This window comes from Ruegeria sp. AK4 (assembly GCF_056541025.1).
In genome coordinates this window covers 279264-325340 of record NZ_JBQFXS010000006.1, presented here as the reverse complement: position 1 = coordinate 325340, position 46077 = coordinate 279264, and the positions used below count along the sequence as shown (strand labels likewise).

Here is a 46077-nt window from a genome sequence, read left to right as displayed (position 1 = left end):
CGCAACCCGATATGACCGCTCCCCCAAAGTCTTCCTCTCAGCAATCGCCCTCGCCGCAACTGTCATCTATTGGTTATGAGTCCTGAGCCTAAAAAGGTTTGATTTGGTGACAGAAGGTTCTTTCAGCGGCTCAAAGTACTACGTGATCCGAACTTGGGGAGAGGAAATGGTGGTTCTGGAGAAGATTGCGGAACTACTCGGCGGTCACATAGTCGCTATTGGCTCCGAAGAAGAAAACCAGTTTGTCTATGACTTGACGATCAAGGAAGACGGTCACTGGATTGTATCAAATGGACAGTACGACGGACCAATGATAGGTCTGGTGCAAGAAGAAGGTGCAAGAGAGCCAGACGGCGGGTGGTACTGGCTCAATGGCGAACCATTGGTCTACACCAATTGGAGGCCAGGTGGGCCTGATAACCATAAAGGTGACCAGTCATTGGCGTATTTTAAAACAGACAGGGGGACAGCACCTTCTCCTCACTGGAACGACACGAAGTATGTTAGGCACGCGTTTGTAGTTGAAGTTCCTGAGGGTTGAACAAGCTCAATCAGTTACAACAGGACCACCGAAACCGTCTGGCTTGATGCTGCAATCTTTTCCAAATACCACTTCAGCGAAGCTGCACCGCGTGTCCAAATTTCGGCGTAAGTGCCATAAAGGAGCAAGCCGCCAATCTTTGCAAAGTCAGCTTCCTGCGCATAGCCGCCGTCGGTTGATCGCGCAGCATTGGTCACTATGGGCTCTCCGCCAGCGTTCTCTGCGTCGCGCACGTATGGCCGCTTGGAATTCTAAGTAGTCATCATCGATTGCATTCAACAATGCATGCACTCCCGCCCTTCAAGGCGGAAGAAACCAAATTAACTATACTGCAAGCTCCTTCCAAAGCGCCGTCGTTTCGATGACCTGTTTATGCGACTGAAATGCTTGCGTCGCATGACGACCTCATAACCCCGTGTGAAAAATCAATCCTGTCGCCATTTAGCATCGTCGAGTGCCAATCATCTTTTTGACTAGTTCCCTGACCCTAGATACTGGACATTCCAGAAGACATGGGGAATTAGAAAGTCATGTCTCACGGCACTCCAAGTTGCGTGCGGACGAATGGGTAAGGTTTGACTTTCACTGACCCATAACTTACACCTGCCCTTGCTGAGAGGGCCAAAGCACAAGGCCTATTGAGCGTTATGAACTACCACCCCAAATCGGATTTCATCGCCACGATGATCGAGCGCGGCTTTCTCGCCGACTGCACCGATTATCAGGGCCTTGACGACGCGCTGATCAGTGGGGTGCAAACAGCTTATATCGGCTATGACGCCACGGCTCAGTCGCTGCATGTGGGCCATCTGATGAACATCATGGTTTTGCGCTGGCTGCAAAAGACCGGCCACAAGCCGATCACCCTGATGGGCGGCGGGACGACCAAGGTGGGCGACCCCTCGTTCCGGTCGGACGAACGCCCCTTGCTGGGCCCCGAACAGATCGACGCGAATATTGCGGGCATGAAGCAGGTGTTCTCGAAATACCTGTCCTATGACGACAGCGAGACCGGCGCGCTGATGCTGAACAATGCCGAATGGCTGGACAGCCTGAACTACCTCGATTTCCTGCGCGATATCGGGCGGCATTTCTCGGTCAACCGGATGCTGTCGTTTGAATCGGTGAAATCGAGGCTGGACCGGGAACAATCGCTGAGCTTCCTCGAGTTCAACTACATGATCCTGCAGGCCTATGACTTCCTTGAACTGAACCGCCGCTATGGCTGCGTTCTGCAGATGGGCGGCTCGGACCAATGGGGCAACATCGTCAACGGCATCGACCTGACCCGCCGCGTGCTGGATCACGAGATCTATGGCCTGACCACGCCCCTGCTAACCACCAGCGATGGGCGCAAGATGGGCAAAAGCCAAGGCGGCGCGGTGTGGCTGAACGGCGATATGCTGTCGTCCTATGAGTTCTGGCAGTTCTGGCGCAACACCACCGACGCCGATGTGGGCCGGTTCCTGAAAATCTTCACCGAACTGCCCGTCGACGAATGCGACCGTCTGGCCGCGCTGCAGGGGTCCGATATCAACGAGGCCAAGATCCGCCTCGCCAACGAGGTCACCACCCTGCTGCACGGGGCCGAGGCCGCCGCAACCGCCGAGGCCACCGCCCGAGAGGTGTTCGAAAAAGGCGGCGTGGGCGGGGATCTTCCGACCCTGACGCTGACCGCCGATGACGTGCCCGTGTCGATCGTGCAACTGATCGTGAAATCAGGTCTGGCGAAGTCGGGCAAAGAGGCCAAACGCCTGATCGCCGAGAACGGTGCCAAACTGGACGATGCGCCGCTGACCGATGCGGGGCTGATGATTGACGCAGGCGCGCTGACTTCGCCCATCAAGCTGAGCGCGGGCAAAAAGCGTCACGCGCTGGTGCAGCTGGGCTAAGCAGTCCGAATATCGACACAGCAACGGCCACCCCTTGGGTGGTCGTTGTGGTTTCAGAAGGAAGCGGCTCAAACCGGCTTAAAGCTTGCCGCTACCCCTGCCGGGCTTGCCGCCGCCGCTTTCATCGTCATTGGCGTTGTTGCCGCGTCCGGGGCTGCTGCCTTCCGAGCCGTTTCCGTGGCCATTGTTGCCTTTACCGCCACCTTTACCTTTGCCGGGGCCATCACCGCCCTTGCCTTTACCGGGGCCGTCGCCGCCTTTACCGCCACCTTTGCCCTTGCCGGGTCCGTCGCCGCCCTTGCCGCCGCCTTTGCCGGGCTTGCCATCACCTGGCTTGCCACCGCCATCGCCCGGCTCGCCGCCGTCACCGGGGCCATCATTGCCGCCACCGTCGCCGGGGCCATCGTTACCACCACCGTCACCGGGGCCATCGTTGCCACCACCGTCACCGGGGCCATCGTTGCCGCCACCATCACCGGGGCCGTCATTGCCACCACCATCGCCGGGACCATCGTTACCGCTGCCGTCACCAGGACCCGCGTTACCACCGCCGCCGGGAGTGTCATTGCCGCCCCCGCCTGCGTCCGCAACCTGACCGGCCCCTGACGAGTTGCGATCAGAACTACGATCCTCTCCCAAAGTGCTGGCCGCGTTCGAAATGCTCGCCGTCGGCAGGTCCGTCAGCAACGCCGCCAGACCCGGGCATTGCGCTCCGGTCACAGTCAGGGTTGTTTCGAAATCGGACCGGCTCTGAAGCCGCTCCAGAAAGCTGGGCGTGACCTGCGCGCAATCGCACAAGGCGGCATAGTCACCCGCGTTTGCGTAATCCCGCGCGGTTTTCCAGTTGCAGGTTTCAGGTGCCGCAGCCGCACTGCCCACCATCAGAATTCCCATAAATGGCACAGCCGTAAGCGCGCCCAATTTCTGCTTTGTACTCTTCGACATATCAGCACCTCGTGACCAAAAAGACACCCGAAGTGACCGGGCAGTTCAGCACCGAGATGGCGATGTCGCGTGAAGCACCGCTAAAGGGTTTCTGAGGATATGTTTAGAATCCACCACCCCAATGGCTGACACCATCAAACATGTGGACACAGAGAGCTGAAATCAGTTATTGAACAATCGTTCATATACCTGCGAGGAGCCTGCCATGCACCTATCCGACACCGCTGCAATCATCACCGGAGGGGCGTCCGGTCTGGGCGAGGCCACGGCGCGCCACTTCGCGGCACAAGGCGCACAGGTCACGATCCTGGACCGGGAAGCGACCCGCGGAACGCAGGTCGCCGAGGAAATCAACGGGCATTTTGCCCAAACCGATGTCACGCATGAGCCGTCCGTTGCCGAGGCAATCGCCCACGCGATGGACAAAATGGGCAAGATCACCGCCGCCGTGAACTGCGCCGGTATTGCCGTTGGGGCAAAGACCGTGGGCAAGGACGGGCCGCACCCGCTGGACGCGTTCCAGCGCACCATCGATATCAATCTGGTTGGCAGCTTCAACGTCTCGCGTCTGGCAGCGGCTGAGATGGCGAAGAACGACCCCGAACCGGACGGCGCGCGTGGGGTGATCATCAACACCGCCTCGATCGCCGCCTTTGACGGGCAAAAGGGTCAGGCAGCTTATGCGGCGTCAAAAGGCGGCGTGGTGGGCATGACCCTGCCGATGGCCCGCGATTTGGCCGCGACCGGCATCCGGGTGATGGCCATTGCGCCGGGCATCTTCATGACGCCGATGCTGGCCGGTCTACCGGAAGAGATCCAGCAGCAACTCGCCGCCGATGTGCCCAATCCGCCGCGTCTGGGCGACCCGAACGAATACGGGCGGCTGGCGGGTTTTATCGTCGAGATGGGTTATCTGAACGGCGAGGTCATCCGCATCGACGGCGCGTTGCGGATGCGCTAGGCCTGCAGCATGACCGAGCGGGAAAAGATGGAAGCGGGCGCGTGGTATTGCTGCATTGACCCGGAACTTGAGGCGATGCGCGCCAAAGCGCGCCGCGCGGTGCATGCCCATAACACCTTCGATCCCGACGAACGGGGTGCGATGGCTCCCGCCCTGCGTTCAATATTCGCCCGCATCGGCACGGATTGCTTTCTCGAGGCCCCTTTTCACTGCGCCTACGGCGTGAACATCCATCTGGGCGACCGGGTCTATTTCAACGCCGGTTGCGTCATTCTGGATACGGCGCGGGTACTGATCGGGGATGGCACCATGTTTGGCCCCAACGCCCAAATCTATTGCGCACAGCACGCCAAAGACCCCGCCGAGCGCGCCCGTGGGCTGGAAATCGGCCTGCCGGTCAACATCGGTCGCAATGTCTGGATCGGCGGCAGCGCCATCCTGATGCCCGGCATCACAATCGGAGACAACGTCATCATCGGCGCGGGCAGCGTGGTGACACGGGATGTCAGCCCCGGCGCAACGGTCGTTGGCAATCCGGCCCGCCCCATTCGCTAGCGGCCCGCCGAGGCTTACCCGCCCTCGGCCTTTTCTTCCAGTATCAGCCATTCGTCTTCGGCCGCAGACAGCTTTGTCTGGCGCTCAACCAAGGCCTCGGTCGCTTTCTGGAACTTGACCGGCTCCCGCGTGAACAGCTCGGGGTCGGACATCAGTTCTTCCAGCTTGCCGATTTCGGCCTCAAGCCGTGCGATTTCAGCGGGCAGCTTCTCAAGCCGGTGCTTCTCCGAGAATGAAAGCCCCGCCTTCGGCTTCGCTTCCTGCATTACCTTCGGCTTGGAAGGCTTTGTTTTTTCTTCTTTCCTCTCAAAAACATCGCCGCGCTGCGCAATATAGTCGGTCCATCCCCCGGCATAGACCGTCGCCCGGCCATTGCCCTCCATCGCGATGGTCGTCGTCGCCACCCGATCCAGAAAATCCCGGTCGTGGCTGACCAACAGAACCGTGCCGTCATAATCGTCCAGCAATTCCTGCAACAGATCCAGCGTCTCGACATCCAGATCGTTGGTGGGTTCGTCCAACACCAGCAGATTCGATGGCTTGGCCATCAGCTTGGCCAGCAGCAACCGCGCTTTTTCCCCGCCTGACAGTGACTTAACCGCCGCTCTTGCCTGCCGCTCGTCAAACAGGAACTCCTTGAGGTAACCGACAACATGCTTCGGCTGCCCGCCCACCATGACCTGATCGGCCTTGCCTGAAACCCGCATCTCGGGGTCGCCGGTCAGGCTGTCCCACAGGGTCATCTCGGGGTCCAGCTGCGCGCGGGTCTGGTCGAAGACGGCAATCTCCAGATTTGTGCCCAGCGTCACCGTTCCTTCATCCGGGGCCTCCTGCCCCAGCAGCATCTTCAGCAGGGTGGTCTTACCCACGCCGTTCGGCCCGACAAAGGCCACCCGATCCCCGCGCTGCGCCAGAAGGTTGAAGTTGCGCACGATCTGCTGATCACCAAACGCTTTCGAGACACCCTTGGCTTCGATCACCTTGCGGCCCGACTTGGGGCCCGATTCCAGCGACATCGCCGCCGATCCCTGCCGTTTGATCTGCGCCGCCTTCTCGGCCCGCAAGGCCTGCAACGCGCGCACGCGGCCCTGATTGCGCTTGCGGCGGGCGCTGATGCCTTCGACGGCCCATTTGGCCTCGGACTTGATCAGCCGGTTCAGCTTGTGCCGCTGCTGGTCTTCTTCCTCCCAAACCTTGTCGCGCCAGGCCTCGAACGCCTCAAACCCCTGCTCCTGCCGCCGAACGACGCCCCGGTCGATCCACAAGGTCGCGCGGGTCAAGGCACGCAGAAATGCCCGGTCGTGCGAGATCAGAACAAACGCCGCCCGCGTCGCGCCCAGTTCCCGCTCGAGCCACGCGATGGCTTCGATATCCAGATGGTTGGTGGGCTCGTCCAGCAACATCAGATCGGGCGCCTCGGCCATCAGCTTGGCCAGCGCCGCGCGACGCCTCTCCCCGCCCGAGGCTGTTTCGACCATACGCGCCGGGTCGAATTTCAGGCCCTCTCCGGCCCGTTCGACCTTATACAACTCCCCCGGCTCCAGACCGCTGGAGGCATAGTCACCCAGCGTCGCAAACCCGTCCATTGTCGGGTCCTGCTCCATATATCCAACGGATTTCCCCGGCGGAATCACGATGTCGCCCCGATCCGCCTCGACCAGACCGGCCATCACCTTCATCAGGGTCGACTTGCCCGACCCGTTGCGCCCCACCAGCGCCACCCGATCACCGGGCTGCACCACCAGATCAAGGCCGGAAAACACCGGTTCACCCCCGAAGGTCAGGGAAATGCCGGACATCTGCAACAAAGGAATTCTCGCCATGTCCGCCAGCTAAACCGGCGGGAACAACGCGTCAACGCCCCGGCTTCATCTTTTCAAAAATACTCAAATCACCCCGGCCACTGCCCGCAGCAAACGTTTCCGCGCCGGGGGAATCGCCCCAATCTCGAGCCCAGTAAACACATGCAGCGTGTTCATATGCCGATCCACCACCGCATGATCGCTGACCCAGCCCCCCATCATCAGATAGGTGCGCAATAGCGGAGGCATCCTCAGCATCGCCTTTTTCGCATCCGGCCTGCGGCGCAGACGGGCCGCAAAGCGGAAGACATGCGGCGCCTTGACCTGCGGCAGCCAGCGCTTGGGCCCCAGATGCCGGTGCTTGAGCATGGCGAACGCGTCCAGATATTCGGCGGTTTCGGTCCCCGCGAACGAGGAACAGCCAAACAGCATTTCGACCCCGGTCTGATCGACATAGGCCGTCATCGCCCCCCACGCCACACGCAGAATGTCGGGGTCGGTCCAATCCGGGTGGATACAGAACCGTCCCATCTCGACCATACGCCCGCTGAAATCCTGCAGCGACGACAGATCGTAGAACTGCGCCGAATAGCTGCGCCCGATTTCGGCACCACGCTCCATCACCAGCATCCGAAAGCAGCAGACCAATTGCCCCGCAGACCGCATATCCTCGACCAGCACATGGGCGCATGCGGCGTCGAAATCGTCCCGATCGACCTGCCCGGTGCCAAAGGCCAGCGTTCGCAGCGCCTGAGCAGCCGACACATCCTTGGCCGTTTGCGCCAGACGGGCCTGATAGCGCCCCTTGCTCAACAAAACTGCCGTAGCCATGGTCGCATCCTCCCCGGCTGCTGACCCGTTATCTTCGCCACGTGCCTAACATAAAATTTGTGACCGTCCTGTGAAGCCACAAGAGGATGACCGAGTTTAGTTGCCGACGCCCGGGATATTGGCCGGGTTGAAGGTGCCGATATTGCCCAGCAGCTGCCGCAGGAAGCCTTTGTCCTGCACGCTGGAATCGGTCACGCGGCGTTCCAGCGGAATCACGATACCGTCCTCAAGGCCGAAGCGTTCGATGTTCCGTACCACGCCACGCTGATCGAAGCTGATCGCGACCAACTCGCGCGAGACGACCTGGGGCCGTTTCGGGCCATAGTGGCGGACCCGCGAGCGGACGTAGTAATAACCGGAATCCTTGACAACACCCGACGCGCCCGGTGCGCCGATCGCCTCGGCCACACTGTCGCGCGTGTCTTTGCCAACCTGAATTTCGGCCAGATCTTCTGCCGGCGGCACGTATCCGTGATTCTTGAAGACAGGCGAGCAGGCCCCGACGACGGCCAGAGCGGCAATGACGACAAGCGACTTCGCAGCCGGTTTGAACCTGTTTACAACCTTCAACATACGCACCCTCTTGCCTTGGCCTGTCACGGCTTCTATCCGATTACAGAAACCGCTGCCACGGTTCAACACAGGAAAGACTCTATGATGACTAACGTCACATCCCTTCGGGTGGCCGATCTGCCGCAAAACGCCCCCACGCCGTTTGACCTGCGCCCGGGGCCCGAGGCGCTGGAAGCGCTGAAAAACGATCTTCAGCTGCTGGGCCTGCGCAAACTCAGCTTTGTCGGCCAGGTGCGCGCGCAGGGCAAACACGACTGGGAGCTGACCGGCAAGCTGGGCGCGACCGTGATTCAACCCTGCGTCGTCACGCTTGAACCGGTCACGACCCGGATCGACATCCCGGTGTCCCGCCTGTTTCTGGCCGACTGGACCGACCCGGACGAAGCCGAGTTCGAAATCCCCGAAGGCGACGAGGCCGAGCCGCTGGGACCCGAGATTGACCCGGCGCAGGTGATGGCCGAGGCGCTATCCCTCGCCCTGCCTCAGTACCCGCGCAAGGACGGTGCGGAACTGGGTCAGGCCGACTATACCGAACCCGGCAAGCAGGCGATGACAGACGAAGATGCCAAGCCTTTTGCCGGATTGGCGGGATTGCGCGATACGCTGAAAAAAGACGAGTGACAGGGCGCGGATTTCCTGTCATAGCAGGCGGTCAGAAAAATCGCTTGAACATACCGAGAATCGCAGTATTTTCGCGCGCTCATCGGATTTTGGGTTGGACATTGCGGGGCTCGTCCCCTAAACGCGCGTCAAACCACGATAAAACGAACTACGAAACCCGGGTCGGCAGCGAATCTGCGGCCCCCAGTCAGACAAAGGTTGAGACCATGGCCGTCCAACAGAACAAAGTTTCCAAGTCGCGTCGCAACAACCGCCGCGCACACGACGCTCTGGTTGCTGCAAACCCGAACGAATGCCCGAACTGTGGCGAGCTGAAACGCCCGCACCACGTTTGCGCGTCCTGCGGCCACTATGATGATCGCGAAGTCGTCGCGCAGGCCGACGAAATCGATCTGGACGAAGACGCAGCCTAAGCCTGAACGAGCGCAGGCCAAGGCATGACTGAACAACCCACGCACGCCGGAAGGATCACCATCTCGGTAGACGCAATGGGTGGGGACGCAGGTCCCGCAGTCGTTGTTGCAGGCATTGCGAATTCGGCCAAAAAGAACCCCGAAATCGGGTTTCTGCTGCACGGTCCGGAACAGACGCTGCGCAAGCTTGTCGCCAAACGGCGTGTCCTTGATGGGCGCGTCGTTTTTCGTGATTGCCCCGACGTGGTCACGATGGAGGACAAGCCCAGCCAGGTTGTGCGCAACGGCAAGCAGACCTCGATGTGGTCCACGCTCGAGGCCGTGCGCCAGGGCGAGGCGCACGGGGCGGTGTCCTGCGGCAATACCGGCGCGCTGATGGCGCTGTCGATGATGCGCCTGCGCAAGCTGCCGGGCGTGAACCGTCCCGCCATCGCGATTCTGTGGCCATCTCGGAACCCGCAGGGGTTCAACGTGATGCTGGACGTGGGCGCGGATGTGCGCGCCGATGCCAAGGACCTGTTGCAATACGCGCTGATGGGGGCGTCCTACGCGCGCAACGGCATGGCGCTGACCCGTCCCCGGATCGGTCTGCTGAACGTGGGCACCGAAGAACACAAGGGCCGCGCCGAGCTGAAAGAAGCCCACGCCATGATCTCGGACTTCGCCGGCCCCGCGAATTTCGACTTTGTGGGCTTTGTCGAAGGCAGCGACATTCCCGGCGACAAGGCCGATGTCATCGTGACCGACGGCTTCACCGGCAATGTCGCGATCAAGACCGGCGAAGGCACCGCCAGCCTGATCGGCGACCTGCTGCGCCACGCGTTCAAGTATTCACCCCTGTCCCGTCTGGCCTCGGTACTGGCGATCACATCGCTGAACCGGTTGAAAAAACGCATCGATCCGCGCCGGGTAAATGGCGGCGTTTTCCTTGGCCTGAATGGTACTGTGGTCAAATCCCATGGCGGCGCAGACGCGACCGGCGTATCGGCGGCGGTCAAGCTTGCATTCACCCTGGCCCAGTCAGGATTTGCCGAAAAATTGGCGGCACGGGTTGCATCAACGGCCCAGCTTGCCCAAGATGCCGCGCAATCTGCGCCGCAGACGGAAAAATAACCAAAAAGGCAGTACCCCAACATGGCAGGCCGTTCAGTTGTTGTAGGTGTCGGGCATTATTTGCCTGAACGTGTTGTTCCGAATTCCGAGTTTGAAAAGACGCTGGACACCACCGATGAATGGATCCGGACCCGCTCGGGGATCGAACGCCGCCACTTTGCTGCGGATGGCGAGACCACGTCGGACCTTGCGACTCATGCCGCCGAGGCGGCGCTGACCGATGCGGGACTGACGGCGGATGATATCGACGCCATCGTTCTGGCAACCTCGACCGCCGATCTGACCTTTCCGTCGGCGGCGACGATGGTTCAGGCCCGGCTGGGCATGACCAAGGGCTTTGCCTTTGACGTTCAGGCCGTATGTGCCGGATTCGTCTTTGCGCTCAGCAACGCCAACGCGCTGATCCTGTCGGGTCAGGCCAAACGCGTTCTGGTGATCGGGGCCGAGACCTTTTCCCGAATCATGGACTGGAGCGACCGATCCACCTGTGTGCTGTTCGGCGATGGCGCGGGCGCGCTGGTGCTTGAGGCGCAAGAGGGCGAAGGCACCCCCGCCGACCGTGGCATTCTGGCGACCGATCTGAATTCGGACGGGCGCTACAAGGATCTGCTCTATGTCGATGGCGGCGTGTCGACCCATACGACCGGGCACCTGCGGATGCAGGGCAATCAGGTCTTCCGCCATGCTGTTGAAAAGCTTGCAAAAACGGCTGAAACCGCCTTGGACCGAGCGGGCCTCGGCAGTGCCAATGTCGACTGGGTCGTGCCGCATCAGGCCAATATCCGCATCATTCAGGGCACCGCCAAAAAGATGGGCCTGTCGATGGATAACGTGGTGGTTACGGTACAAGATCACGGCAATACATCCGCCGCCTCGATCCCGCTGGCCCTGTCTGTGGGCAAGGAACGGGGGCAGATCAAGAAGGGCGATCTGATCGTGACCGAGGCCATCGGCGGCGGTCTGGCCTGGGGCGCGGTGGCGCTGCGCTGGTAACAGGCGCAATCCGGCTTACACAGCCGCCTGCAATTCATTGATATTGACAGCGAATTTCCCCTGACCCTATTCTTTCCTATCAACAGGGGAATTGGCATGGGCGACAAAACACTGACCAGAATGGATCTGAGCGAGGCCGTCTTTCGTGAAGTTGGCCTTTCACGCAACGAAAGTGCGCAACTGGTCGAAAGCGTTCTGAACCATATGTCCGACGCACTTGTGCGCGGCGAGCAGGTCAAGATTTCATCCTTCGGCACCTTCAGCGTTCGCGACAAGACCGCCCGTATCGGCCGCAACCCCAAAACCGGCGAAGAGGTTCCGATTCAGCCCCGCCGCGTTCTGACCTTCCGCCCGTCGCACCTGATGAAGGATCGCGTCGCCGCCGGGAACCGCAAGTAAGTCAGAGGTCCCGCAGAGATGAGCAAGTCCCCCGACGCGTTTCGCACGATCAGTGAGGTTGCGGACTGGCTGGGAGTGCAAGCCCATGTGCTGCGGTTCTGGGAAAGCCGGTTCAGTCAGGTCAAACCCGTAAAGCGTGCAGGCGGTCGGCGGTATTACCGGCCCAACGACATGCGGCTGCTGGGCGGTATCAAGAAGCTGCTGCACGAGGATGGCATCACCATCAAGGGCGTGCAGAGCATCCTGCGCGAACAGGGCGTGGCCCATGTTGCCGCCCTGTCTCAGCCGCTGGACGAACCTGCCGAGGCTGATGCCACCGTGGTTCCTTTCACCGCGAAACAGCCCGCCTCAGCCGAACAAATACACATGGACTTGCGTGAGCCCAAGGTGCAGCAAGCCGTGCCGGAAAGCCCAAAACCCGCCGTTGCACCCGCGGACCCCGCACCGCGCGAGGTGGAACTGGACACGGCCCCGCTGCTGGGCGGTGTGGCGTCGCTGGCCTGGAACCGCGACGAATACGACGACGCGCTTCTGGCCCGAATCGCGCCGATTGCGCGGGACCTGCGCGTGTGGCTGGATCGGGTGGAAACCAAGGTGGCGGGATAGGAAAAAAGGCATTGTTTTCCTCTTGCCCCTGCCGGGAAAATCTTTATGAACAGCCCAACGTCGGGCTATGGCGCAGCCTGGTAGCGCGTCCGTCTGGGGGACGGAAGGTCGCAGGTTCGAGTCCTGCTAGCCCGACCAAATCACACCGACGTTTATGGCACACAGGCCAGATCCCGCTCTGGCATCAGGGGGGATCGGAATGACCGGCGTATGCCCAAACCAGCAGATCGAAGCGATGATCGCGCGGGGTGAAATCACCGCCAGCCCCGAGATCATTCCGGCTCAGGTTCAACCCGCCAGCCTTGATTTGCGTCTGGGGACAGTGGCTTACCGCGTCCGCGCCTCGTTTCTGGCCGGCGAATCCCGCTCGGTAGCCGACCGTCTGGCCGAGTTCGAGATGCACCGCATCGATATCACCGATGGCGCGGTTCTGGAAAAAGGCTGCGTCTATCTGGTACCGCTGATGGAATCGCTGGCTCTGCCCGATGATGTCAGCGCGGTGGCCAACGCCAAAAGCTCGACCGGGCGGCTAGACCTGCTGACCCGCACCATCACCGATGGCGGGGCCGAGTTCGACCGGGTGCCCGCAGGGTATACCGGGCCTTTGTTTGCCGAGATTTGCCCGCGTTCCTTCTCGGTCCTCGTCCGCCCCGGCATGCGCTTGAACCAGATCCGGTTCCGGCAGGGTCAGGCGGTTCTGACGGATGCCGAACTGGCCGCGCTGCACGCCGACTCACCGCTGGTGGATGGCCCTGCGGTGATTCAGGACGGGTTGGGCTTTTCGGTCGATCTGCAACTGCCCGACACCGATCTGGTGGGCTACCGCGCCAAGCCGCATACCGGCGTGATCGATCTGGACCGGATCGGAGGGTACGACCCGCAGGACTATTGGGAGGAAGTGCGCACCAAAGATGGCCGCATCATCCTCGACCCCGGCGCGTTCTACATCCTCGTCAGCCGCGAGGCGGTGCATATCCCGCCGATGTACGCCGCCGAGATGGCCCCCTATCTGGCAATGGTCGGTGAATTCCGGGTGCATTACGCGGGCTTCTTCGACCCCGGTTTCGGCCACGCCGCCGCCGGTGGCGCAGGCTCGCGCGGTGTGCTTGAGGTCCGCTGCCACGAAGCGCCATTTGTGCTGGAGCACGGTCAGGTTGTCGGTCGCCTGGTCTATGAGCGCATGGCCGAGATGCCCACGCAGCTATACGGCGCGGGTATTGCGTCGAATTATCAGGGGCAAGGCCTGAAACTGTCCAAGCATTTCAAAGCTGGTGGTTAAAACTTCATGAACCGGCGCATCTGGCGGGTCATCCGCTGTGCCTGTTTCATGTTCTGCTTTTGCCGCTTGGAGTTGTCCGCCATCTGGCGCCGGGCCTCTGGGTCACGCGGGGCTTGCCCCGGTTTGCCCGCCCGACTGGCCATGTCAAAGCCCTTGTCCACGCCGCGCATCACCAGCCGCCGTATGACCTGACGCACGATCATGTCGATGATCCGGTTCGCGTTCATTGCTCAACTCCGTTTGCTGGAACACAACTTAAGGGGTCTTTGCGGTCGAAAAAGGGCCGGTTGGTCACTCTTCCTCGAAAAGTTCCGTCTGATCCTCATCCGCTTCGTCTTCGCGGCCCTCGCCCAGCGGGATCGCCCCCGGCGGCGGGCGGTTTTCCAGCAGCCCTGCGGCGCGCAGTTCCTTGAGCCCCGGCAGGTCGCGGGCGTTTTCCAGACCGAAGTGATCCAGAAACTGCGGCGTCACCACAAACGTCACCGGGCGGCCCGGTGTCATGCGGCGGCGACCCAGCCTGATCCACTCCATCTCAAGCAACTGGTCGATGGTCCCGCGCGACACCGACACGCCCCTGATCTCTTCGATTTCCGCACGCGTGCAAGGTTGGTGATATGCAACGATAGCGAGTGTTTCGATGGCGGCGCGGCTCAGCTTGCGGGTTTCGACCGTTTCCTTCTGCATCAGAAAGCCCAGATCAGGCGCGGTGCGAATGGCCCATGCCTCACCCACGCGCACGACGCGGACGCCGCGCCCCTCGTAGCGTTTCTGAAGAAATTCAACCGCTTGCGCCGCGTCGCTGCCGTGGGGCATCCGGGCCTCAAGATCGGCTACGGTGACAGGTTCGGCACTGGCGAACAGAACCGCCTCGACCATCCGTTCCTGTTCCGCCAGCGGCGGGGCTTCGAACAGCATGCCGGTCTCTTCGGGGGCGTCAGTCACGTGTTTCGGTCCTTTTCCGCAGATGGATCGGAGCGAATGTCTCTCTCTGCTTGATCTCCATATGTCCTTCCTTCACCAGTTCCAGCGAGGCCGCAAAGGTCGCCGCCGTGGCCGAGCGTCTGCGCACCGGGTCGGCATCCCAGCCATCGGGCAGATAGGTCTCCATATCCGTCCAGGTCCCGGCAAACCCGATCAGCGGGCGCATCCGTTCCAGCGCCTGTTCCATCGTGAACACCGCGTCGCGATCCATGACAAAGGGGCGGAATTCGTCGCGGGTGCGGATGCGGGCATAGCCTTGCATCAGGTCCAGCAGCGTCGCGGAATAGGTCACGGTGCGGATACGGGTGACATCCTCACCCTGCCCGCGCTTGAAGAAATCGCGCCCCAACTGGTCGCGCGCCATCAGCCGTGCGGCAGCATCACGCATGGCCTGCAGACGTTCCAGCTGGAAGGCCAGATGGGCGGCCAGTTCCTCGCCCGAAGGCCCTTCGTCATCCGGGTCCGGCGGCAGCAGCAGGCGGGATTTCAGGAACGCCAGCCACGCCGCCATGACCAGATAATCGGCAGCCAGTTCGATCCGCAGCGCGCGGGCCTTTTCGACAAAGGCCAGATATTGCTGCGCCAGCGCCAGAACCGAGATTTTCCGCAGGTCGACCTTTTGCGTCCGCGACAGGGTCAGCAGCACGTCCAGCGGGCCTTCGAACCCGTCGACGTCAACGATCAGCGCTTCGGCTGCGAGACGATCCGCGACCGAGACCGGGTCTTCGCTGAAAAGGTTATCGTTCATATACCTGCCCGCCCATTAGGGCAGATAGTTCCGCCTCGGCGGCTTGGATGTCAAGTTCCTGCGGGGCTTTGCGCATGGCCAGCGCGCGTTCCGCGCGGGTTTGTGCCATGTCCGACATCTGACCTGCAGCTTCCAGCACTTCGGCACGTTCTGCAAAGCTTCCGTTGCAGTGCAGGACAACATCGCAACCGGCCTGCAATGCCTGCTGCGACAGGTCCGCGGCAGACCCGCTGAGCGCTTTCATTGAGATGTCGTCGGTCATGATCAGGCCATCAAAGCCGATCACCTCGCGGATCACGCGCATCATCGGTGCCGAAATCGTGGCCGGAGCGAGGTCAACCTGTTCGAAGACCAGATGCGCCGTCATCCCCATCGGCAGATCGTTCAGGGCGCGGAAGGGCGCGAAATCGCTTTCTTTCAGGTCCTCCAACGGCAGGTCAACGCGCGGCAGATCGTGGTGACTGTCCAGCGTCGCGCGACCGTGGCCGGGCATGTGTTTCACGACGGGCAGAACACCGCCATCCAGATGCGCCTGCGCCACGGCGCGTCCGATCTTGCCGATATGGTCCGCGTCACCGCCGTAGCACCGGTTGCGCAGAAAGGCATGAGTTTCGCTCCGCGCCACATCCACCATCGGGGCGCAATTGCTGTCGATGCCCAGTTCGAACAGCTCATGCGCAATCAGGCGATAGCGCAGGTACATGGCCCGTTCGGCCTGATCCCCGGCGCGGTCCGCGTGATCCAGCGGCGGCAGCCATTCGCGGGCCAGCGGGGCGCGCAGACGTTGCACGCGCCCGCCTTCCTGATCGATGGTGATGGGGCAATTGCGGCCAACCGCCTCGCGAAAGTCATCGCACAGGGCGCGGACCTGGTCGGCGGTGTCGATATTGCGGGCAAACAGAATGAACCCGAACGGGTTCATCTGGCGGAACAGCGCGCGTTCCTCATCACTCAGGCGCAGACCTTCGGCATCGGTGATCGTGGCACCGAAATTCACCGCACGGCCACCGGGATGCAATCAGCCCCCTGCGCCACCAGCGCGGCGCAGAACTGGCGCGAGTCGCTCAGATCATCGAAGCCCAGCACGCGCAGGCGGTAGAACGTGCGCCCACCGCTTGAGGTTTTCTGGATAACACGCTGTTTTCCGTCCATGTACTCGCCAAACCGCCCGTTCAGCCGCGCCCATTCGGACTTGGCAACACCCACGCTTTCATAGGCCCCCAACTGCGCCAGACGGGTCCCCTTGCTCAGCGTGTCGGGATCAACATCCAGACCCACAGCCGTTTTGACGGCGGCACTGATCGCGTCCTCGGCAGGTGCACTGCGCAGGCTACGGGCCGGGCGGGTATGGGGCCGCAGAGACCGACGCACACCGGGCAGCGCCGCCAGTTCCGGGTCCGGCAGCGATGCCGCCAGATCGGCAGGGTCAATGGCGGGCTCGTCGTCAGGGGTTGCCAACGCGGCGATTTCCACGCCTTCGTCCTGCGGCTGTTCCTGTCTCGCCGCCTCTCCGGCCAGTTCCGCGACCAGCGCGTCAACGGCGTTCTGCCGCAATTCAGCCGCTTCCCGGTTCGAGATCGGCTCTTCAATCACATGCACCGCTTGCGTCGGCTTCAGCTCACCGGCGGGCAGGTCCTCATCCGTCAGGGACACCGGGCGCGGGGCAAGGATCAGGCGATCTGCCGGGGCCGCAGCCGAACCTTCAGCGGCCACCGCATTTACAGCAAGGCCCTGATGATCCGCAGGCGTACCGCCCGGCTTTTCGGGCTGGATGCGCATCGGCCCCTCGGCCGCGCGCACAACCGGAACGCCGCTGACGTCCCGCATGACCAGCTTGTAACCCCAGACACCGACCCCAACGACCAACGCCACCGAGGCAACCGCACCCAGCACATTGACCGCGCGCCCCAGACCAAAAGACCGCGCAGGCGCGTCGTGGCCCTGCACGTCTTCGGGATACTCATACGCATCCTGCGCATGGGGTTGATTCGTGTAATGCGCGTGCTCGGGGCGCTGTTGCCCCGAGTAATCGTAACTCGTCATATCCGCCTCACCGCCCGTTTCGCGCCTGAAAACGGGCGCGCGGGTCATTTCTTGCCTACCTCGTACCGGCGGTTCGGGCGATATTTGTTACCGCATCTCCTGCGCCGGAGTGACGCCAAGAATACCCAAGCCCGCTGAAATCACAACAGAAACGGCCCGGGCCAATGCGATTTTTGACTGGCTTGTGGCAACATCGCCATCCTGGATGAATCGCAGCTGGGTTTCGTCATTGCCCTTGTTCCACAACGCGTGGAAGTCGCCCGCCAGTTCGTACAGGTAAAAGGCAACACGGTGCGGTTCGTTGGTGCGTGCCGCGATTTCTACCAGACGCGGCCATTCGGCCAGCTTCTTGGCGACGGTCAGTTCCGACGCATGGTCGATCTTGCCCAGATCAGCCCCTGAAAGGGTCGCGTCGTCAGCGGAGATCCCGGCCTCGGCGGCGCGGCGCAGCACGCTCATGACGCGGGCATGGGCGTATTGCACGTAGAACACCGGGTTCTCGCGGCTCTGCTCCAGCACCTTGTCGAAATCGAAATCCAGCGGCGCGTCGTTCTTGCGCGTCAGCATCACGAACCGGGTCACATCCGGGCCAACCTGATCGACCACATCGCGCAGGGTGACAAAGTTCCCGGCCCGTTTCGACATCTTGAACGGCTCGCCATTCTTCCACAGCTTCACCAGCTGGGTCAGCTTGATATCCAGCGACACCTTGCCATCGGACAGGGCTGACACCGCCGCCTTCATCCGCTTGACATAGCCCCCATGGTCCGCACCGAACACGTCGATCAGCGCGTCAAAGCCACGGGTCACCTTGTCATAGTGATAGGCAATGTCGGGGGCAAAATAGGTCCAGCTACCGTCCGATTTCTTGACCGGGCGGTCCACATCGTCACCATGTTCGGTCGACTTGAACAGGGTCTGCTCGCGCGGTTCCCAATCCTCGGGCTTCTTGCCTTTGGGCGGCTCCAGCACGCCTTCATAGATCAGGCCCTTGTCGGTCAGCGACTCCAGTGCAGCCTCGATCCGACCCGTGCCATAGAGCGACTTTTCCGAGAAGAACACATCCATCTCAACGCCCAGCGCCTTCAGGTCGGCGCGGATCAGGTCCATCATCGCGTCGGTCGAAAACTCGCGCAGGTCCTCAAGCCACTCGCTTTCAAGCTTGTCGATCAGGCTGTCGCCGTATTTCTCTTTGAGAGCCTCACCGATCGGGATCAGGTAGTCGCCGGGATAGAGCCCCTCGGCAATCTCGGGGCTCAGCCCGTTGGCCTCGCGGTAGCGCTCATAGGCGGACCGCGCCAGCACATCGACCTGCGCGCCGCCATCGTTGATGTAATACTCGCGGGTCACATCATGGCCGGAATAGGCCAGCAGGCTCGCCAATGCGTCGCCGAACACGGCGCCGCGCGTATGCCCAACGTGCAGCGGGCCGGTCGGGTTGGCCGAGACGTATTCCACGTTCACTTTCTGCCCGTGACCCATGGTCGAGCGGCCATAATCGGTGCCCTTTTCCAGCACAGCAGCCAGCACACCCTGCCAGACGGACGGCGCAAGACGCAGGTTCAGGAACCCCGGCCCCGCCACCTCGGCACTGGTAACGCGGTCATCCAAAGCCAGTTTCCCGGCCAGCACATCGGCAATGTCGCGCGGCTTCATCTTCGCAGGCTTGGCCAGCACCATCGCCGCATTGGTCGCCATGTCGCCATGCGCCGCATCGCGCGGCGGTTCGACCGCCACGTTGTCAAAGCTCAACCCCTCGGGCAGCGTGCCTTCGGACTGCATCTGCGCCAGCGCGTCCAGTACCAGGCCGCGGATCTCGGAAAACAGGTTCATTTCGGATGTCCTTTTGCTTGCCCGGCGGTTTACCACGCAAAGCGCCAAGGTCAATGGACGCCTAAAGTTTGAGCTTGGTTTGGCGCACGGGCCGGGTAATCTCGGCCAACCAGACTGATCGGAGATCTGCCATGCGCCACGCCCTGCCCCTTGCCCTGCTTCTGACCACCGCGCTGCCCGCTTGGGCCGAAATCCCGGCCCCCAAGGGGCACGTCATCCTGACACTCGGCGGCGCGATCGAGACAACCAACCTGCCCGCGCGTGGCGAGAACGACGGCGGCCTGTTGGGTTATCTCGAAGTCACCCACGACGGCGCGGCAGGCTTTGACGCCACGATGCTGGACGGGTTGGAGCAAACCCGGATCACGATCCCCTACGGCCCGCCGGACAACCAGCGCGACTATACCTTCTCGGGGCCGCTGCTGTCCGAGGTGATGGCCATGGCCGGTGCCGAGGGCAAATCCGCGCTACCCATGGCGATGGACGGCTATCAGGCGGAAATCCCGTGGCAGAGTATCGAGGCACATCAACCCATCGTGGCGACCCACGCCGACGGCGCGCCGATGGGGATCGGTGGCTATGGCCCCACGATGATCGTGTTCCCGCCCACGGATGACGAAGACCTGGCTCAGGAACAGGCGGGCCAACAGGTCTGGGCCATCGCCTATATCGCGATCGAGTGATCGCCGGTCAGGCGGGCGTGGTCCTGCAAGGCAAACCGGTCGGTCATGCCCGCGATATAGTCCGACACGATGCGGGCCAGCGCCGTTTCGCCCTCTGCCGCTTCGATGTCTGCATGCCAGCGCGCGGGCATTTGCCTCGGGTCGTTCAGATATATCGGAAAGAGCTCCTGCACCACCTTGCTGACCTCGGCCCGCACCTGCATCACCGCGGGCGCGCGGTACATCCGGGCAAACAGAAAGGCGCGGATTTCTTTCAAATGCGCCCAAAGTTCGGCTGAGAACTGCACGACCGGATAGCCCAGATTGCGGATATCCTCGACCGACTGCGCACTCGAGGTTTCGATCAGGTTTCGGGATGTGTCGATGACATCCGAGACCATAACGCCAAACACCCTGCGCAACGCCTCATGCCGCCGCCGATAGGGATCGAGCCCGGGGTATTTGCGATCCACCTCGGCGTAGCAGTCGCCCACGATGGGCAATTGCTCGATCTCATCATCCGAAAAGAGCCCCGCCCGCAGCCCATCCAGCAAATCGTGGTTGTTATATGCTATGTCATCCGACAGCGCCGCCACCTGCGCCTCGGCACTGGCATGGGTGTGCAGTTCCAGATCAAAGCCGCCATTGCATTCGGCCAGCGCCCAGGGCAGTTCCCCCAGCACCGGACCGTTATGCTTGGCGATGCCTTCAAGGCACTCCCATGTCAGGTTGCAGCCGTCGAATTCTGCATAGTGCCGTTCCAGTTTCGTGACGATCCGGATGGCCTGCGCGTTGTGATCGAAGCCGCCATACGGTTCCATCAAGGCATGCAGAGCATCCTCGCCCGTATGACCAAACGGCGTGTGCCCCAGATCATGCGCCAATGCGACCGCTTCGGTCAGTTCCGGGTTCAGGCCCAAAGCCCCGGCAATCGTGCGCGCCACCTGCGCCACCTCGATGGAATGGGTCAGGCGGGTGCGATAGCTGTCACCCTCGTGCTCGACAAACACCTGAGTCTTGTGTTTGAGCCGCCGAAAGGCGCTTGCGTGAATGATCCTGTCCCGGTCGCGCTGAAAGCAGGACCGGAAACTGCTCTCCTCTTCCGGCACCAAACGCCCTCTGGCGCGGCCCGGATCCGAGGCAAAACCCGCTCGCTCCACTCGTCTTGTCCTTGTCGCCTGTCGTCAGGTCTCATATATTGTACCGTGGTTCAGAAATAAACCTTTGGAGACCGGCATGAATCTGCCCCCGACAGTCACAGAACGCGCCTTTGATCGTCTGGCCGAAATCGGCGCGGCAGATCAGGGCCAGGCCCTGCGCGTCGCGGTGGAAGGCGGCGGATGTTCCGGTTTTCAATACGAAATCGCGCTGGACACCCCGAAAGAGGATGATCTGATCCTGGAAGGCAAGGGCCAGAAAGTGATCGTCGATTCAATTTCGCTGCCGTTTCTGGAAAACGCGGTCATTGATTTCACGCAGGAACTGATCGGCGCGCGGTTTGTGATCGAGAACCCCAACGCCACGTCCTCCTGTGGCTGCGGCACGTCCTTTTCGATGTAGCGCCGGTGGGGGCTTTGCCCCCACGCCCCCAGGATATTTTTAGACAGATGAAGCAGGGATCCGCTCCCCAGCTTGTATGCCGGAGAGCTTCACCTGTCGCGGTCATCGGCGTCCCCGCCTGTACCGCCTGATCTTCTTCACTCCAAATGGTTAAAAATCCGTTTCTTCATCTGTCCAGAAATATCCCGGAGCGCGAGGCAGAGCCTCGCAAACCCGCCCACCACTTGCCGCTGGGGTTTGTATGGGCGATAGGTTGCCACAGGCCAACGGAGGACCGCGCATGAAAATCGCCACGTTCAACATCAACGGCATCAAGGCGCGGGCCGAGGCCCTGCCCCGCTGGCTGGACGATGCGCAGCCCGACATTGTGCTGCTGCAAGAAATCAAATCGGTCGATGAGAACTTCCCACGAGAGATATTTGAAGATCGCGGCTACAATGTCGAAACCCATGGGCAAAAGAGCTTTAACGGTGTGGCGATCCTGTCCAAACTGCCTCTGGAAGACGTCACGCGCGGTTTGCCCGGGGATGACGAGGATGAGCAGGCGCGCTGGATCGAAGCCACTGTCATCGGTAAAAAGCCCCTGCACATTTGTGGGCTCTACCTGCCCAATGGCAACCCCGTCCCCGGTCCGAAATATGACTACAAGCTGGCCTGGATGGAGCGTCTGTATGATCGCGCCCGTGATCTTATGGCGGCGGAAGAACCGGCCCTGATGGCAGGGGACTACAACATCATTCCGCAAGCCGAAGACGCGAAGCGCCCGGATGACTGGCGCGAGGACGCGTTGTTCCGGCCGGAAAGCCGCGCCGCGTTTCGCAAGATTCTGAACCTCGGGTTCACCGAGGCGTTTCGGGCGCGCACGCAGGGGCCCGGGCATTACTCGTTCTGGGATTATCAGGCCGGGGCGTGGAACAAAAACGACGGCATTCGCATCGATCATTTCCTGCTGACCCCGCAGGCCGCCGATCTGATGCGGGATTGCCGGATCGATTCAGAAGTGCGCGGGCACGAGAAGCCCTCGGACCACGTACCCGTCTGGATCGATATGGACCTCTGAGGTCTCAGACGGTCGCGTCGTACCGATAAATCCACTCATAGCGCCGAGACAGTCGTGGGCCGATGACCGTCAGGGCTGCCTGCGCCGCGAGCCGGGTGGCTCCGGTCAGGTGGAAATTGCGTGCATTGGCGTTGGCGGCGTCAACGACTTTCTGCGCGCGCGGTCGTCGCGTTTGTTCATAAGCGGCAAGCGCTCGGGTTACGCCGGGTTGTTCCTTGAAGGACCGGGCCAGTATCCACGCGTCTTCCAGTGCCATACACGCCCCCTGTGCCATAAAAGGCAGTGTCGGATGCGCCGCATCGCCCAGCAGCGTCAGCCGCCCGTTTTGCCATTTGTCAGAAACGGGGCGCAGGAACAAAGCCCAGAGATGCGCCTGTTCCACCTTGGCGAGAATGTCACGAACCGGCCCGCCGAAATCGGCAAAGCGCGCGCGCAGATCGTCCGGGTTCCCGGGACGGCGCCAGCCCTCCTCGTGCCAGTCCGAGCGTTCCTCGATTGCCACGATGTTCAACAGGCGTTGGTCGCGCAAAGGGTACGTCACGACGTGGCGGTGGGGACCCATTGTCAGTGTCGCTTTCGGGTTTGCGTCGTGGTGTTCCCAGGGAATAGTCGCGCGCCAGGCAACCTGATGGGTGAATTGCGGGTCTTCGGGTCCGTTCAGGATGGGCCGAATGATGCTGCGCCCGCCATCCGCAGCGATGGCACATTCGGCGCGCAGCCTTTCCCCATCGTCCAGTCTCACCTCGGCCTCGCCGGGGTGTTTAACCACCTGCGTGACACGTGCACCCAGACGGATATCGACGCCCGCCTGTTGCGCTGCCTTGTGCAACAGGTCCAGCAGATCGGCGCGGTGGTAGTAATAGGTCGGCCCAGCAGATGGGCCCGGCAGACGGCTGATAAGGCGACCCTTTCGGTAGTCCCGCAGCAGAGTGCCATGCGATCTCTGCCCCGCTTGGGGAACATCACTCACCACACCCAGCGCGCGCAGAACGCACATTCCGTTGGCGCTGATCTGCAGACCCGCGCCCACCTCGGTCAGGGCCGGGGCCTGTTCCAGCACCGTGACCTGAGCGCCGGATTGCCGCAGAGCCAGCGCAACGGCCAGCCCTCCGATCCCACCGCCGATGACGCAGAATTTCAGCCCGTCGATATTCATGGCACCGGCTTAACGCAAAAACGCCGGAGCGACAGGCCCCGGCGTTTGTGTTTTACCAAGTTTCCCAGCGATCAATCGTCGCGGTGGACTTTTTCGCGGCGCTCGTGACGTTCCTGCGCTTCAAGCGTCATGGTGGCAATCGGGCGGGCGTCGAGACGTTTCAGCGAGATGGGATCACCGGTCTTTTCGCAATATCCGTATTCGCCTTCGTCGATCCGCCGCAGGGCTGCATCAATCTTGGCGACCAGCTTACGCTGACGGTCCCGTGTGCGCAGTTCCAGTGCCCGATCGGTTTCTTCGCTGGCCCGATCTGCAACATCGGGAATGTTCCGGGTATTGTCCTGTAGCCCTTCGATCGTGTCGCGGCTGCCTGCTAAAAGTTCATTTTTCCAATCCATCAGCTTGCGGCGAAAATACTCAAGCTGTTGATCGTTCATAAACGGTTCATCTTCGGCCGGTCGGTAATCTTCCGGCAGAAAAACTTCCTGCTTCATACTTGCTCCCTCGGTATGGCCAGAAACGTCGTTGGTTGCGGTCGTTTCACCTGACATTTGGCACCCCCTTCTGCGCTGCATGTATCCGACGCGCGTGGGAATGTCACTACACAAACGTAGCGCAGACGCGCCGTCACAAGAACCAGTCTAAGTATGAGACTTTTAGAAACAAAACCTTGTTTTTCTGTGAACTTTGTCAGGCCATTTTGGGGCGCGTTACAACCCATGCGGCACCCGGTCCCGCGCGAATCAAGCGAAACGGTTTGAAGTCGCTGCGAAATTCTTCAAACGCGACGCCGGGGCCCGGGTTGTAAAAAACCCTGGCTCTCTGTAACCCGGGAACAACAATTCAGCCCGCACATCTCGCGAATCTATATGAGGGGTCCATGACCGCACGTTTTCAAGGCACAGCCGAATATGTCGCCACCGACGATCTGACCATTGCCGTGAACGCAGCCGTCACGCTGGAACGTCCGCTGCTGGTCAAGGGTGAGCCCGGCACCGGCAAGACCGAACTGGCGCGGCAGGTGGCCGGGGCGCTGAGCCTGAAGATGATCGAGTGGAACGTCAAATCCACCACCCGCGCGCAGCAGGGCCTGTATGAATACGATGCGGTAAGCCGTCTTCGGGACAGCCAGTTGGGCGAGGAACGCGTGCATGACGTGTCGAACTACATCCGCAAGGGCAAGCTTTGGCAGGCGTTTGAAGCGGACGAAAAGGTCGTTCTGCTGATTGATGAGATTGACAAGGCCGATATCGAATTTCCCAACGACCTGCTGCAGGAACTCGATAAGATGGAGTTCCATGTCTACGAGACCGGCGAGACGATCCGCGCCAAGCACCGTCCCATCGTGATCATCACCTCGAACAATGAAAAGGAACTGCCGGACGCCTTCCTGCGCCGCTGCTTTTTCCACTACATCCGTTTCCCGGATGAAACCACGATGCGCCGGATTGTCGAGGTCCACCATCCCGGCATCAAGGACGCGCTGCTGACCACCGCGCTGACCCAGTTCTACGAAATCCGCGAAACGCAGGGGCTGAAGAAAAAGCCCTCGACCTCGGAAGTGCTGGACTGGCTGAAACTGCTGCTGGCCGAGGATCTGACGCCCGAGGACCTCAAGCGTGACGGCGCGAACGCGTTGCCCAAACTGCATGGCGCTTTGCTGAAGAACGAACAGGATGTGCACCTGTTTGAACGGCTGGCCTTCATGGCCCGGTCAAAGCGGTAACGCAGGGCTGATCGGCGCGCGGGGATCACGGCTTGCCTTACGGCGGGCTGAATGCAAGCATTGTGCATGGCCCACCGCTCGGGTCCCGGCACCAAAACAGCAGAGCAGGACGTCCCTTGGCCGACACATTGACAATTCGCCCCCTGCGGCCCGAGGACAAAGAACCCTGGGCCGCGATGTGGCACGACTATCTGGCGTTTTATGAGACCTCGGTGCCGGATGAGGTCTATGACACGACCTTTTCGCGCCTGCTGGGCGAGGATCCGCAGGATTTTTCGTGCTTCGTGGCCGAACAGGACGGCCAGCTTGTGGGCCTGACCCACTACCTGTTTCACCGCCACGCGTGGAAGGTGGAAAACGTCTGTTATCTGCAAGACCTGTTCGCCCGCCCCGAAGCACGCGGAACCGGTGTCGGACGGGCGCTGATCCAGGCGGTTTATGACGAAGCCGACCGGCAGGGCGCGCCCTCGGTCTATTGGTTGACGCAGGATTTCAACCACACGGCCCGGCAATTGTATGACCGGATCGGCAAGAAGACGCCCTTTATCCGGTACAACCGCTCATGATGCGGTGGGGTGCATTCCTTCTGGTGGCTGCGCTGTCGGCCTGTACGCAGGTGGACCGGATTGAGCTTCCGACCCGGGTCAACGTCACCGAAATATCGCTGCCCCCTGCCAAGAGTTTCGCCCGCGCGTATCCGATGGCTCCGGCCCGTTCGAACAGGAACATCGCCGCCGATTTCGTCTCGCTGCATTTCGAGCTTGAAAGCGGTGCCCCCCTGCCCGTCTTCACCCGGTTCGAAACGCCCGTTACCCTGCGCCTGACCGGAACCCCGACCCCAAGCATGCAGCGGGATCTGACCCGCCTGCTGAACCGTATTCGGCGCGAAGCGGGGATCGACATTCGCCAGATCGACGAAGGTCAGGCCAACATCACCGTCGAGGCCGTTAGCCAAGAGCAAATCCACCGCGTCCTGCCGAACGCCGCCTGCTTTGTCGTTCCCAATGCCTCGAGCCTGGAAGAATATCGCCGCGACAGGCGCAAGGCCAAAAGCAGCTGGACCGAGCTGCGCCGACGCGAGCGGCTGGGTATCTTTATTCCATATGACGTCAGCCCGCAGGAAATGCGCGATTGCCTGCATGAAGAGATCGCGCAGGCGCTGGGGCCGCTGAACGACCTGTACCACCTGCCGGATTCGGTGTTCAACGACGACAATATCCACACCGTTCTGACCGGCTTCGACATGCTGATCCTTCGGGCGGCCTATGCGCCCGAACTGCGAACTGGGATGACCCGCGAACAGGTTGCCGCCGTCATTCCCGGCGTTCTCAGACGGTTGAACCCACGGGGCGAGAACCTGCCGGTAGAGTCGTTCTCGGAAACCCCTCGGGAGTGGATCGACGCGATCCAGAAATCGGTCGGGGCCGGGCCGGGTTCTCCGCGGCAGATGCGGGCGGCCAAAATGGCGGCGCAGATCGGTCAGCAGATGGGCTGGACAGACCACCGCCGCGCCTATCCCTACTATCTGATGGGCCGAATGGTGCAGTTCGATAACCCCGAAGAGGCGCAGCGCCAGTTTCAGATCGCCTTGCAATACTTGCGCGCAGCACCGGGCACCGAGGTACATCAGGCACATGTCACCACCCAGACCGCAGCCTATGCGCTGGCGCAGGGTGAAGGCCCCCGTGTGCTGCCCGATCTGGACCGGGCCATAACCGTTATGACGCGGGCCGAGAACGCCTCGATCCTCGCCACGCTTCTGTTGCTGAAGTCCGAAGCGCTGCGGCAGGCGGGCCGAACGCAAGAGGCACGCTCGGTCAGGCTGGACAGTCTGGGGTGGGCGCGCTACGGCTTCGGCTCGGATCTGGTGGCACAGTCGCTGACGCAGGACGTCGCGGCCCGAGCCCCGGCAAACGGCAGCAGAGGTGGATGAAACACATATGTTAGTGGTTCTGGGAATGGCGCTGATCGGGGCAATCCTGGGCGCGTTGACCGCGCGCAAACGCAACGGCAACGCGGCGGACATGGCGCAATATGCCGCCGGGTATGGCATTGCCTTTGCACTGGTCGGCCTCATAATCTCGATGGTGCTGGTCCGACTGGTGGTATAACGCGATGTTCCTGCCGTTCTTCGAAAATCTCCGCAATGCAGGCATTCCTGTATCGCTGCGCGAATATCTGACCTTTCTCGAGGGGATGAAAAAAGGCCTCGCCACCTATGATGTCGAGGCGTTTTACTACCTCGCCCGCGTGTCGATGGTGAAGGACGAGCGCAACATCGACAAGTTCGACCGCGCCTTTGCCGCAAGTTTTGAAGGGCTGGATCAGATCAGCTTCGATCAGGTGCTGGAAGCCGTGGATATCCCGGCCGAATGGCTGGCGAAAATGGCCGAGAAGCATCTAAGCGAGGAAGAAAAGGCCGAGATCGAAGCCCTTGGCGGCTTCGACAAGCTGATGGAGACGCTGCGCGAGCGGCTCAAGGAACAACAGGGCCGCCATCAGGGCGGCAACAAGTGGATCGGGACCGCCGGGACCTCTCCGTTCGGGGCCTATGGCTACAACCCCGAAGGGGTGCGCATCGGGCAAAAGGAAAGCCGCCACCAGCGCGCGGTCAAGGTCTGGGATAAGCGTGAATTCAGGAACCTGGACGACACGGTTGAACTGGGCACCCGCAACATCAAGGTCGCCCTGAAACGCCTGCGCCGCTGGGCGCGCGAAGGGGCTGCCGACGAACTGGATCTGGACGGCACCATCCGCGCCACCGCCGAGCATGGCTATCTGGACGTCAAAACCCGTCCCGAGCGTCACAACGCGGTCAAGGTGCTGCTGTTCCTTGACGTGGGCGGATCAATGGACCCGCATATCAAGGTGGTCGAAGAACTGTTTTCCGCCGCGCGGACCGAGTTCAAGCATCTGGAATACTACTACTTTCACAACTGCCTGTACGAAGGCGTCTGGCGCGACAACCGCCGCCGCTGGGATCAGCAGACCCCCACGCATGAGGTCCTGCGCACCTATGGCGGGGACTACAAATGCATCTTTGTCGGCGACGCCTCGATGAGCCCCTACGAGATCGCCTATCCCGGCGGCGCAAACGAGCACTGGAACCAGGAGGCCGGTCAGGTCTGGCTGCAACGCGCGCGTGAGCAGTGGCCGTCGAACCTGTGGATCAACCCGGTGCCCGAGAAATACTGGGGCTACACCCACTCCATCGGCATGATTCAGGAGATATTCGAGGACCGCATGGTGCCGATGACACTGGCCGGGCTGGAACATGGGATGCGCGAACTGACGCGATAGGCCCGGCCCGCGGAGTCAGGCCTGATTTCCGGTGTCCGCGTCTTAGGCGGGCTTTGCCATCACCGCCGGGGCCGGTTGTGTCGCCCGGCTTTGGGTCAGAAAGATCGCCCCCAGAATCAGCGCACAGGCCACGGCCTGCGCCGGGCTGATAACCTCGCCAAAAGCAAAGACACCAACCGCGAACATGGTCGGCAATTCGATGCTGCCACTCACAGCGGTGCGCGTGGTGCCAATCAAAGGGGCGCAGATGGTAAAGATCAGTTGCGGAATAAGCGCGGTCAGCAGGCCGATACCGACGACGAGCATCCAATCCGAACGGTCGCGCGGTATCATCTCGGCAGCGTCCGAGTTCAGCACCAGCGGCATCAGCCCCAGAACCGATCCCAGCGAGACAGATGCCAGCCGGGCCAGCGGCGGGATGCGTGACAAGCGATGCACCATAACGCAGATGCCAAGGCCAAATCCAAACGGGGCGGCAAGGGAAATCAGCAATGTCACCAGATGCTCTCGCCCGACCGCGGCGGGTGAGGCCGCGATAACCGCGCCCAAAATGATCAGACCAACCGCGATCAGCCCGCGCCGGCTGGGAGTGTCTTTGAACAATACCCAGGCAATCAGCAGCGTGAACACCGGATACGTCATGTAAATCACGCCCACCGTGGATGCGGGCACCGATTTCAGCGCGGTCACGTAGCCGACCCAGCCTAGCCCGATAAACGCACCGGCAGCCAGACCCCACAGGATTTCGCGCCATGCGGATCTGCTCCGAACCAGAAACGGGAACAGAAGCACCGCCGCCAGAATATAGCGATAGAAGGACACGGCATGCGATGCCAGCCCCTGATCGGTCAGGCCCCGACTGAAATAGGGAACCAGCCCGACGCCGATCGACGCGAACAGCATCCCGCCCACGGCAAGCGGGTAAGGAATCGCGGGCTGATGAGTCTGTGTGATCTGATCCATGCGCCCGCGATATCAGGTTGCGCGGGTCCGTAAAGACTCAAGATCACAGCATTTGGTATTTTTTGATATTTTATACAATTGTGTTGCTCATCGACACTTGCAACTGGGCACGATTGACCCGGCGGCGGGGCCTGATCTGGTAAAACCCATTGCCCTGCCCGTCGCAAAGCCCCATATCTTAATCATGCTGCGCCTTACCCCAATCCTGCTGGCCATCGCCTATGCCTTTGTGATGTACCGGATTTCCGTCTGGCGCACGCATCGCGAACTGGATGCCAAATCGACCGAACTTGCCGACCCGGCGCTGAAACGGATGACGGACAGACTGGCGGTTGCTTTGGATGTGCAGCGGGTGCCGGTCTATATCTACGAGATCGACCCGGTAAACGGGCTGGCCGCGCCGGACGGGCGGATATTCATAACGCGCGGTTTCTATCGCAAATTCCGCAACGGAGAAGTGTCGGCCGAAGAGATGGCCAGCGTGATCGCGCATGAGCTGGGGCATGTGGCACTGGGCCATGCGCGGCGGCGGATGATTGATTTTTCGGGACAAAACGCGTTGCGGACCGCGCTTATCATGGTTTTGAACCGGTTTATCCCATTTGTCGGTGCAATGATCGCAAATGCGCTGACATCGCTTCTGGCCTCGCGCCTGTCACGCGCCGATGAGTATGAGGCGGATGAATACGCAGCCGCCCTGCTGACCAAGGCAGGGATCGGCATCGGGCCGCAGAAATCCTTGTTTCATAAGCTGGAAGACCTGACGCAACAACGCGCCGGAATGGTGCCCGCCTGGTTGATGAGCCACCCCAAAACCGAAGAACGGATTGCGGCGTTGGAAGCGCTTGAGCAGCGTTGGGCGGGTGGCTGATGGCAGCGCAGCGAGAGGCCAGCCTCTCGCGCTCTCCGGGATATTTTTGGACAGATGAAGGGGATCCCACCTATTGCGAAAGGGCTTTGCCCAGACGCGGCAGGCGGGCTTTTTTCATCAGGGCGCGCAGGGTCCATTGATCGCCGGACAGGCGGTTGGCTTCTCGCAGAACGCGGGTTGCAAGGATTGTCATCTCCTCCGGGTCAGCGAGCCAGAAGTCATGCAGAAGACTGTCGGGGTCGCGCCGGCCAAGGCCCTCTTCCGCGAGGATGTTTCTGGGGAAGTCTTTGGCATTGACCGTCACGATGATGTCTGCCGAACCGGCAATGGCCGTGGCCAGAACGTGGATATCCGCGCTGTCGGGCAGCCAGAGCCGTTGTTCCAGACCCGGCGCGGCGGAGCGATCTGCCTTGGGCCATTGCGACTGAACCAGCGCGATTTCGGCGCGGGCCTGCGCCTCACCCTGCGGACCCAGTTTGCGGGCGGCGCGTGCCCATTCTTCGAGGATACGCTGAGACCAGAGCGGGGTGAAATGGCCAATACTGGCGGCGCCCAGCAGCATCTCTCGCATCACCGTGGGGTAGATGACGCAGGTGTCCAGAACCGCCTTCACAGCCTGTAGAACACGGCTTTGAGGTAGCCGCTTTCGGCCAGTTGCGGCAATTGCGGGTGGTCGGGTCCGGCAAAGCCTGTGTGGATCAGTTGCGCCTGCCGTCCGGCACGGCCAATCCCGCGCGAGGAGGCATCGCGGAAGCGGCCCAGATCGGCGGCGTGGGAGCAGGAACAGAGGCCGAGATAGCCGCCCGGTTTGACCAAGGGGGCAGCAAGACGGGCCACGCGTTCGTAGGCGCGCAGGCCCGCATCCAGCGCTTGTTTTGATGGGGCGAAGGCAGGCGGGTCGCAGATCACCACGTCGAATTGCGCGCCCTCTTCGCCCAGTTGGGTCAGAACGTCGAAGGCGTCTCCCTGGCGGGTTTGGAAGCGATCGGCGCAGCCCGAGGCCTTTGCCCCTTTGGCCGCCAGGTCCAGCGCGGCGGCGGAGCCGTCGACGGATAGCGCCTGCGCGGCCCCTCCGGCCAGCATGGCCAGTGCAAAGCCGCCCACATGGCTGAATACGTCCAGCACCTGCGCCTCGGGATGAACCAGCCGGGCGGCGAAGGCGTGATTGGGGCGTTGATCATAGAACAGACCGGTTTTCTGGCCGCCCGTCAGGTCGGCCATGTAAGTCGCGCCGTTCATGGGCACGGGCAGAGGGGCATCGGGCGTTGTTCCGCGCAGGGTTTGGTTCACGTCGTCCAACCCCTCCAGCCCGCGCGTGCGGCCCGAGGCATTCTTCAGCACGTTTGAAACACCCGTCACCTTGACCAGCGCGTCGGTCAGCGTTTCAAGATGCGCCTCGGCCCATGCGGCGTTGGGTTGGATGACGCAGGTATCGCCGAAGCGGTCGATGATCACGCCGGGGAAGCCATCGGCCTCGGCGTGGATCAGGCGGTAATAGGGCGCATCGAACAGGCGCTCTCGCATCGCAAGCGCGCTTTGCAGACGGGTTTCGAACCACTCTGCGTTCAGGCCGGCCTGCAGGTTTCGATCCAAAACGCGGCACATGATCTTGGAGTCGGGATTGACCGCGACCAGCGCGATGGGTGCGCGTTTGTCATCCTCGAGAATGGCCAGTGCCCCGGCGGAGATCTTGCGGGTGCGGCGGTCGGTGACGATGTCGTTGGCATAGACCCAGGGAAAACCATGGCGCAGCCCGCGCGCGTTGGCTTTGGGTTTCAGACGGATACGGGGGCGGTCGGCGGTTTGGGTCATGACGCCCTCATAGTCCTGAACCGCCCGGTGGGAAAGCCCCTGTTAACGCGGACGGCTGCGCCATCCGCCGCGTCGTTTCGGGGCTTGTGCCGCTTGCAGCCCCTCGGCCAGCACCTGCGTCATCGGATGATCGGCATCCTGCGCGGAATAAGCCGCGTGCAGATCGGTCAGCGCCTGTTTCTGGTCCTGCCCGTCCGGCAGGCTGATCGCCCAGTCCAGAAAGATGCTGCGGCATTCGGGCAAGGCGATGCCGTCGATGCGGTAGGCCTCGCGGATCAGGCCCTTGGGATCGTTGGGATCAGTGCTGCGCGCCATCGTCGCCCCCCTTGATCACGCTGCCGATCAGCGCGGCGGCGGTGGTGTAACTGTCCTGCAATGCGGCCTGCAACTCGTCCACCCGTTCGAACCCGGTGGCGCGGCACAGAAAGGCCGAGCCACCCTCGCCGATCTTGTCGGCCTCGATCACTTTGCCGGACAGCAGCCGCGCGGCGCATTGCACCGACCAGCATAAGTCGTAACTGTCCTTCAGCGTTTGCGCCTGCGCGACATCCAACAGACCCGCAGCGACGGCCCCGTCGAGCCCGGCTTGCACGTCTCGTTTCGGGATGCCCGTCAGCAAGGCCCCCGTTTCGGCCATCAGTTCTATATCCATCATCCGACCAGGGCCGTTCTTGGCATCCCACACACCGGCGGGCGATTTCGCGGCGGCCAGCCGGGTTCGCATCTCGGCCACTTCGCGCAGAACCTTGTCCTTGTTGCGCGGGTGGGACAGGAAATCGGCCCGAAACGCCTCGATATCCTTGGCCAGGGCCGGGTCGCCCGCCACCACATGGGCGCGGGTCAGGGCGAGGTGTTCCCAGACCCAAGCCTCTTCCTGCTGGTAATGTGTGAAGCTGGCCCAGCTGGTCGCCACCGGCCCCTGATTGCCAGAAGGGCGCAGGCGCATATCGACCTCGTACAGCCGCCCCTGCGACATCGGCGCGGACAGTGCGGTAATCAGTGCCTGCGTGAACCGCGCGTAATAGGTGCGGGTTGCCAGAGGGCGCGGGCCGTCGGACATATCCTGATCCAGCGGGTCGTAAATCACGATCATGTCCAGATCGGATTGCGAGTTTATGCGCCCTGCCCCCAGCGACCCCATGCCAAGAACCGCAGCCCCCCGCCCCGGTGCGGGGCCGTGCTTGCGCGCGAAATTCTCGGTGACATGCGGCAGGATCGCAGCAATGACCGCCCGTGCCAGATCGGCGTATTGACGCCCCGCATGCGCCCCGTCGATCAATCCGCGCAGGTGATGCACGCCGATTCGAAAGTGCCATTCCTTGCACCACCGGCGCGCGAAATCGAGTTGTGTTTCGTAGTCGGATTCCTGCGCCAGCGCCTGCGCCAATTCTTCCTGCAGCGCCGCCTGCCCCGGCCAGTCGGCGAAGAAACTGCCACCGATCACCGCGTCGAATACCGATGCATTGCGCGACAGGTGCGAGGCCAGGGCGTGCGAGGTGCCGACGATGTCGATCAGCAGGTCGATCAAATGGGGGTTGGCCTCGAACAGCGAGAAAAGCTGAACGCCTGCGGGCAGCCCGGCAAGGAACCCATCGAGCGCCATCAGCGCCTCTTCGGGCTGGGCCGTTTTGGCGAGGCGCGACAGAAGCTCGGGTTTGAGACGGTCGAAGATGCGCCTGCCCCGTTGCGAACGCAGCGCCGGGTAAGTCGACCAGCGGGCGAGTATGCCCTGGTCGAACTCCACTTCCTGCACAGGCACCCGGGGCGCGCCGGGTCCGGGCGCGAAGAAGCCTTCGGTCAGGTCGTGCACTTCGATCAGGCGTCGGGTCAGGTCCTGCGTCAGTTCGGCACTGCTGAGGCCCATAAGACAGGCGACGCGTTCGATCCCATCCTCGGATTTGGGCACTTTGTGGGTCTGGGCATCGTGGATCATCTGGATGCGGTGTTCGACCTCGCGATGGGCGCGGTAGTGATCGGTCAGCTTGGCGGCGACCTCATCGGGCACCCAGCCCTTGGCGGCCAGCGCTGCCAGCCCCGGAACAGTGCCGCGCACGCGCAGATCGGGATCGCGACCGCCTGCGATCAGTTGCCGGGTCTGGGTGAAGAACTCGATCTCGCGAATGCCGCCCTGCCCCAGTTTCATGTCATGGCCGGGGATCGACAGAGCGCCCCCGGTGCCCTTGTTTTCGCGAATGCGCAGGCGCATGTCGTGAGCGTCCTGAATGGCGGCGAAATCCAGATGGCGGCGCCAGACAAATGGGCGCAGCGCGTCCAGAAACCGCTGCCCCGCCGCGATGTCCCCGGCGCAGGGCCGCGCCTTGATGTAAGCGGCGCGTTCCCATGTGCGGCCGAGGCTTTCGTAATACCGCTCTGCCGCTTCCATCGCCATGCAGACCGGCGTGACAGCGGGATCTGGGCGCAGGCGCAGATCAGTGCGGAAGACATAGCCATCCGCCGTCTTGTCGCTGAGCGTGGCACAGAAATTGCGCGTGGCGCGGACCATGCCGTGGCGGGCCTCGTAGAAATCATCAGGGTCGAACCGCGTCTCATCAAACAGAACGATCAGGTCGATATCCGAGCTATAGTTCAACTCATGCGCGCCCATTTTCCCCATGGCGAGGATCACCATCCCGGCGGCGGTTTCGACATCATCCTCGGTCATGCCGGGCAGTTTCTTGCGGCGGATCAGTGCGGCGATCTCGGCCTTGGCGGCCACATCCGCGGCCAGAGCGCCGAAATCGGCCAGCGCCGCTGTCACCTTTTCCAGCGGCCACGCCCCGGCAATATCCGCCAATGCGGTCAGCAAGGCCATGCGGTGCTTGGCCTGCCGCAGCCCCGGCTTCAACTGATCGGGCGGCAGGGCCCGCGCCGCCTCTATGACCTCCGCCAGCGCCTGATCCGGGTTTTGCAGCGCTTGCGGCAGCCAGTCTTTCTCGCGCTCGATCAGGCCTTTCAGATAGGGGCTGGAGCCTGCGGTTCCGGCAATCAGATCACCCTGCTCTGCGGTCAGATCGGGCAACAGCAGCCGGGTTTCTTCCCCAAGGGCCGGGTCAAAGGCGCGCGGCAGGCGGTGAATGGCAAGAGCGTCAGTCATATGCGCAACCTGCGCATTGCCGTGGGGCGGCGTCAATGGGGCAATCTGGTCAGGCCTGTTCGACCGGTGTGTCCTGACTGAAACTGTTGACCCAGACATCGTGACGCCGCTCCCAAAGCGAGGAGATCAGCATCGCCTCCCACCCCGGCGCGTCGGGCCGCTGATAGTCGGCGCGATAGGACAGCAGCACGATATCAGGCGTCAGGACCCGCAGCCTTTCGTCGCTCAGCCTGAACTCGGCCATTGTCGGCGCATCGGCGAATTGCCCTACGTGATCATCCCGATTGGCAAAACCAGTGGGGTAAACACCCAGAAAATCCGCGCTCAGCAAGGCGCGATCGGTCTGAGCGTTCCCATCGACCAATGCCATCCAAACCTGCTTTTCCAGATCAAGGATTTCATCAAGGGTCGGGGCGGGCTTTTTGTCATCCGTATTCATACACGCAACCTGCGTCTGATGCGCCGGATCGTCAACCAGATCGCAAGATGTAAATCTTTTTCACATTGACCTCTTGCAACGCACAGACGGATCCCCATCTAGACAATGTGAAAGGAATTTACATCAACCCAGGAGAGCCCAAATGACCGCACTGTCCGAACCCGCCGCCCCTTCGAATCCGGGATGGTTCTACCGTGCCGAGGCCTGGATGGACGACAAAGGCAAAGGTGCCTGGATCGCAGCCATGGTCCTTGGTTTCATCTTCTTCTGGCCAGTGGGCCTGGCCCTTCTGGCCTATATGATCTGGAGCAAACGCATGTTCAGCAAGTCCTGCAGCCGCCGCAAATCCTGGCACCGCCACATGAGCGCTATGAAGCCCTCGGGCAACAGCGCGTTTGACGCCTACAAGGCCGACACGCTGGCGCGGCTGGAACGCGAGCAGCAGGAATTCGAAGCCTTCCTGCACCGCCTGCGCGAGGCCAAGGACAAGGCCGAGTTCGACCAGTTCATGGATGAACGCGCCCGCGAAAACCACGACGAAGCGGACAATGGCGAACCTGCCTGATCCCCCTTGCCCTGTCCCGGAGTTTCGGGACAGGGTGACGCGACCAATCTCTGCGGAAAGCCCATAATGACTCACCTGCCCGATCCCGATAGCCAACCCGAGTTTTACCAGTCGGTGACCACCAAACGCTTCATTGCATGGCTGTTCGATATCGCCTTTATCTCGTTGCTTTGCACGGTGGCGATCCTGTTCACCGCCTTTATTGGACTGTTCTTTCTGGCCCTGATCTACGGCGTCATCAGCTTTGTCTATCGGGTGGTTACCATCGCAAACGGGTCGGCCACGCTGGGCATGCGGTTCATGGGGATTGAACTGCGCGATGCCTTTGGTGAGCGGATGGATGCGGGCAAGGCCGTGGCGCACACTGCCGGGTATTTCGTCTCGATGACCTTCTTCGTGGTCCAGATCATCTCGGTCATCATGATGCTGACCAGTGCGCGTGGCCAGGGGCTGACGGATGCCTTTCTGGGCACGGTCATGATCAACCAGCGTGCGTAAAAAGACCCTCGCGTGAATCACTTGGCGGTTCCGGGAACCGTTGTTATCATCCGGTCTCAGGAAACACGGGACCTTCATGCGACACACGCTGCCAATCGCGCCACAGTTCTATGTGACGGCACCTCAGCCCTGCCCTTATCTTGAGGGCAGGATGGAGCGTAAGCTGTTCACCGCGCTGCAGGGCGAAGGCGCGGATCAGCTGAACAATTCCCTGTCGCAACAAGGGTTTCGCCGGTCCCAGAACGTGCTTTACCGCCCGTCCTGCACCGACTGCGCCGCCTGCCTGTCAGCCCGGATCGACGTGTCGGCCTTTCGCCCGCGTAAAAGCCAGAAACGGGCCGCAAAGCGCAATTCCTACCTGCAACGGCGCGCCACGTCGCCCTGGGCCACGGACGATCAGTTCGAGCTGTTCCGCCGCTACCTGGATACCCGCCACGCCGATGGCGGCATGGCCGATATGGATGTGTTCGAATTTGCCGCGATGATCGAGGAAACCCCGATCCGCAGCCGCGTGGTGGAATATGTGGACCCCGAAACCGGCAATCTGATCGCCGTCAGCCTGACCGACGTGCTGGATGACGGGCTGAGCATGGTTTATTCCTTCTACGATCCGCACCAGCCTCAGAACTCGCTGGGCACGTATATGATCCTGGACCACATCGACATCGCGCGCGAGGCTGGCCTGCCTTACGTCTACCTCGGATATTGGGTCCCCGGCAGCCCGAAGATGGGGTACAAGGCCAAGTTCGCGGGGCTCGAGGCTTACATTCAGGGCGACTGGCAAAAGATCAAGGACCCCGAGGCTTTTTCGCGTACCGACCAGCACCCCTTGTCCACCGCGCCAATCGCCGAACAGGTGGCGAGTATCCAGCTGCCGGACCGTCACCCCACCAAGGGCTGAACCCCAGATGAAACAATCCCTGCACGCCGTCACTCTTGTGGTGCCGGACTATGATGACGCCATCCTGTTCTACACCGAAACGCTGGATTTCGAGCTGACGCAGGACATCGATCTGGGCGGCGGGAAGCGCTGGGTTCGCGTCACTCCGCCCGGATCGGATGGCGCGTCGCTGCTGCTTGCCAAGGCGGATGGAGTCGATCAGCAGGCCGCCATCGGCAACCAGACCGGCGGGCGCGTGGGTTTCTTCCTGCAGACGGATGACTTTCAGCGCGACCACGCCGCGATGCTGGCCAAGGGCGTCGAATTCGAGGAAGACCCCCGGCACGAGCCCTACGGAACCGTCGCCGTCTGGCGCGATCCGTTTGGCAACCGCTGGGACCTGATCATGTTCAAGGAGTGACGTAACAGGCTGTAATAGAATAACTTTTCCTGCATTTTACAGTTGCAATCTGCCCCCAAGCACTTACACGCGCCCAATTTTATTGCAAAAATGTGATCCTGCATAATTTTTAAGCAGTTGAAAACTGACGCTGCGTCACCAAATACCCTGAACCCGCTCGGCAGAGCGTGCCTTTCAATTACGACGACCGGCGTTGCCGGACTTCACGGACATAATGATTTCGGCACCGGATCCCCGATCCGGCGCGCTGAGTGCGATAAGGGGGAAGACAAATGAAATACGCCGCCCGCAGAGTACTTTCTGCAAGCCTGACGACGCAGATCATGCTGGCCCTCGCCTTGGGCTCCATTCTTGGCATTACGCTGAATTACCTAGATATTCCGGCTTTGGAGAACAGCCTGACCAACGGCCTGTTCGCCATGGTCGGCCAGATGTTCCTGAACGCCCTGCAGATGCTTGTGGTGCCGCTGGTGGTCTTCTCGCTGCTCTGCGGCGTGGTGGGTATCGGAGACGTCAAAGTGCTGGGCCGCATCGGCGGCCTGACCTTTGTCACCTACCTTGTGACAACCGCGCTGGCAGTCACCACCGCGCTTGTCTTTGCCAATATCATCAACCCGGGCAGCGGGTTTGAGAGCATGCATCTGGCGGATCACAGTGTTTCCGTCAACTCGGCGGAATCGGCCTGGCAAATTCTGGCAAACATCGTGCCGAAGAACCCGGTTCAGGCGCTGGCCAATGGCGAGATGCTGCAGATCATCTTCTACGTCATCGTCGTTGGCGTTGCGGTCCTGATGATCGGCAGCCGCGCCAAAGCCTTTGTCGAAGGGTGCGAGTTCATGAACGATCTGGCGATGAAGATCGTCGAAATCGTCATGGCCTTCGCCCCCATCGGCGTGTTTTGCCTGATTGCCAGAACTTTCGCGATGGAGGGGTTCGGCCTGTTCGTCCCGGTGATGGGGTATTTGACCACGATCAGCCTGACCCTGGTGTTCCACCTCTGCGTGACACTGATGGCCCTGCTCTACGTGTTTACCGGCCTCAGCCCGCTGGCGTTCCTGCGGAAAATGCGGTCGGCACAGGTGTTCGCGTTTTCGACCTCAAGCTCGAACGCGACGATCCCGGCCAGCATGCAATGTGTGACCCAGCGGATCGGCGTTGACCGCTCGGTCGCCTCGTTCGGAGTCCCTCTGGGCGCGACGATCAACATGGATGGCACCGCGATCATGCATGGCGTGGCGACCGTGTTCCTGGCCAATGCCTATGGGATCGATCTGGGGCTTGGCGGGTACATGACCATCATCTCGATCTCGGTTCTGGCCTCGATCGGCACCGCAGGTGTTCCGGGCGTGGGTATCGTGATGCTCGCCATGGTGCTGAACCAGCTGGGCATGCCGCTGGACGGTATCGCGATCATTCTGGCCGTTGACCGGATCCTCGACATGATGCGAACCGTGGTGAACATCACTGGCGATGCGGTCGTCACGACAATCGTGGCAGACAGGGTGGGCAAGCTGGACCGCGCCGTATTCAACGACCCCGAGGCCGGTACGACAGACCTGTCGCATCTGGAAATCGACCACGAGGCCGAGATTGAGTTTGCAAAGCTGACCCACGCAAAAACAAACTCGTAACCCAACAGCCCGGAGGCCATGCGTTCTCCGGGCTTTAAGCATTCCACAGCAGCGCAGCGCTGCCGGGCCCAACCAGAGGAGGCACGCCAAAGGCGTGCTAACGATGGGCGGGAGCCTTCACCCTAGTCTCTGGGCCGAATGTCTTCGCCGAAGAACACCGGCGTCCCGTCCTCGTCGAGGACATGGAACTCGCGCTGCAGATAGGGCTGATCGAACGGGGCCCGCACGCGCCCCTCGGGCAGGTCCTTCAGACCGGGCAGCAGACTTTCATACAGCGCATCGATCCCCTCGACATCGATGTAAAACGACTGATTGTCCCCAAGCGGCTTACCGTCTTCGCGGGGCGGGCATTCCAGCAGCCGAATGGCAACCGGCCCACATGACAGATAGGCGTAGTTTTCCTGCTGGAAGCCGCAGGTGAATCCCAGACGGTCACAATAAAAGTCAATCTGTGTTTTCAATGACGAACACAGAACAAATGGCGTAAGTTGCAATAGCTTTGGCATCAATACCTCCGACCACGTGAGTTGGTTGCCAGAAGGTTAACACGTTTCAGTCCAACAGATCGTCTTGCCGTATCCCGGCCCGCTCATAGTGATGCGGCAGCACCCGACCATAAAGCTGCTGGGTCCGCTCGACCCCGCCGCACATCCCTTCGGCTTCGACGAATGAGAATATCCCCACATACCGGCGGCGCGCGCCCTTGACTGGGGCAACCCGATGCAGCGCATACCTGCCCTTGAATATCTGCAGGTCACCCGGCTGCAACTCCAACTCGCGCACTCTGGCCCTGTTGCCGTCCAGAACCGAGGCTACGGACCCAAAGTTCTCATCCTCGGCGCTGCGCAGGTTCGGGACGTATTCAAAGCACCCGCCGGATTCCCCGTTTTGAATAGCCAGAGTGACCGTGTAGTTGTTCGTGTCGAAGTGCCACGGGAAACCCTGCCCCTCTTCCACAACATTGATGATCACATCCGCCAGCGGATCGTCGTAGCGAAAGAACCGGTCTGCGGGTTCGTTCAGGGCGTCGCGGATAAACGGCATGAAGCCTTCGAATTCGTAAATCCGGCGCAGCGGGCCGGATTTGAGGAAATTATCCGCCGGCACAAAGGCGTTCGAACGGTCATAAAACCGGCGGATCGGATGGCCGATGCCAAGCCGCGGGTCGTCTTTGGAGAAATAGGCATTTGTTCTGTTGAAAGATCGGTGGGCTTTGGGCGACACCTCATCGGCCTCGCGAATTAGCAATTCCAACCCAGCCTCGTGAACAAAGCCCGGCAGCACGGCGCATCCGTCCAATTCCAGTTCCCGCCGCAAATCCGCGATCATCTGGTCATAGGCCCGCGAGTCCGGCCGGTCGATCGGGTATCGGCCCAGGTCCACCAAATCCATCAACATATACCGCCTCCGTGAATTGCTGCGTCAGGATCACCGTGACTCGGACAAACGCGCATCTCATGTCAGTTTGGGACATTGCGCTGACGCATTTTGACACTCGCAGGCTCGCCACTCTGTCCTTTGGCATGCTCAAATTCGCGGAAATTCCGCAGATGCGTCAATCTGCGCAAGAAAATGTCGCAGAATTCACCGTTGCGGTCAGAAAATTGGGTCATTTGCCTGTTGACGCCCCCATCGCCCGGCCATAATGTCCCCCGCAAGCAGAAAAGGAGCCTCTGGCGATGAAAGCGCTAGTCGTAATCGTAGGAACCACGCGCATGGGCCGGTAACGGTAAACCATAATCCAACCCATGCGCCTCCGAAAAATCTCGGGGGCTTTTTTTATGCGGAACGCAAGACACATGTCGCGAACGGAGCAAAGCAGATGACACGTGAGATGACCGGCGCAAAGATGGTGGTTCAGGCCCTCAAGGATCAGGGCGTGGACACGGTATTCGGATACCCCGGCGGCGCCGTGCTACCGATCTATGACGAGATCTTTCTGCAAAACGACATTCGCCACATTCTGGTGCGCCACGAACAAGGCGCCGTGCACGCGGCCGAAGGTTATGCGCGCTCGACCGGCAAACCCGGCGTTGCGCTGGTAACATCCGGCCCCGGCGCGACCAACGCCGTGACCGGGCTGACCGACGCGCTGCTGGATTCGATCCCGATCGTTGTTCTGACCGGTCAGGTTCCGACCTTCATGATCGGCTCGGACGCGTTTCAGGAGGCCGACACCGTTGGCATCACCCGCCCCTGCACCAAGCATAACTGGCTGGTGAAAGACACGGATTCACTGGCCCAGACGATGCACGAGGCGTTTCACGTCGCCAAATCGGGCCGCCCCGGCCCGGTGCTGATCGATATCCCGAAGGATGTGCAGTTTGCATCCGGCGAATACAGCCCGCCGAAACCTTCAACCTCGCACTATCAGCCTGCGCTGAAAGGCGATCTGGAAGAGATCACCGAACTGGTTGCCGCGATGGAGACGGCGAAGAAACCGGTCTTTTATACCGGCGGTGGCGTCATCAACTCTGGTCCCGCAGCCAGCCAGCTTCTGCGCGAACTGGTGGATGCGACCGGTTTCCCGATCACCTCGACCCTGATGGGTCTGGGGGCTTATCCGGCCTCGGGCAAGAACTGGCTTGGGATGCTTGGGATGCACGGCCTTTACGAGGCCAACATGGCAATGCATGACTGCGACCTGATGATCAATGTCGGCGCGCGGTTCGATGACCGGATTACGGGGCGGATCGATGCGTTCTCGCCGAACTCGAAGAAAGCGCATATCGACATCGACCCCTCGTCGATCAACAAGGTCATCCGTGTGGATATCCCGATTGTGGGCGACGTGGCGCATGTTCTCGAAGACGTTCTGAAGGTCTGGAAAGCGCGCGGGCGCAAGACCGATGCCGCGAATGTGCAGCAGTGGCAGAACCAGATCAGCGAGTGGCGCAAGATCAACTGCCTGGCTTTCACCAACAGCGAAAAGGCGATCAAACCGCAATACGCGTTGCAGCGGCTTGAGGAACTGACCAAGAAGCACGACCGCTATATCACCACCGAGGTCGGTCAGCATCAGATGTGGGCCGCGCAGTATCTGGGCTTTGAAGACCCCAATCGCTGGATGACATCCGGAGGGCTGGGCACGATGGGCTACGGCTTCCCGGCCTCGATCGGCGTGCAGATGGCACACCCGGACGCGCTGGTCATCAACGTGGCAGGCGAAGCCTCGTGGCTGATGAACATGCAGGAAATGGGCACCGCCGTTCAATACCGGCTGCCGGTGAAACAGTTCATCCTGAACAACGAACGCCTTGGCATGGTGCGCCAGTGGCAGGAGCTGCTGCATGGCGAGCGCTACTCGCACAGCTGGTCCGAGGCCCTGCCCGACTTCGTCAAACTGGCCGAGGCTTTCGGGGCCAAGGGTATCATGATCAGCGACCCCGCCGATCTGGATGACGCGATCATGGAGATGATCAACTATGACGGTCCGGTGATCTTCGACTGTCTGGTCGAAAAGCACGAAAACTGCTTCCCCATGATCCCGTCGGGCAAAGCGCATAACGAGATGCTGCTGGGCGAAGCCGAAACGCAGGGCGTGATCGATAGCAAAGGTTCGGTTCTGGTCTGACAAAATTCGACGAATTTTGTCGGGCGCGGCGCTGCGCCCGATGCGTTAAAATGACGAAAGGGACATAAATGTCTGCCCTACAAATCAAAAAAGGCTCTACCCGCCATTCGGCGTATAACCTAAGGCCCACGTTTTCCGACGTTCAGGAACGTCACACGATTGCCGTTCTGGTCGAAAACGAACCCGGTGTTCTGGCCCGTGTGATCGGCCTGTTCTCGGGCCGCGGGTATAACATCGAAAGCCTGACCGTGGCCGAGGTTGACCATACCGGCCACCTGAGCCGCATCACCATCGTCACCACCGGGACCCCGCAGGTGATCGAGCAGATCAAGGCGCAGCTGGGCCGGATCGTGACGGTTCACGATGTGCATGACCTGACGGTCGAGGGCCCTTCGGTCGAGCGGGAACTGGCGATCATCAAGGTCGTCGGTGAAGGTGACAAGCGGGTCGAGGCATTGCGGCTGGCCGATATTTTCCGCGCCAATGTGGTGGACAGCACGTTGAATTCATTCATCTTCGAGATCACCGGCGCCCCCGACAAGATCGACGCTTTCGCCGATCTGATGCGGCCGCTGGGTCTGGTCGAAATCGCCCGCACCGGTGTTGCCGCTTTGTTGCGCGGCGACTGATAAAATACCTGCCTTCGGCTGGGCAACCAGCCGAAGGTTTCTGACACTCCTCGAAAATCAGGGTTCGCCCATATGTTAAGCACGTGCTTGTCTAATAAATACGTGCTTTTTGGCCCACTTCCGCAATAAAGCTCAGACAAATCCACGCAAAACTGTTGCCTTTGACCTGCAGCGCGTTAGCTTGCTTTTCGCAGCGGTAGAAGGGGAAACGTTGCAGGGGTTCACCTTTGTGATTTCTAACGCGCGTTCGGTCTGCTGATCGGCGCCGTTGTGGTTTTTTCCTCAGAGTTGGAAGCAAGGCCTGGGATAGTATGACCGACCACATTCGCAGCCCGGCGGAACTGCGCGCCATGTTTGGCTCGAATCTCAAGCGGTTGGTGCGGCGATACCCGACTGTCTCGGGGCTGTGTCGGCAGCTTGGCATCAACCGGACGCAGTTCAACCGCTACCTGACCGGCGAAAGCTTTCCGCGCCCCGAGGTGCTGGACCGCATCTGCCGGTTTTTCGACGTCGACGCGCGTATTCTGCTGACTAATCTGGATGATATTCCAAGGCCCTCAGATCACCCGGCGGCTTCGCTGTTGACCGAGTTTTTGGGTTCGGGCTCTGACTCCACCCAGAGCGCCGGTTTCCCGTCGGGCTTCTATAGCGTCACCGAACGCGACGGTGGCGGCATGCTGAACCTTTTGTATGCCAAGCGGTTGCCTCAATGCACGCTGGTGCGCGGGTACATCCCCCGCTCTGCTATGCCCCGTGCCCTGCCCAATGCGCGCGAGATACAAGGCATCGCCGCCGGTTCGGCGCAGCAGACCTATATCCTCATGTCCCGCCGCAATGGCGAGAACAGCCAGCTCTATCTGATCTCCAGATCACCGAACGGTGGCGAAACCGGTTGGAGCGGCGCGCTGATCCCGATTTCCAACCCGTCGCACGACGAAGGGCAAACCCGCCTGATCGATCTGCACCCTCTGGCGCAGGACGCGAAAGCTGTGCTGGGGGCCGCCCGCAAAGCGGCGGGGCCTCAGGTCGGGGCGCTTGAAGCTGAAATCGGCTAACCCCAGCTACCGCCCGCCTCGGTATCCTGAGTGATCTGACGGTACAAATGCCAACTGGCATGGCCCAACAGCGGAAGCACCAGAAACAGGCCCAGAAACCACGGGATCATCGACAAAAGCGTCACGACCGCGATGAACGCACCCCACCCGAGCATGACGGGCAGATTGGCCGCGACATAGGAATAGCTGGAGATCATCGCCGTCACAAAATCCAGTTCCCGATCCAGCAGCATCGGGATCGACAGCACGGTGATCATGTACAAAAGCGTCGCAAAGATGGCACCGACCGCTGTGCCCACCGCCAGCATCGTCAGACCGTTCAGGGTCCAAAACACTTCAAGCGATGAGGATACATTGGTCATCGTCGACAGCCCCATGAACAGCGCAAAGATCATGTGCCCGAGGAAGAACCAGAACAGAAACATGACAACGATAATGGCGCAGATCGACGGCAACTGGCGGCGGCTTTGCTGTACGACGACGCCGAAGATCGAGCTGAAATCCAGCGGCTCACCCTGTTCCAGCCGGTGCGAGACCTCGTATAGACCCACCGCCGCAAACGGGCCGATCAGCGGAAAACTGATGGCCGCAAGCACCAGCCAGAACGTTGTTCCGGTCTGGATCGTGACCCAAGCCATCGCCCAACCGGCCAGTACATAGACCCCCGCAAAGATCAGCCCAATCAGCGGCGCGCGCCGGAAATCGCCCCAGGCCTGCTGTAAGGCCGTGCGCAGCATCGCCGTATCAGCCGGGCGCATCTTGGGAACGCCAAACGGTTTGTCCATGTCTCTTCCTCCTCCCGTTCCGGCGTTATGGCATCGCCGGTCTTCTTTCCGGCCATCTGGTTGCCGCATGATAGGCCGCCCCGAATGACAACAGGCGCGCATCCGCCCCGCGTGGGCCGAAAAGCTGCACTCCCATCGGCAGCCCGTCCGCACCAAACCCTGCGGGCGCGGCCAGACAGGGCAACCCGATCAGGCTGACCGGAACCGTCACCTGCATCCAGCGATGATAGGTATCCATACCCTGCCCGGCAATCTGGGCCGGGTACT

General features: G+C 61.3%; 53 protein-coding genes and 1 tRNA gene (1 of these 54 cut by a window edge). 30 read left to right on the top strand and 24 right to left on the bottom strand.

The window, feature by feature from the left end; all coding sequences use genetic code 11:
- The first annotated feature begins 106 nt into the window (after nucleotides 1–106).
- On the top strand, nucleotides 107–541 hold the full coding sequence (locus ACR0EZ_RS13820) for a C-type lectin-like domain-containing protein (protein WP_480613923.1): 435 nt from the start codon (nucleotides 107–109) through the stop codon (nucleotides 539–541).
- Between the two features lie 14 nt (nucleotides 542–555).
- Here ACR0EZ_RS13820 and ACR0EZ_RS13815 read toward each other — a convergent pair whose 3' ends face one another.
- Complete coding sequence (locus ACR0EZ_RS13815) at nucleotides 556–738, bottom strand: hypothetical protein (RefSeq protein ID WP_480613922.1); 183 nt, start codon at nucleotides 736–738, stop codon at nucleotides 556–558.
- A 450-nt stretch (nucleotides 739–1188) separates the two neighbouring features.
- Here ACR0EZ_RS13815 and tyrS point away from each other — a divergent pair, with 450 nt between their 5' ends.
- On the top strand, nucleotides 1189–2433 hold the full coding sequence (tyrS, locus tag ACR0EZ_RS13810) for a tyrosine--tRNA ligase (RefSeq protein ID WP_480613920.1): 1245 nt from the start codon (nucleotides 1189–1191) through the stop codon (nucleotides 2431–2433).
- 78 nt (nucleotides 2434–2511) lie between these two features.
- On the opposite strand, the gene ACR0EZ_RS13805 is transcribed toward tyrS, so the two are convergent.
- Complete coding sequence (locus ACR0EZ_RS13805) at nucleotides 2512–3378, bottom strand: hypothetical protein (protein WP_480613918.1); 867 nt, start codon at nucleotides 3376–3378, stop codon at nucleotides 2512–2514.
- A 205-nt stretch (nucleotides 3379–3583) separates the two neighbouring features.
- On the opposite strand from ACR0EZ_RS13805, the gene ACR0EZ_RS13800 reads away from it, so the two are divergent.
- Together ACR0EZ_RS13800 and ACR0EZ_RS13795 are read left to right on the top strand one after the other, a co-directional pair.
- Nucleotides 3584–4339, top strand: a complete 756-nt coding sequence (locus ACR0EZ_RS13800; protein ID WP_480613916.1) for a 3-hydroxyacyl-CoA dehydrogenase — start codon at nucleotides 3584–3586, stop codon at nucleotides 4337–4339.
- Nucleotides 4340–4348: 9 nt separating this feature from the next.
- On the top strand, nucleotides 4349–4894 hold the full coding sequence (locus ACR0EZ_RS13795; RefSeq protein ID WP_480613914.1) for a sugar O-acetyltransferase: 546 nt from the start codon (nucleotides 4349–4351) through the stop codon (nucleotides 4892–4894).
- Nucleotides 4895–4908: 14 nt separating this feature from the next.
- Here the strand turns inward: ACR0EZ_RS13795 and ACR0EZ_RS13790 are convergent, their stop codons facing one another.
- The 3 genes from ACR0EZ_RS13790 to ACR0EZ_RS13780 all read right to left on the bottom strand — a co-directional run bounded on the left by ACR0EZ_RS13790 (nucleotide 4909) and on the right by ACR0EZ_RS13780 (nucleotide 8100).
- On the bottom strand, nucleotides 4909–6717 hold the full coding sequence (locus ACR0EZ_RS13790; RefSeq protein WP_480613912.1) for an ABC-F family ATP-binding cassette domain-containing protein: 1809 nt from the start codon (nucleotides 6715–6717) through the stop codon (nucleotides 4909–4911).
- A gap of 63 nt (nucleotides 6718–6780) precedes the next feature.
- Nucleotides 6781–7527 (bottom strand): GNAT family N-acetyltransferase, encoded by a 747-nt coding sequence (locus tag ACR0EZ_RS13785; protein ID WP_480613910.1) that lies wholly within the window; start codon nucleotides 7525–7527, stop codon nucleotides 6781–6783.
- Nucleotides 7528–7623: 96 nt separating this feature from the next.
- Nucleotides 7624–8100 (bottom strand): outer membrane protein assembly factor BamE, encoded by a 477-nt coding sequence (locus ACR0EZ_RS13780; protein WP_480613908.1) that lies wholly within the window; start codon nucleotides 8098–8100, stop codon nucleotides 7624–7626.
- Nucleotides 8101–8184: 84 nt separating this feature from the next.
- On the opposite strand from ACR0EZ_RS13780, the gene ACR0EZ_RS13775 reads away from it, so the two are divergent.
- The 8 genes from ACR0EZ_RS13775 to ACR0EZ_RS13740 all read left to right on the top strand — a co-directional run bounded on the left by ACR0EZ_RS13775 (nucleotide 8185) and on the right by ACR0EZ_RS13740 (nucleotide 13524).
- A complete protein-coding gene (locus ACR0EZ_RS13775; protein WP_480613947.1) occupies nucleotides 8185–8721 on the top strand; it encodes a YceD family protein in 537 nt (178 codons plus the stop codon).
- Between the two features lie 206 nt (nucleotides 8722–8927).
- On the top strand, nucleotides 8928–9134 hold the full coding sequence (rpmF, locus tag ACR0EZ_RS13770; protein WP_008756996.1) for a 50S ribosomal protein L32: 207 nt from the start codon (nucleotides 8928–8930) through the stop codon (nucleotides 9132–9134).
- 24 nt (nucleotides 9135–9158) lie between these two features.
- Nucleotides 9159–10247 (top strand): phosphate acyltransferase PlsX, encoded by a 1089-nt coding sequence (plsX, locus tag ACR0EZ_RS13765; RefSeq protein WP_480613906.1) that lies wholly within the window; start codon nucleotides 9159–9161, stop codon nucleotides 10245–10247.
- A gap of 21 nt (nucleotides 10248–10268) precedes the next feature.
- Nucleotides 10269–11240 carry a beta-ketoacyl-ACP synthase III gene (locus ACR0EZ_RS13760; protein ID WP_480613904.1) on the top strand — a complete coding sequence of 324 codons (972 nt, stop codon included), beginning with the start codon at nucleotides 10269–10271 and terminating at the stop codon, nucleotides 11238–11240.
- Nucleotides 11241–11336: 96 nt separating this feature from the next.
- Nucleotides 11337–11639, top strand: a complete 303-nt coding sequence (gene ihfA, locus ACR0EZ_RS13755; RefSeq protein WP_008755922.1) for an integration host factor subunit alpha — start codon at nucleotides 11337–11339, stop codon at nucleotides 11637–11639.
- A gap of 18 nt (nucleotides 11640–11657) precedes the next feature.
- The gene (locus tag ACR0EZ_RS13750; protein ID WP_480613902.1) at nucleotides 11658–12245 is read left to right on the top strand and encodes a MerR family transcriptional regulator; all 588 of its coding nucleotides are present in this window, start codon (nucleotides 11658–11660) and stop codon (nucleotides 12243–12245) included.
- A 61-nt stretch (nucleotides 12246–12306) separates the two neighbouring features.
- Nucleotides 12307–12383: transfer RNA gene (locus ACR0EZ_RS13745), tRNA-Pro, on the top strand.
- Between the two features lie 61 nt (nucleotides 12384–12444).
- A complete protein-coding gene (locus ACR0EZ_RS13740) occupies nucleotides 12445–13524 on the top strand; it encodes a 2'-deoxycytidine 5'-triphosphate deaminase (RefSeq protein WP_480613900.1) in 1080 nt (359 codons plus the stop codon).
- Here ACR0EZ_RS13740 and ACR0EZ_RS13735 read toward each other — a convergent pair.
- From ACR0EZ_RS13735 to argS, 6 genes are all read right to left on the bottom strand, one after another.
- A complete protein-coding gene (locus ACR0EZ_RS13735) occupies nucleotides 13521–13751 on the bottom strand; it encodes a hypothetical protein (protein WP_480613898.1) in 231 nt (76 codons plus the stop codon). The genes ACR0EZ_RS13740 and ACR0EZ_RS13735 overlap by 4 nt on opposite strands.
- 64 nt (nucleotides 13752–13815) lie before the next feature.
- Complete coding sequence (scpB, locus tag ACR0EZ_RS13730) at nucleotides 13816–14466, bottom strand: SMC-Scp complex subunit ScpB (protein ID WP_480613896.1); 651 nt, start codon at nucleotides 14464–14466, stop codon at nucleotides 13816–13818.
- Nucleotides 14459–15253 carry a segregation and condensation protein A gene (locus tag ACR0EZ_RS13725; protein ID WP_480613894.1) on the bottom strand — a complete coding sequence of 265 codons (795 nt, stop codon included), beginning with the start codon at nucleotides 15251–15253 and terminating at the stop codon, nucleotides 14459–14461. The genes scpB and ACR0EZ_RS13725 overlap by 8 nt, the downstream gene beginning before the upstream one ends.
- Nucleotides 15243–16250, bottom strand: a complete 1008-nt coding sequence (gene nagZ / locus ACR0EZ_RS13720; RefSeq protein ID WP_480613893.1) for a beta-N-acetylhexosaminidase — start codon at nucleotides 16248–16250, stop codon at nucleotides 15243–15245. Before nagZ ends, ACR0EZ_RS13725 begins: the two co-directional genes overlap by 11 nt.
- On the bottom strand, nucleotides 16247–17344 hold the full coding sequence (locus ACR0EZ_RS13715; protein WP_480613891.1) for an SPOR domain-containing protein: 1098 nt from the start codon (nucleotides 17342–17344) through the stop codon (nucleotides 16247–16249). The genes nagZ and ACR0EZ_RS13715 overlap by 4 nt, the downstream gene beginning before the upstream one ends.
- 39 nt (nucleotides 17345–17383) lie before the next feature.
- A complete protein-coding gene (argS, locus tag ACR0EZ_RS13710; protein ID WP_480613889.1) occupies nucleotides 17384–19129 on the bottom strand; it encodes an arginine--tRNA ligase in 1746 nt (581 codons plus the stop codon).
- Between the two features lie 131 nt (nucleotides 19130–19260).
- On the opposite strand from argS, the gene ACR0EZ_RS13705 reads away from it, so the two are divergent.
- On the top strand, nucleotides 19261–19812 hold the full coding sequence (locus ACR0EZ_RS13705) for a putative pterin-binding protein (RefSeq protein WP_480613887.1): 552 nt from the start codon (nucleotides 19261–19263) through the stop codon (nucleotides 19810–19812).
- On the opposite strand, the gene ACR0EZ_RS13700 is transcribed toward ACR0EZ_RS13705, so the two are convergent.
- Nucleotides 19794–20951, bottom strand: a complete 1158-nt coding sequence (locus tag ACR0EZ_RS13700; RefSeq protein ID WP_480613885.1) for a deoxyguanosinetriphosphate triphosphohydrolase — start codon at nucleotides 20949–20951, stop codon at nucleotides 19794–19796. The genes ACR0EZ_RS13705 and ACR0EZ_RS13700 overlap by 19 nt on opposite strands.
- Before the next feature lie 76 nt (nucleotides 20952–21027).
- Between ACR0EZ_RS13700 and ACR0EZ_RS13695 the strand changes: the two genes are divergently transcribed.
- Both ACR0EZ_RS13695 and xth read left to right on the top strand, forming a co-directional pair.
- The gene (locus tag ACR0EZ_RS13695) at nucleotides 21028–21351 is read left to right on the top strand and encodes a HesB/IscA family protein (protein ID WP_480613884.1); all 324 of its coding nucleotides are present in this window, start codon (nucleotides 21028–21030) and stop codon (nucleotides 21349–21351) included.
- Nucleotides 21352–21631: 280 nt separating this feature from the next.
- Nucleotides 21632–22411 carry an exodeoxyribonuclease III gene (gene xth / locus ACR0EZ_RS13690; RefSeq protein ID WP_480613882.1) on the top strand — a complete coding sequence of 260 codons (780 nt, stop codon included), beginning with the start codon at nucleotides 21632–21634 and terminating at the stop codon, nucleotides 22409–22411.
- Between the two features lie 4 nt (nucleotides 22412–22415).
- Here the strand turns inward: xth and ACR0EZ_RS13685 are convergent, their stop codons facing one another.
- Nucleotides 22416–23567 carry an FAD-dependent monooxygenase gene (locus ACR0EZ_RS13685; RefSeq protein WP_480613880.1) on the bottom strand — a complete coding sequence of 384 codons (1152 nt, stop codon included), beginning with the start codon at nucleotides 23565–23567 and terminating at the stop codon, nucleotides 22416–22418.
- A 71-nt stretch (nucleotides 23568–23638) separates the two neighbouring features.
- Nucleotides 23639–24061: an RNA polymerase-binding protein DksA gene (gene dksA / locus ACR0EZ_RS13680; protein WP_480613878.1), complete on the bottom strand. Its 423-nt coding sequence runs from the start codon at nucleotides 24059–24061 to the stop codon at nucleotides 23639–23641.
- Between the two features lie 386 nt (nucleotides 24062–24447).
- On the opposite strand from dksA, the gene ACR0EZ_RS13675 reads away from it, so the two are divergent.
- The 5 genes from ACR0EZ_RS13675 to ACR0EZ_RS13655 all read left to right on the top strand — a co-directional run bounded on the left by ACR0EZ_RS13675 (nucleotide 24448) and on the right by ACR0EZ_RS13655 (nucleotide 28593).
- Nucleotides 24448–25293, top strand: a complete 846-nt coding sequence (locus ACR0EZ_RS13675; protein ID WP_480613876.1) for an AAA family ATPase — start codon at nucleotides 24448–24450, stop codon at nucleotides 25291–25293.
- A 116-nt stretch (nucleotides 25294–25409) separates the two neighbouring features.
- Nucleotides 25410–25859, top strand: coding sequence for an N-acetyltransferase family protein (locus ACR0EZ_RS13670; RefSeq protein ID WP_480613874.1), 450 nt, complete (start codon nucleotides 25410–25412; stop codon nucleotides 25857–25859).
- The gene (locus ACR0EZ_RS13665; RefSeq protein WP_480613872.1) at nucleotides 25856–27226 is read left to right on the top strand and encodes a DUF2927 domain-containing protein; all 1371 of its coding nucleotides are present in this window, start codon (nucleotides 25856–25858) and stop codon (nucleotides 27224–27226) included. Before ACR0EZ_RS13670 ends, ACR0EZ_RS13665 begins: the two co-directional genes overlap by 4 nt.
- 7 nt (nucleotides 27227–27233) lie before the next feature.
- Nucleotides 27234–27404 carry a hypothetical protein gene (locus ACR0EZ_RS13660; RefSeq protein WP_480613870.1) on the top strand — a complete coding sequence of 57 codons (171 nt, stop codon included), beginning with the start codon at nucleotides 27234–27236 and terminating at the stop codon, nucleotides 27402–27404.
- Between the two features lie 4 nt (nucleotides 27405–27408).
- Nucleotides 27409–28593, top strand: a complete 1185-nt coding sequence (locus ACR0EZ_RS13655) for a vWA domain-containing protein (protein ID WP_480613868.1) — start codon at nucleotides 27409–27411, stop codon at nucleotides 28591–28593.
- Nucleotides 28594–28635: 42 nt separating this feature from the next.
- Here ACR0EZ_RS13655 and ACR0EZ_RS13650 read toward each other — a convergent pair whose 3' ends face one another.
- Complete coding sequence (locus tag ACR0EZ_RS13650; RefSeq protein ID WP_480613866.1) at nucleotides 28636–29556, bottom strand: DMT family transporter; 921 nt, start codon at nucleotides 29554–29556, stop codon at nucleotides 28636–28638.
- A gap of 184 nt (nucleotides 29557–29740) precedes the next feature.
- Here ACR0EZ_RS13650 and ACR0EZ_RS13645 point away from each other — a divergent pair, with 184 nt between their 5' ends.
- Nucleotides 29741–30427, top strand: a complete 687-nt coding sequence (locus ACR0EZ_RS13645; RefSeq protein ID WP_480613946.1) for a M48 family metallopeptidase — start codon at nucleotides 29741–29743, stop codon at nucleotides 30425–30427.
- A gap of 70 nt (nucleotides 30428–30497) precedes the next feature.
- Here ACR0EZ_RS13645 and ACR0EZ_RS13640 read toward each other — a convergent pair whose 3' ends face one another.
- From ACR0EZ_RS13640 to ACR0EZ_RS13620, 5 genes are read right to left on the bottom strand one after another with little or no spacing between them, the layout of a single operon-like run.
- Nucleotides 30498–31040: an RSP_2648 family PIN domain-containing protein gene (locus tag ACR0EZ_RS13640; protein WP_480613864.1), complete on the bottom strand. Its 543-nt coding sequence runs from the start codon at nucleotides 31038–31040 to the stop codon at nucleotides 30498–30500.
- Nucleotides 31037–32239, bottom strand: coding sequence for an RSP_2647 family RNA methyltransferase (locus tag ACR0EZ_RS13635; protein WP_480613862.1), 1203 nt, complete (start codon nucleotides 32237–32239; stop codon nucleotides 31037–31039). The genes ACR0EZ_RS13640 and ACR0EZ_RS13635 overlap by 4 nt, the downstream gene beginning before the upstream one ends.
- Before the next feature lie 42 nt (nucleotides 32240–32281).
- Nucleotides 32282–32554 carry a hypothetical protein gene (locus ACR0EZ_RS13630; RefSeq protein WP_480613860.1) on the bottom strand — a complete coding sequence of 91 codons (273 nt, stop codon included), beginning with the start codon at nucleotides 32552–32554 and terminating at the stop codon, nucleotides 32282–32284.
- Nucleotides 32538–35333 carry a [protein-PII] uridylyltransferase family protein gene (locus ACR0EZ_RS13625; RefSeq protein WP_480613858.1) on the bottom strand — a complete coding sequence of 932 codons (2796 nt, stop codon included), beginning with the start codon at nucleotides 35331–35333 and terminating at the stop codon, nucleotides 32538–32540. Before ACR0EZ_RS13625 ends, ACR0EZ_RS13630 begins: the two co-directional genes overlap by 17 nt.
- A 49-nt stretch (nucleotides 35334–35382) precedes the next feature.
- Nucleotides 35383–35772 (bottom strand): DUF4440 domain-containing protein, encoded by a 390-nt coding sequence (locus ACR0EZ_RS13620; protein WP_480613856.1) that lies wholly within the window; start codon nucleotides 35770–35772, stop codon nucleotides 35383–35385.
- 142 nt (nucleotides 35773–35914) lie between these two features.
- Here ACR0EZ_RS13620 and ACR0EZ_RS13615 point away from each other — a divergent pair, with 142 nt between their 5' ends.
- The 5 genes from ACR0EZ_RS13615 to ACR0EZ_RS13595 all read left to right on the top strand — a co-directional run bounded on the left by ACR0EZ_RS13615 (nucleotide 35915) and on the right by ACR0EZ_RS13595 (nucleotide 39767).
- On the top strand, nucleotides 35915–36337 hold the full coding sequence (locus tag ACR0EZ_RS13615; RefSeq protein WP_480613854.1) for a DUF2852 domain-containing protein: 423 nt from the start codon (nucleotides 35915–35917) through the stop codon (nucleotides 36335–36337).
- A gap of 66 nt (nucleotides 36338–36403) precedes the next feature.
- Complete coding sequence (locus ACR0EZ_RS13610) at nucleotides 36404–36835, top strand: RDD family protein (RefSeq protein WP_480613852.1); 432 nt, start codon at nucleotides 36404–36406, stop codon at nucleotides 36833–36835.
- Between the two features lie 76 nt (nucleotides 36836–36911).
- Nucleotides 36912–37736, top strand: coding sequence for an arginyltransferase (locus ACR0EZ_RS13605; RefSeq protein ID WP_480613850.1), 825 nt, complete (start codon nucleotides 36912–36914; stop codon nucleotides 37734–37736).
- 7 nt (nucleotides 37737–37743) lie between these two features.
- Nucleotides 37744–38136: a VOC family protein gene (locus ACR0EZ_RS13600; RefSeq protein WP_480613848.1), complete on the top strand. Its 393-nt coding sequence runs from the start codon at nucleotides 37744–37746 to the stop codon at nucleotides 38134–38136.
- A gap of 272 nt (nucleotides 38137–38408) precedes the next feature.
- The gene (locus ACR0EZ_RS13595) at nucleotides 38409–39767 is read left to right on the top strand and encodes a dicarboxylate/amino acid:cation symporter (protein WP_480613846.1); all 1359 of its coding nucleotides are present in this window, start codon (nucleotides 38409–38411) and stop codon (nucleotides 39765–39767) included.
- Between the two features lie 122 nt (nucleotides 39768–39889).
- Here ACR0EZ_RS13595 and ACR0EZ_RS13590 read toward each other — a convergent pair whose 3' ends face one another.
- Entirely contained in the window at nucleotides 39890–40273 is a 384-nt protein-coding gene (locus tag ACR0EZ_RS13590; protein ID WP_480613844.1) for a bleomycin resistance protein, read from the bottom strand.
- Between the two features lie 46 nt (nucleotides 40274–40319).
- Nucleotides 40320–41165: a HalD/BesD family halogenase gene (locus ACR0EZ_RS13585; RefSeq protein WP_480613842.1), complete on the bottom strand. Its 846-nt coding sequence runs from the start codon at nucleotides 41163–41165 to the stop codon at nucleotides 40320–40322.
- Nucleotides 41166–41290: 125 nt separating this feature from the next.
- Between ACR0EZ_RS13585 and ACR0EZ_RS13580 the strand changes: the two genes are divergently transcribed.
- The 4 genes from ACR0EZ_RS13580 (at nucleotide 41291) to ACR0EZ_RS13565 (ending at nucleotide 45025) form a co-directional block, all read left to right on the top strand.
- Nucleotides 41291–41413 carry a hypothetical protein gene (locus ACR0EZ_RS13580; protein ID WP_480613840.1) on the top strand — a complete coding sequence of 41 codons (123 nt, stop codon included), beginning with the start codon at nucleotides 41291–41293 and terminating at the stop codon, nucleotides 41411–41413.
- Between the two features lie 176 nt (nucleotides 41414–41589).
- Entirely contained in the window at nucleotides 41590–43341 is a 1752-nt protein-coding gene (locus tag ACR0EZ_RS13575) for an acetolactate synthase 3 large subunit (RefSeq protein ID WP_480613838.1), read from the top strand.
- 68 nt (nucleotides 43342–43409) lie between these two features.
- A complete protein-coding gene (gene ilvN, locus ACR0EZ_RS13570) occupies nucleotides 43410–43970 on the top strand; it encodes an acetolactate synthase small subunit (protein WP_480613836.1) in 561 nt (186 codons plus the stop codon).
- Nucleotides 43971–44281: 311 nt separating this feature from the next.
- Entirely contained in the window at nucleotides 44282–45025 is a 744-nt protein-coding gene (locus ACR0EZ_RS13565; protein ID WP_480613834.1) for a helix-turn-helix domain-containing protein, read from the top strand.
- Here the strand turns inward: ACR0EZ_RS13565 and ACR0EZ_RS13560 are convergent.
- Complete coding sequence (locus ACR0EZ_RS13560) at nucleotides 45022–45810, bottom strand: DUF2189 domain-containing protein (protein ID WP_480613832.1); 789 nt, start codon at nucleotides 45808–45810, stop codon at nucleotides 45022–45024. The two genes, ACR0EZ_RS13565 and ACR0EZ_RS13560, sit on opposite strands and share 4 nt — an antisense overlap.
- A gap of 25 nt (nucleotides 45811–45835) precedes the next feature.
- On the bottom strand, nucleotides 45836–46077 hold the 3' portion of the coding sequence (locus tag ACR0EZ_RS13555; protein WP_480613830.1) for an amidase. Its footprint extends 1159 nt past the window's final position; the window shows 242 of its 1401 coding nt (coding positions 1160–1401); the start codon falls outside the window, past its right edge — the gene reads right to left on this strand; the stop codon is at nucleotides 45836–45838.

Excerpts from the sequence above, each read along its gene's own strand:
- tyrS (WP_480613920.1), top strand. The coding sequence starts at position 1,189 with ATGAACTACCACCCCAAATCGGATTTCATCGCCACGATGATCGAGCGC.
- ACR0EZ_RS13805 (WP_480613918.1), bottom strand. The coding sequence starts at position 3,378 with ATGTCGAAGAGTACAAAGCAGAAATTGGGCGCGCTTACGGCTGTGCCA.
- ACR0EZ_RS13800 (WP_480613916.1), top strand. The coding sequence starts at position 3,584 with ATGCACCTATCCGACACCGCTGCAATCATCACCGGAGGGGCGTCCGGT.
- ACR0EZ_RS13795 (WP_480613914.1), top strand. The coding sequence starts at position 4,349 with ATGACCGAGCGGGAAAAGATGGAAGCGGGCGCGTGGTATTGCTGCATT.
- ACR0EZ_RS13790 (WP_480613912.1), bottom strand. The coding sequence starts at position 6,717 with ATGGCGAGAATTCCTTTGTTGCAGATGTCCGGCATTTCCCTGACCTTC.
- ACR0EZ_RS13785 (WP_480613910.1), bottom strand. The coding sequence starts at position 7,527 with ATGGCTACGGCAGTTTTGTTGAGCAAGGGGCGCTATCAGGCCCGTCTG.
- ACR0EZ_RS13780 (WP_480613908.1), bottom strand. The coding sequence starts at position 8,100 with ATGTTGAAGGTTGTAAACAGGTTCAAACCGGCTGCGAAGTCGCTTGTC.
- ACR0EZ_RS13775 (WP_480613947.1), top strand. The coding sequence starts at position 8,185 with ATGACTAACGTCACATCCCTTCGGGTGGCCGATCTGCCGCAAAACGCC.
- rpmF (WP_008756996.1), top strand. The coding sequence starts at position 8,928 with ATGGCCGTCCAACAGAACAAAGTTTCCAAGTCGCGTCGCAACAACCGC.
- plsX (WP_480613906.1), top strand. The coding sequence starts at position 9,159 with ATGACTGAACAACCCACGCACGCCGGAAGGATCACCATCTCGGTAGAC.
- ACR0EZ_RS13760 (WP_480613904.1), top strand. The coding sequence starts at position 10,269 with ATGGCAGGCCGTTCAGTTGTTGTAGGTGTCGGGCATTATTTGCCTGAA.
- ihfA (WP_008755922.1), top strand. The coding sequence starts at position 11,337 with ATGGGCGACAAAACACTGACCAGAATGGATCTGAGCGAGGCCGTCTTT.
- ACR0EZ_RS13750 (WP_480613902.1), top strand. The coding sequence starts at position 11,658 with ATGAGCAAGTCCCCCGACGCGTTTCGCACGATCAGTGAGGTTGCGGAC.
- ACR0EZ_RS13740 (WP_480613900.1), top strand. The coding sequence starts at position 12,445 with ATGACCGGCGTATGCCCAAACCAGCAGATCGAAGCGATGATCGCGCGG.
- ACR0EZ_RS13735 (WP_480613898.1), bottom strand. The coding sequence starts at position 13,751 with ATGAACGCGAACCGGATCATCGACATGATCGTGCGTCAGGTCATACGG.
- ACR0EZ_RS13725 (WP_480613894.1), bottom strand. The coding sequence starts at position 15,253 with ATGAACGATAACCTTTTCAGCGAAGACCCGGTCTCGGTCGCGGATCGT.
- ACR0EZ_RS13715 (WP_480613891.1), bottom strand. The coding sequence starts at position 17,344 with ATGACCCGCGCGCCCGTTTTCAGGCGCGAAACGGGCGGTGAGGCGGAT.
- argS (WP_480613889.1), bottom strand. The coding sequence starts at position 19,129 with ATGAACCTGTTTTCCGAGATCCGCGGCCTGGTACTGGACGCGCTGGCG.
- ACR0EZ_RS13705 (WP_480613887.1), top strand. The coding sequence starts at position 19,261 with ATGCGCCACGCCCTGCCCCTTGCCCTGCTTCTGACCACCGCGCTGCCC.
- ACR0EZ_RS13695 (WP_480613884.1), top strand. The coding sequence starts at position 21,028 with ATGAATCTGCCCCCGACAGTCACAGAACGCGCCTTTGATCGTCTGGCC.
- xth (WP_480613882.1), top strand. The coding sequence starts at position 21,632 with ATGAAAATCGCCACGTTCAACATCAACGGCATCAAGGCGCGGGCCGAG.
- ACR0EZ_RS13685 (WP_480613880.1), bottom strand. The coding sequence starts at position 23,567 with ATGAATATCGACGGGCTGAAATTCTGCGTCATCGGCGGTGGGATCGGA.
- dksA (WP_480613878.1), bottom strand. The coding sequence starts at position 24,061 with ATGAAGCAGGAAGTTTTTCTGCCGGAAGATTACCGACCGGCCGAAGAT.
- ACR0EZ_RS13675 (WP_480613876.1), top strand. The coding sequence starts at position 24,448 with ATGACCGCACGTTTTCAAGGCACAGCCGAATATGTCGCCACCGACGAT.
- ACR0EZ_RS13665 (WP_480613872.1), top strand. The coding sequence starts at position 25,856 with ATGATGCGGTGGGGTGCATTCCTTCTGGTGGCTGCGCTGTCGGCCTGT.
- ACR0EZ_RS13660 (WP_480613870.1), top strand. The coding sequence starts at position 27,234 with ATGTTAGTGGTTCTGGGAATGGCGCTGATCGGGGCAATCCTGGGCGCG.
- ACR0EZ_RS13655 (WP_480613868.1), top strand. The coding sequence starts at position 27,409 with ATGTTCCTGCCGTTCTTCGAAAATCTCCGCAATGCAGGCATTCCTGTA.
- ACR0EZ_RS13650 (WP_480613866.1), bottom strand. The coding sequence starts at position 29,556 with ATGGATCAGATCACACAGACTCATCAGCCCGCGATTCCTTACCCGCTT.
- ACR0EZ_RS13645 (WP_480613946.1), top strand. The coding sequence starts at position 29,741 with ATGCTGCGCCTTACCCCAATCCTGCTGGCCATCGCCTATGCCTTTGTG.
- ACR0EZ_RS13635 (WP_480613862.1), bottom strand. The coding sequence starts at position 32,239 with ATGACCCAAACCGCCGACCGCCCCCGTATCCGTCTGAAACCCAAAGCC.
- ACR0EZ_RS13630 (WP_480613860.1), bottom strand. The coding sequence starts at position 32,554 with ATGGCGCGCAGCACTGATCCCAACGATCCCAAGGGCCTGATCCGCGAG.
- ACR0EZ_RS13625 (WP_480613858.1), bottom strand. The coding sequence starts at position 35,333 with ATGACTGACGCTCTTGCCATTCACCGCCTGCCGCGCGCCTTTGACCCG.
- ACR0EZ_RS13620 (WP_480613856.1), bottom strand. The coding sequence starts at position 35,772 with ATGAATACGGATGACAAAAAGCCCGCCCCGACCCTTGATGAAATCCTT.
- ACR0EZ_RS13615 (WP_480613854.1), top strand. The coding sequence starts at position 35,915 with ATGACCGCACTGTCCGAACCCGCCGCCCCTTCGAATCCGGGATGGTTC.
- ACR0EZ_RS13610 (WP_480613852.1), top strand. The coding sequence starts at position 36,404 with ATGACTCACCTGCCCGATCCCGATAGCCAACCCGAGTTTTACCAGTCG.
- ACR0EZ_RS13605 (WP_480613850.1), top strand. The coding sequence starts at position 36,912 with ATGCGACACACGCTGCCAATCGCGCCACAGTTCTATGTGACGGCACCT.
- ACR0EZ_RS13600 (WP_480613848.1), top strand. The coding sequence starts at position 37,744 with ATGAAACAATCCCTGCACGCCGTCACTCTTGTGGTGCCGGACTATGAT.
- ACR0EZ_RS13595 (WP_480613846.1), top strand. The coding sequence starts at position 38,409 with ATGAAATACGCCGCCCGCAGAGTACTTTCTGCAAGCCTGACGACGCAG.
- ACR0EZ_RS13590 (WP_480613844.1), bottom strand. The coding sequence starts at position 40,273 with ATGCCAAAGCTATTGCAACTTACGCCATTTGTTCTGTGTTCGTCATTG.
- ACR0EZ_RS13585 (WP_480613842.1), bottom strand. The coding sequence starts at position 41,165 with ATGTTGATGGATTTGGTGGACCTGGGCCGATACCCGATCGACCGGCCG.
- ACR0EZ_RS13580 (WP_480613840.1), top strand. The coding sequence starts at position 41,291 with ATGCTCAAATTCGCGGAAATTCCGCAGATGCGTCAATCTGCGCAAGAA.
- ACR0EZ_RS13575 (WP_480613838.1), top strand. The coding sequence starts at position 41,590 with ATGACACGTGAGATGACCGGCGCAAAGATGGTGGTTCAGGCCCTCAAG.
- ilvN (WP_480613836.1), top strand. The coding sequence starts at position 43,410 with ATGTCTGCCCTACAAATCAAAAAAGGCTCTACCCGCCATTCGGCGTAT.
- ACR0EZ_RS13565 (WP_480613834.1), top strand. The coding sequence starts at position 44,282 with ATGACCGACCACATTCGCAGCCCGGCGGAACTGCGCGCCATGTTTGGC.
- ACR0EZ_RS13560 (WP_480613832.1), bottom strand. The coding sequence starts at position 45,810 with ATGGACAAACCGTTTGGCGTTCCCAAGATGCGCCCGGCTGATACGGCG.